The 57,671-nt window shown below is 50.3% G+C and carries 58 protein-coding genes, 1 tRNA gene, 3 riboswitches and 1 other annotated feature (2 of these 63 cut by a window edge); of the genes, 3 read left to right on the top strand and 56 right to left on the bottom strand.

Annotated features, from left to right (window positions below; all coding sequences use genetic code 11):
• The 29 genes from HPY90_RS01795 to cobO form a co-directional block, all read right to left on the bottom strand.
• A protein-coding gene (locus tag HPY90_RS01795) for a polyprenyl synthetase family protein (RefSeq protein WP_287190437.1) crosses the window boundary here: on the bottom strand, positions 1-65 show its start. The gene continues 904 nt to the left of window position 1, outside the view; 65 of the gene's 969 nt are visible here — the first part of the coding sequence; the start codon lies at positions 63-65; its stop codon lies off the left edge, out of view.
• 97 nt (positions 66-162) lie between these two features.
• Positions 163-1,416, bottom strand: a complete 1,254-nt coding sequence (gene eam / locus HPY90_RS01790; RefSeq protein ID WP_013175602.1) for a glutamate 2,3-aminomutase — start codon at positions 1,414-1,416, stop codon at positions 163-165.
• A gap of 373 nt (positions 1,417-1,789) precedes the next feature.
• Positions 1,790-1,983: riboswitch (cyclic di-AMP (ydaO/yuaA leader) on the bottom strand.
• A 315-nt stretch (positions 1,984-2,298) separates the two neighbouring features.
• A complete protein-coding gene (locus HPY90_RS01785) occupies positions 2,299-2,925 on the bottom strand; it encodes a UbiX family flavin prenyltransferase (RefSeq protein ID WP_287190434.1) in 627 nt (208 codons plus the stop codon).
• A gap of 20 nt (positions 2,926-2,945) precedes the next feature.
• Positions 2,946-3,800: a UbiA-like polyprenyltransferase gene (locus tag HPY90_RS01780; RefSeq protein ID WP_287190432.1), complete on the bottom strand. Its 855-nt coding sequence runs from the start codon at positions 3,798-3,800 to the stop codon at positions 2,946-2,948.
• On the bottom strand, positions 3,787-5,235 hold the full coding sequence (locus tag HPY90_RS01775) for a menaquinone biosynthesis decarboxylase (RefSeq protein WP_287190430.1): 1,449 nt from the start codon (positions 5,233-5,235) through the stop codon (positions 3,787-3,789). Before HPY90_RS01775 ends, HPY90_RS01780 begins: the two co-directional genes overlap by 14 nt.
• 49 nt (positions 5,236-5,284) lie before the next feature.
• Complete coding sequence (locus HPY90_RS01770; protein ID WP_287190428.1) at positions 5,285-6,076, bottom strand: polyprenyl synthetase family protein; 792 nt, start codon at positions 6,074-6,076, stop codon at positions 5,285-5,287.
• A gap of 532 nt (positions 6,077-6,608) precedes the next feature.
• Positions 6,609-7,577 (bottom strand): acetyl-CoA carboxylase carboxyltransferase subunit alpha, encoded by a 969-nt coding sequence (locus tag HPY90_RS01765; RefSeq protein ID WP_287190426.1) that lies wholly within the window; start codon positions 7,575-7,577, stop codon positions 6,609-6,611.
• Complete coding sequence (accD, locus tag HPY90_RS01760) at positions 7,577-8,443, bottom strand: acetyl-CoA carboxylase, carboxyltransferase subunit beta (protein ID WP_013175608.1); 867 nt, start codon at positions 8,441-8,443, stop codon at positions 7,577-7,579. The genes HPY90_RS01765 and accD overlap by 1 nt, the downstream gene beginning before the upstream one ends.
• A gap of 7 nt (positions 8,444-8,450) precedes the next feature.
• Complete coding sequence (gene fabZ, locus HPY90_RS01755) at positions 8,451-8,885, bottom strand: 3-hydroxyacyl-ACP dehydratase FabZ (protein WP_287190422.1); 435 nt, start codon at positions 8,883-8,885, stop codon at positions 8,451-8,453.
• Between the two features lie 9 nt (positions 8,886-8,894).
• Positions 8,895-10,139 (bottom strand): beta-ketoacyl-ACP synthase II, encoded by a 1,245-nt coding sequence (gene fabF, locus HPY90_RS01750; protein WP_287190420.1) that lies wholly within the window; start codon positions 10,137-10,139, stop codon positions 8,895-8,897.
• 12 nt (positions 10,140-10,151) lie between these two features.
• Complete coding sequence (acpP, locus tag HPY90_RS01745) at positions 10,152-10,391, bottom strand: acyl carrier protein (protein WP_287190418.1); 240 nt, start codon at positions 10,389-10,391, stop codon at positions 10,152-10,154.
• Positions 10,392-10,416: 25 nt separating this feature from the next.
• Positions 10,417-11,157: a 3-oxoacyl-[acyl-carrier-protein] reductase gene (gene fabG / locus HPY90_RS01740; RefSeq protein WP_287190416.1), complete on the bottom strand. Its 741-nt coding sequence runs from the start codon at positions 11,155-11,157 to the stop codon at positions 10,417-10,419.
• Positions 11,141-12,088, bottom strand: coding sequence for an ACP S-malonyltransferase (gene fabD / locus HPY90_RS01735; RefSeq protein ID WP_287190414.1), 948 nt, complete (start codon positions 12,086-12,088; stop codon positions 11,141-11,143). The genes fabG and fabD overlap by 17 nt, the downstream gene beginning before the upstream one ends.
• The gene (gene fabK, locus HPY90_RS01730) at positions 12,076-13,026 is read right to left on the bottom strand and encodes an enoyl-[acyl-carrier-protein] reductase FabK (protein ID WP_287190412.1); all 951 of its coding nucleotides are present in this window, start codon (positions 13,024-13,026) and stop codon (positions 12,076-12,078) included. Before fabK ends, fabD begins: the two co-directional genes overlap by 13 nt.
• Before the next feature lies 1 nt (position 13,027).
• Entirely contained in the window at positions 13,028-14,014 is a 987-nt protein-coding gene (locus tag HPY90_RS01725; RefSeq protein WP_287190408.1) for a beta-ketoacyl-ACP synthase III, read from the bottom strand.
• Between the two features lie 267 nt (positions 14,015-14,281).
• On the bottom strand, positions 14,282-14,659 hold the full coding sequence (gene speD, locus HPY90_RS01720) for an adenosylmethionine decarboxylase (protein ID WP_013175616.1): 378 nt from the start codon (positions 14,657-14,659) through the stop codon (positions 14,282-14,284).
• Positions 14,660-14,826: 167 nt separating this feature from the next.
• The gene (locus HPY90_RS01715; protein ID WP_287190404.1) at positions 14,827-17,031 is read right to left on the bottom strand and encodes an alkaline phosphatase family protein; all 2,205 of its coding nucleotides are present in this window, start codon (positions 17,029-17,031) and stop codon (positions 14,827-14,829) included.
• A gap of 29 nt (positions 17,032-17,060) precedes the next feature.
• Positions 17,061-17,678: an alpha-ribazole phosphatase gene (gene cobC, locus HPY90_RS01710; protein ID WP_287190401.1), complete on the bottom strand. Its 618-nt coding sequence runs from the start codon at positions 17,676-17,678 to the stop codon at positions 17,061-17,063.
• A 38-nt stretch (positions 17,679-17,716) separates the two neighbouring features.
• A complete protein-coding gene (locus HPY90_RS01705; protein WP_287190399.1) occupies positions 17,717-18,859 on the bottom strand; it encodes a DUF8173 domain-containing protein in 1,143 nt (380 codons plus the stop codon).
• Positions 18,856-19,296 carry a hypothetical protein gene (locus tag HPY90_RS01700; protein ID WP_013175620.1) on the bottom strand — a complete coding sequence of 147 codons (441 nt, stop codon included), beginning with the start codon at positions 19,294-19,296 and terminating at the stop codon, positions 18,856-18,858. The genes HPY90_RS01705 and HPY90_RS01700 overlap by 4 nt, the downstream gene beginning before the upstream one ends.
• A 261-nt stretch (positions 19,297-19,557) precedes the next feature.
• Positions 19,558-19,926, bottom strand: a complete 369-nt coding sequence (locus HPY90_RS01695) for a hypothetical protein (protein WP_287190395.1) — start codon at positions 19,924-19,926, stop codon at positions 19,558-19,560.
• Between the two features lie 80 nt (positions 19,927-20,006).
• Positions 20,007-20,083 (bottom strand) — tRNA-Pro (locus HPY90_RS01690).
• Between the two features lie 130 nt (positions 20,084-20,213).
• Entirely contained in the window at positions 20,214-21,242 is a 1,029-nt protein-coding gene (gene mtnA, locus HPY90_RS01685; RefSeq protein WP_287190393.1) for an S-methyl-5-thioribose-1-phosphate isomerase, read from the bottom strand.
• Positions 21,243-21,278: 36 nt separating this feature from the next.
• Positions 21,279-22,583 carry an ABC transporter ATP-binding protein gene (locus tag HPY90_RS01680; protein ID WP_287190390.1) on the bottom strand — a complete coding sequence of 435 codons (1,305 nt, stop codon included), beginning with the start codon at positions 22,581-22,583 and terminating at the stop codon, positions 21,279-21,281.
• Between the two features lie 168 nt (positions 22,584-22,751).
• Positions 22,752-23,789, bottom strand: coding sequence for a FecCD family ABC transporter permease (locus HPY90_RS01675; RefSeq protein WP_287190387.1), 1,038 nt, complete (start codon positions 23,787-23,789; stop codon positions 22,752-22,754).
• Between the two features lie 14 nt (positions 23,790-23,803).
• The gene (locus tag HPY90_RS01670) at positions 23,804-24,751 is read right to left on the bottom strand and encodes an ABC transporter substrate-binding protein (RefSeq protein ID WP_287190385.1); all 948 of its coding nucleotides are present in this window, start codon (positions 24,749-24,751) and stop codon (positions 23,804-23,806) included.
• 67 nt (positions 24,752-24,818) lie between these two features.
• Positions 24,819-25,388: a DUF2284 domain-containing protein gene (locus HPY90_RS01665; RefSeq protein WP_287190382.1), complete on the bottom strand. Its 570-nt coding sequence runs from the start codon at positions 25,386-25,388 to the stop codon at positions 24,819-24,821.
• Between the two features lie 210 nt (positions 25,389-25,598).
• Positions 25,599-25,892, bottom strand: a riboswitch (cobalamin riboswitch).
• Positions 25,893-25,911: 19 nt separating this feature from the next.
• Positions 25,912-26,430 carry a C-GCAxxG-C-C family (seleno)protein gene (locus HPY90_RS01660; protein ID WP_287190378.1) on the bottom strand — a complete coding sequence of 173 codons (519 nt, stop codon included), beginning with the start codon at positions 26,428-26,430 and terminating at the stop codon, positions 25,912-25,914.
• A 38-nt stretch (positions 26,431-26,468) separates the two neighbouring features.
• On the bottom strand, positions 26,469-27,008 hold the full coding sequence (gene cobO, locus HPY90_RS01655; protein WP_287190375.1) for a cob(I)yrinic acid a,c-diamide adenosyltransferase: 540 nt from the start codon (positions 27,006-27,008) through the stop codon (positions 26,469-26,471).
• Between the two features lie 641 nt (positions 27,009-27,649).
• Positions 27,650-27,761: riboswitch (TPP riboswitch) on the top strand.
• Between the two features lie 55 nt (positions 27,762-27,816).
• Between cobO and thiM the strand changes: the two genes are divergently transcribed.
• Positions 27,817-28,617, top strand: a complete 801-nt coding sequence (gene thiM / locus HPY90_RS01650; protein ID WP_287190372.1) for a hydroxyethylthiazole kinase — start codon at positions 27,817-27,819, stop codon at positions 28,615-28,617.
• Between the two features lie 42 nt (positions 28,618-28,659).
• Positions 28,660-29,658 carry a thiamine-phosphate kinase gene (thiL, locus tag HPY90_RS01645; protein ID WP_287190369.1) on the top strand — a complete coding sequence of 333 codons (999 nt, stop codon included), beginning with the start codon at positions 28,660-28,662 and terminating at the stop codon, positions 29,656-29,658.
• 241 nt (positions 29,659-29,899) lie between these two features.
• Here thiL and HPY90_RS01640 read toward each other — a convergent pair whose 3' ends face one another.
• The 11 genes from HPY90_RS01640 to HPY90_RS01590 all read right to left on the bottom strand — a co-directional run bounded on the left by HPY90_RS01640 (position 29,900) and on the right by HPY90_RS01590 (position 42,133).
• Positions 29,900-31,123 carry an aspartate kinase gene (locus HPY90_RS01640; RefSeq protein WP_287190366.1) on the bottom strand — a complete coding sequence of 408 codons (1,224 nt, stop codon included), beginning with the start codon at positions 31,121-31,123 and terminating at the stop codon, positions 29,900-29,902.
• Between the two features lie 88 nt (positions 31,124-31,211).
• On the bottom strand, positions 31,212-32,504 hold the full coding sequence (locus HPY90_RS01635) for a homoserine dehydrogenase (RefSeq protein ID WP_287190363.1): 1,293 nt from the start codon (positions 32,502-32,504) through the stop codon (positions 31,212-31,214).
• 210 nt (positions 32,505-32,714) lie between these two features.
• Positions 32,715-33,068 carry a hypothetical protein gene (locus HPY90_RS01630; RefSeq protein WP_013175634.1) on the bottom strand — a complete coding sequence of 118 codons (354 nt, stop codon included), beginning with the start codon at positions 33,066-33,068 and terminating at the stop codon, positions 32,715-32,717.
• 233 nt (positions 33,069-33,301) lie between these two features.
• Positions 33,302-34,780, bottom strand: coding sequence for a stage IV sporulation protein A (gene spoIVA / locus HPY90_RS01625; protein WP_273698422.1), 1,479 nt, complete (start codon positions 34,778-34,780; stop codon positions 33,302-33,304).
• A gap of 161 nt (positions 34,781-34,941) precedes the next feature.
• Positions 34,942-35,973 (bottom strand): NAD(P)H-dependent glycerol-3-phosphate dehydrogenase, encoded by a 1,032-nt coding sequence (locus HPY90_RS01620; protein ID WP_013175636.1) that lies wholly within the window; start codon positions 35,971-35,973, stop codon positions 34,942-34,944.
• A gap of 9 nt (positions 35,974-35,982) precedes the next feature.
• The gene (plsY, locus tag HPY90_RS01615; RefSeq protein ID WP_287190357.1) at positions 35,983-36,576 is read right to left on the bottom strand and encodes a glycerol-3-phosphate 1-O-acyltransferase PlsY; all 594 of its coding nucleotides are present in this window, start codon (positions 36,574-36,576) and stop codon (positions 35,983-35,985) included.
• A gap of 29 nt (positions 36,577-36,605) precedes the next feature.
• On the bottom strand, positions 36,606-37,931 hold the full coding sequence (gene der, locus HPY90_RS01610) for a ribosome biogenesis GTPase Der (protein WP_287190354.1): 1,326 nt from the start codon (positions 37,929-37,931) through the stop codon (positions 36,606-36,608).
• Positions 37,916-39,268, bottom strand: a complete 1,353-nt coding sequence (locus tag HPY90_RS01605; protein WP_287190351.1) for a DUF512 domain-containing protein — start codon at positions 39,266-39,268, stop codon at positions 37,916-37,918. The genes der and HPY90_RS01605 overlap by 16 nt, the downstream gene beginning before the upstream one ends.
• 72 nt (positions 39,269-39,340) lie before the next feature.
• Positions 39,341-40,321, bottom strand: coding sequence for a DUF3189 family protein (locus HPY90_RS01600; protein ID WP_287190348.1), 981 nt, complete (start codon positions 40,319-40,321; stop codon positions 39,341-39,343).
• Positions 40,322-40,377: 56 nt separating this feature from the next.
• Positions 40,378-41,424: a stage II sporulation protein P gene (gene spoIIP, locus HPY90_RS01595; RefSeq protein ID WP_169303756.1), complete on the bottom strand. Its 1,047-nt coding sequence runs from the start codon at positions 41,422-41,424 to the stop codon at positions 40,378-40,380.
• Positions 41,417-42,133, bottom strand: a complete 717-nt coding sequence (locus tag HPY90_RS01590; protein ID WP_287190342.1) for a DUF1614 domain-containing protein — start codon at positions 42,131-42,133, stop codon at positions 41,417-41,419. Before HPY90_RS01590 ends, spoIIP begins: the two co-directional genes overlap by 8 nt.
• Before the next feature lie 305 nt (positions 42,134-42,438).
• On the opposite strand from HPY90_RS01590, the gene HPY90_RS01585 reads away from it, so the two are divergent.
• Positions 42,439-43,008: a hypothetical protein gene (locus HPY90_RS01585; protein ID WP_287190339.1), complete on the top strand. Its 570-nt coding sequence runs from the start codon at positions 42,439-42,441 to the stop codon at positions 43,006-43,008.
• Positions 43,009-43,016: 8 nt separating this feature from the next.
• Here the strand turns inward: HPY90_RS01585 and HPY90_RS01580 are convergent, their stop codons facing one another.
• The 16 genes from HPY90_RS01580 to HPY90_RS01510 all read right to left on the bottom strand — a co-directional run.
• Complete coding sequence (locus HPY90_RS01580; protein ID WP_287190336.1) at positions 43,017-43,943, bottom strand: ComEC/Rec2 family competence protein; 927 nt, start codon at positions 43,941-43,943, stop codon at positions 43,017-43,019.
• 5 nt (positions 43,944-43,948) lie between these two features.
• The gene (locus HPY90_RS01575) at positions 43,949-44,164 is read right to left on the bottom strand and encodes a DUF3006 domain-containing protein (RefSeq protein ID WP_287190333.1); all 216 of its coding nucleotides are present in this window, start codon (positions 44,162-44,164) and stop codon (positions 43,949-43,951) included.
• 43 nt (positions 44,165-44,207) lie between these two features.
• Positions 44,208-45,239 carry a type 2 isopentenyl-diphosphate Delta-isomerase gene (gene fni, locus HPY90_RS01570; protein WP_287190530.1) on the bottom strand — a complete coding sequence of 344 codons (1,032 nt, stop codon included), beginning with the start codon at positions 45,237-45,239 and terminating at the stop codon, positions 44,208-44,210.
• 14 nt (positions 45,240-45,253) lie between these two features.
• Positions 45,254-45,856, bottom strand: coding sequence for a molybdenum cofactor guanylyltransferase (mobA, locus tag HPY90_RS01565; RefSeq protein WP_287190329.1), 603 nt, complete (start codon positions 45,854-45,856; stop codon positions 45,254-45,256).
• A gap of 64 nt (positions 45,857-45,920) precedes the next feature.
• Positions 45,921-46,136, bottom strand: a complete 216-nt coding sequence (locus HPY90_RS16070) for an FmdB family zinc ribbon protein (protein WP_353733630.1) — start codon at positions 46,134-46,136, stop codon at positions 45,921-45,923.
• 23 nt (positions 46,137-46,159) lie between these two features.
• A complete protein-coding gene (locus HPY90_RS01560) occupies positions 46,160-48,151 on the bottom strand; it encodes a bifunctional 4-hydroxy-3-methylbut-2-enyl diphosphate reductase/30S ribosomal protein S1 (RefSeq protein ID WP_287190326.1) in 1,992 nt (663 codons plus the stop codon).
• 66 nt (positions 48,152-48,217) lie between these two features.
• Positions 48,218-48,808 carry a lysophospholipid acyltransferase family protein gene (locus HPY90_RS01555; protein ID WP_013175650.1) on the bottom strand — a complete coding sequence of 197 codons (591 nt, stop codon included), beginning with the start codon at positions 48,806-48,808 and terminating at the stop codon, positions 48,218-48,220.
• The gene (gene cmk, locus HPY90_RS01550; protein WP_287190321.1) at positions 48,789-49,466 is read right to left on the bottom strand and encodes a (d)CMP kinase; all 678 of its coding nucleotides are present in this window, start codon (positions 49,464-49,466) and stop codon (positions 48,789-48,791) included. Before cmk ends, HPY90_RS01555 begins: the two co-directional genes overlap by 20 nt.
• 211 nt (positions 49,467-49,677) lie before the next feature.
• Positions 49,678-49,800: an AgrD family cyclic lactone autoinducer peptide gene (locus tag HPY90_RS01545; protein ID WP_287190319.1), complete on the bottom strand. Its 123-nt coding sequence runs from the start codon at positions 49,798-49,800 to the stop codon at positions 49,678-49,680.
• Positions 49,800-50,432 carry an accessory gene regulator ArgB-like protein gene (locus tag HPY90_RS01540; protein WP_287190316.1) on the bottom strand — a complete coding sequence of 211 codons (633 nt, stop codon included), beginning with the start codon at positions 50,430-50,432 and terminating at the stop codon, positions 49,800-49,802. Before HPY90_RS01540 ends, HPY90_RS01545 begins: the two co-directional genes overlap by 1 nt.
• A 228-nt stretch (positions 50,433-50,660) precedes the next feature.
• Complete coding sequence (locus tag HPY90_RS01535; protein ID WP_287190315.1) at positions 50,661-52,010, bottom strand: sensor histidine kinase; 1,350 nt, start codon at positions 52,008-52,010, stop codon at positions 50,661-50,663.
• A gap of 260 nt (positions 52,011-52,270) precedes the next feature.
• Positions 52,271-54,325 carry a phenylalanine--tRNA ligase subunit beta gene (gene pheT / locus HPY90_RS01530; RefSeq protein ID WP_287190312.1) on the bottom strand — a complete coding sequence of 685 codons (2,055 nt, stop codon included), beginning with the start codon at positions 54,323-54,325 and terminating at the stop codon, positions 52,271-52,273.
• A gap of 30 nt (positions 54,326-54,355) precedes the next feature.
• Positions 54,356-55,378: a phenylalanine--tRNA ligase subunit alpha gene (gene pheS / locus HPY90_RS01525; RefSeq protein WP_287190309.1), complete on the bottom strand. Its 1,023-nt coding sequence runs from the start codon at positions 55,376-55,378 to the stop codon at positions 54,356-54,358.
• A gap of 47 nt (positions 55,379-55,425) precedes the next feature.
• Positions 55,426-55,646 (bottom strand) — a binding site (T-box leader).
• Between the two features lie 158 nt (positions 55,647-55,804).
• Entirely contained in the window at positions 55,805-56,602 is a 798-nt protein-coding gene (locus HPY90_RS01520) for a TrmH family RNA methyltransferase (RefSeq protein WP_287190529.1), read from the bottom strand.
• A 13-nt stretch (positions 56,603-56,615) separates the two neighbouring features.
• Entirely contained in the window at positions 56,616-57,269 is a 654-nt protein-coding gene (locus tag HPY90_RS01515; RefSeq protein ID WP_287190307.1) for a potassium channel family protein, read from the bottom strand.
• 11 nt (positions 57,270-57,280) lie between these two features.
• On the bottom strand, positions 57,281-57,671 hold the final stretch of the coding sequence (locus HPY90_RS01510; protein WP_013175659.1) for a TrkH family potassium uptake protein. It continues 959 nt past the right edge of the window; only the last 391 of its 1,350 coding nucleotides appear in the window; the start codon falls outside the window, past its right edge; the stop codon is at positions 57,281-57,283.

Here is a 57,671-nt window from a genome sequence, read left to right as displayed (position 1 = left end):
ACCAGCTCCTGTTCGACCTTTTCTAATTGTGGCTCTATGTCCCGAAATAAATCCAGGGAATTCATGCGTTTGCTCCTTAGACTGACTTAATATGAGATAGCCAGTCTAATTATATAGTTTTGAGACAAGTCCCTCAACCAAAACCTGTTCTGATTAGCCTACTTAGAAGCAGCAGTTTTGTACTTCAACTATCCTGCCCTCCCAGGTCCGGACTACGGCTTTATCCGGTTCCAACTTCAAAAGATACTGGGGCATAAGCGGTATTTTGCCAAATCCGCCCGGAGCATTGATTATATAGGTTGGCACCGCCAATCCCGAAGTATGTCCCCTTAGTGCTTCCATTATTTCCAGCCCTTTCTCGATGCTTACCCAGCGGTGACTGGTGCCGCGCACCGCTTTAGGGTGGAATATATAGTAAGGACGTACCCGTATACGCAAAAGCTCATGGTTCAACTTCTTCATGACAACAGGACAATCGTTGATTCCACGCAGTAGAACTGCCTGGTTGCCCAAAACAGCCCCGGCTTGAACGAGCATGTCACAAGCCTGTTTAGCCTCAGGAGTAACTTCCAGCGGGTGATTAAACTGAGTGTTGACATATATGGGAGGATGCTTGCTGATCACTTCGCAGAGCTCAGGAGTAACCCTCTGCGGTAAGGTGACCGGAATCCTGGTTCCAATGCGTTTAATCTCCACGTGGGGAATCCTGTCCAACTCCGTAAGGATCCAGTCCAATGTCCTGTCGCTCAACAGCAGTGCATCACCCCCCGTGATCAACACGTCTCGGATCTCGGGGTTGCCCGAGATATAGTGCAGAGCAGCTCGAACATCCTCCCTGCTAGCATGCTGATCGATTTCACCTATATTCCTCCTTCTCTGGCAGTGACGGCAGAACATGGCACACTGGTTAGTTACGTTGATTATTAGCCGGTCCGGGTAACGCCGGGTAATACGCGGGGCAGGCGAAGTTCCCGCTTCGTCCATTGGATCCAATTCGCCCTTTGGCAACAACTCCCTGGGGTCAGGTACCGCCTGCAGGTAAACAGGGTTGTTTAGGTAGTCATCTCCGACCAAGCTAAGGTAATAAGGAGATACTGCCCACCGGTACGTCCTCCCAACCTTGGTAATACCCCTGCTTTCAAAAGTTGAGATATCCAGTATCTTCGTCAAAACACTTACGTCATTGATGCGGTTACGCATGTGCCACTTCCAGTTATTCCAATCCTTCTCGGTTCCACCCAAAACCTGGAGTATTCTTCGTTTCCGCACTTGGACCCAAGCTTGAACCTCAGGCGACATCCCGCAAGGAATCTGGTCGCGTACCTTCAAATACTCCAGGGCATCCTGTTTTAACTCCGCTGCACGAGCCATGGCCCGTGACATTTCCGCTTCCATAACCGTTTTTTTCGGCATCATTCATCCCTCCCTACCAAGGTCATCTCAACTCCGATGTCTTCCCATTTATGTAATCTATTACCACTCAGGATCGTACGAGTTCCTGTTACAAAAGTACTTCACTATTTTTATATTCCGGTGTCGATAAAACACCGTTTCATTAGCGAGAATATTGGGGGAAATCTACTTAGACGTTATGTTATGTAAATCATCAAATGATCGCTCGAGGAAAACCAGATGTGAAAGACAGAGGCCAGAATACAGGGATTAAAGTACCTCGGCAAAAGGAGCGCGTAAACTGCTTATTAAACATAATTCAGCAAGCAACGCTCCTCCCTCTTTAAGAGCAAAAAGGCCAAAGGAAACCTTTGGTCTTCATGGGATAAACGACCTTGTCTCCCCCAAATGACGCTTACGAGGTTAGCTGACGGATTCGGGCTCAGGGATAGCCCTACCCTGCTTTGGCCGAACGCTTAGCCGTTTCAAAGAATGCCTGCCGTTCGAGCCGGTGCCCGCAAGGATTCACCCCAAACATGAAATGGTTCCCCCGCTCTTCTTCTGACGAAGAAGACTCAGCGATCAGACAAGCTTTGTAGTCATATCCGATTGAACGTTATCAGCAAAGAACCGATTCGATTAAGCCTTACCTACCTCCTGCTGCCTCCCAAGGTCTTTAGTGTCGATTTGGCATCGACATAGAAACAATGGCTTACACTCCAGACAAACATCCACGCTAGTTTTAATCTACCATAAGCCCGCCTCACGTGTCAAAACCAACAAATTCTTGGTTCCGGTCCTCAACGCTAGGCGAGGCCGACAAAACTCCAGGCAAAAAACGTTTTCGCATTCGCCCCAGAGCACTAGTTCTTCATTCTTAATTCTTAATTCTTCATTCTTCATTCTTCATTCGTAATTCTTAATTCCTGAAGAACTGCCACCTTCATACCTCCGAAACAAATCGTGATCTATTTCCAAAAGGTCAAGTACTTTCCCGACCACGAAATCTACTAGGTCCTGGATACTCTGCGGCTTGTGGTAGAAACCCGGCATAGCCGGAACTATTGATGCGCCTAGCCGGGCCAATTCCAGCATGTTTTTCAGGTGTATAGCACTGAGAGGAGTCTCGCGAGGAACCATAATCAACGGGCGTCGCTCTTTAAGCACCACATCTGCTGCTCTTTGGACCAGGTTCGCAGAAAGACCGTTAGCTATCCCCGCCAGAGTAGACATAGAACACGGGGCGATTATCATGCCTCGCACCCGGAAAGAACCACTGGCCGGGGGAGCCCATATTTCGTGGTTCTCGTAGACAAAAAGTCCATTCTCAAAACATCCCCGAATTCCCTGCCGGCAAGCAGCCACCACTTCTTGTTCAATATCCCAGCCGAGTTCCTCGGCCAGAACCACCCTTGCTGGGTTACTCACGATAAGATGGACCTCGAACTCCCGTGCCAGGAGTTCTTCGGCTAGACGCACCCCATATATCACTCCGCTAGCCCCAGTTATCCCGAGAATGAACCTGTTATCCACATTTCACCTCTATATCTTGCTTATTTCAGTAGATCAATGGTGGTCATGAGAAAGACCACCAGGCCGACATAGTGGTTAATCTTGAATGAAGCCAAGGTCACTAAAGAAAGGTCCTGGGGGCGTACCAGACTATGTTCGTACAGCAGTATCCCGATGACAAAAAGGATTCCGGCATAATACCAGGTCCCCAAGCGCAAAACTAACCCGGTCAAGACAAAGAATACAACCGTCAAAGTGTGAAACGCTTTAGCAAACCTCAAGGCCCCTTCTACCCCGAAACGAGCTGGTATTGAGTAAAGCCCTTCCTTACGGTCAAACTCAATATCCTGACAAGCATACATGGTGTCAAAGCCGGCAATCCAGCATCCTACCCCTAGCCACAATAAAAAGGGCTGCCAGTCTAGACTACCTGTAACCGCAATCCATCCCCCGACTGGCCCCATTCCTACTGACAATCCGAGGATCAGATGGCACCACCACGTGAAACGCTTGGTATAAGAATAAACCCAAAGCACGGCAACCGCCAGGGGAGCTAGCTTAACGCAAAGAGGGTTTAGCTGATAGGCGGCAAAGAACAGCAACCCCAGGCATGCAAACACCGCAGCCCACACTAATGGCACCGGTAACTCGCCTTTGGCCATAGTCCAGTTTGCGGTTCGAGGATTCCGCCGGTCGATCTCACGATCGATGAGGCGGTTTAAACACAAAGCAGCGGTTCTCGCACCGAACATGGCTACCGTGATCCAGATCAAATGGTAAGCTGTAGGTATGCCCCGGACCGCCAGAAAAGCCCCCAGATAAGCAAAAGGCAGCCCGAAAAGCGTATGTTCGAAATCGATCATACGCAAGAACAGCCGTGTTTTACTCAAAACCATAATCCTTCCACCTGCGGTCGACTAGATTCTTGACTTCTGGTGACATTCGAATGTCGTCCGGCCATTCCCGGGGATGTCCCTCAGTTACCCACTTTTTAGTAGCATCTATGCCTACCTTAGTTCCGTATAGAGGAGTGGGAGACGAGTGGTCCAAAACGTCTAGGGGGCCTTCCACTATCTCTATATCGCGCCGCGGGTCGGTGTTGTTGAAAACCTTCCAAGCTACTTCGGACGTATTCTGAACATTCACGTCTTCATTCACCACCACGATGAACTTCGCGAACATCATCTGTCCCATACCCCACAGGGCATGCATCACCTTCTTAGCATGCCGGGGATAGCTCTTCTTTATCGAAACCAAGACACAGTTATGGAAAACCCCTTCTAACGGCATATTGATGTCCACGATCTCAGGTAGCTGAAGCCGTAACAGAGGCAGAAATATCCGCTCCGTCGCCTTTCCCATGTAGCAATCCTCCATGGGAGGCTTCCCTACAACCGTAGTCATATAAATGGGATTTCTTCGATGGGTTATACAAGTGATATGAAAAACAGGAAATTCTTCGGGCAGCGAGTAATACCCGGTATGATCCCCGAATGGCCCCTCCACCCTGGTTTCGCCTGGCTCTACATACCCCTCCAAGACTATTTCCGCTTCTGCAGGCACCTCCAAATCTACTGTCCGACATCTTACCACTTCTACTGGCCGTCTGCGCAAAAAACCGGCAAAAACCAGCTCGTAAACGTCTTTCGGTAGCGGAGCGGTAGCCGAATAGACGGTAGCTGGATCGGCTCCGATTGCGACCGCCACCTCCATTCTTTTGCCCAAAGCGCAGTACTTGCGATAATTTTGAGCTCCATCATGATGAGCGTGCCAGTGCATACCAGTAGTTTTGCTGTCATAAACCTGCATTCGGTACATACCCATGTTGGGTTTTCCGGTTTCAGGGTCTTTAGTAAAGACTAAAGGCAGAGTAATGTACCTGCCCGCATCGCCCGGCCAACACTTTAATACAGGAAGAATATCCAAAGACGGATCTGAAACGACCACCTCTTGGCAAGGACCGGATTTTACCTTCTTGGGCATATAGGTAGACAGTTCGGCCAGCTTCGGCAACATCTTCAGCTTCCCTAGCATGGAGTCGGGAACGTTTTCAATCATACCAAGCAGTTCCTCAATTCTTCCGGAGATATCGGAGAAACGCTCCACTCCCAGGGCCATGGCCATTCTCTCGTAACTGCCAACCGAGTTTATCAATACCGGCATGTCCGACCCCTTCACCTTTTCGAAAAACAAAGCAGGCCCGCAGGCCTTACTAACACGGTCAGTAACTTCCGTTATTTCCAACTCAGGGTCAACTTCTGCCTCTATACGCTTAAGCCATCCACGATATTCGAGAGCACTTACAAAATCGCGTAAGTTTCTGTAAGACACCTATCATTCCTCCTCAACGGCCACAGACATCGTGAAATACCTAGCCGTCCTAAAACACCTGGGCGGGTACACCGCCGCCGGAGTCCGACTTCGAAATAGCCCTCAGTTGCCACGTGTAGTTCCAGACCTCATTGACAAGCCTATCGATTAAGCGAAGCTCATCCTTGAAATCGTCACTGGTAAGCAATAACAAATCTCCGGCTTCTTCCAAATAAGAAAGGGATGAAACGTGACGCAATTTTTCGTACTCTACGCCCAGTGCAAGTCCCAGTTTATTTCCGACCTCTCGATAGATTAGTTGTTCCGCAGCTGGCAAGTTAGCCACCATAGAAGCCGTCAGGAAAGCGTTTTTGTATAGCGTTGCTTTTTCTTTCGCTATTACTTCCAGATCCTTTTTATTCCCGCCCTTCATTTTTCGGATGACCCTACCTTCGTTAATCTCCATTATCATTTCCGCAAAAGTACGAGCCAGATACTGCGAATCATTCTCACTTAAGAGTTTCAACACCCTCCCGAAAAGGTAGTCCCCGATCAGGATGTTGAACTGGAGACGTCCGTCATATCCTTGCCCCTCTTCATCGTCGCCCACCATATCATGAATATGGTTAGCGAGATAAGCAAGGCGAAATATAGTGACCATGTATACCGTGCACCGAAATCCTACCTTTAGTCCTCGATAAACCAAAGCTGTCACTTGCGGTAGCATGCGCCAGTGTAAATCGTTTTCCATGTCTCGAAAAAAACAAACCACTTCCAGAGGCCACGGACCTAAGTTCTTGTCCATCAGCACATTACTCGCTGCTAATTCATCCCTGACCTCGGCAACGACCGGCAGGTTCATTGAATGTATTGATCCCCCTTCTTCCCCCAAATGACCTCTGTAGCCGGATCCGTCTCTTACTGAAACCCGCTGAGGTACCTATTAGATTTTAAACCATCAGGGATTGTATGAAAAGAAGGTACATGGCTTGGAAGTGAAAAAGGGGCGGAAGGGGTTGCTATGAAGGTGGAGCCACAGATGGGCACTGATGGGCACAGATTAACACGGGTATTATATAATTTCGACGCTGATTAACGCTGAACCAAAAAATAACAACAAATTATCAGGTGTATTAGGAAATATAGGTAAGGATGGAACGCTCTGATAATTTGATAATATGATATCACTGCGAAAACCTCTTCGGTTGACCAGTGGTTGCCTGGTATGTAGTGCTAGAACCAAAAATGGCCACAAACTATTAGGCTAAGACTATATGGTTTACCTTTTTGGCAGTGAAATCACATATGTTTGTCCCTTTTAAAAAATCTGAGTTAATCAGCGTTCTAAATCACAATTTACTTAATGCTTATCAGCGTCATTCTGTGTCAAATAATCACATCTCGTCTTCTGAAAAAACTCCGATTTTCCGCAAGCGCCGGTACCGCATATGGACCAGTTCTTGAGGGTTTTTCTCCATCAGTTCACGCAAATGCAATCTTAGCCTAGATTTTACCACCTCGAACGTGCCTTCATTGTCCCGGTGAGCACCTTCTAAGGGTTCCGGAACAATCTCATCGATCACACCCATAGCCGCGAGATCCGGTGCGGTCATCTTCAGATACCGCGCCATCTCTTCTGCCCGGGAAGCATCATTCCACAAGATAGATGCACAACCTTCAGGAGAAATCACCGAGTAAACGCTATAAGAAAGCATCAACACCCGATCCGCGACTCCCAAGGCTAAAGCCCCGCCACTTCCTCCCTCACCAATAACAACGCTGATACAGGGGACCTTCAAGCTAGCCATCTGCATTATCGTCTGAGAAATAGCCCATCCCTGTCCTCGCTGCTCCGCTTCGATCCCGGGAAAAGCCCCTTGGGTATCGATAAAGCAGATAACCGGACGTCCGAATTTCTCAGCCTGCCTCATCAGCCGTTGAGCCTTACGATACCCTTCCGGGTGCGGGCACCCAAAATTGCGCATTAAGTTCTCGTCAGTATCCTTCCCTTTCTGGTGACCGATCACCGTTACCGCTACGCCTTCGAACCTAGCTAATCCACCGACAATCGCCGGGTCTTCTCCAAAGCAGCGGTCACCATGGAGTTCAATGAAATCCGTAAATATGGCTCCGATATAGTCCAAAGTCGTCGGCCGGTTAGGGTGTCTTGCTATCTGGTACTTCTGCCAAGGAGTAAGATTTTGGTAGCGTTCTTCCTTGAGACGAGCTACCTTACTTTCCAGACTGGATATTTCCTCGGCCAGGTCGATGTTCTTCTGTTCGGCTATGTCTTTCAGCTCTTCCAGCTTGGCCTTCAGTTCTAGATAATCCCTCTCAAAATCCAAAGGGCGAATATCTGGCACTATACCGCCCCCTTTGCATGCAATGACAAGAGCAGCGCCAGCACCTGTTTCATTTCTTTACGATGCACTATCTTGTCGATAAACCCGTGTTTGAGCATAGACTCGGCCTTTTGAAAGTCGGGCGGCAGTTTCTGCCTTATAGTCTGCTCTATGACTCTGGGCCCGGCAAAACCTATCATCGTTCCCGGCTCGGTAAGAATGATATCCGCTAAAGTGGCAAAACTTGCGGTCACTCCCCCAGTGGTGGGATGCGTCAGCACCGCTATATAGAGAAGTCCTCTTCCTGCAAATCGCCCAACCGCCGCCGCGGTTTTGGCCATCTGCATCAAAGAAAGCATCCCTTCTTGCATCCTAGCCCCACCCGAAGTAGTGAACATGATCAACGGCAATTCTTCGTCAAGGGCCTTTTCAAAAAGCCTTGCTATCTTTTCGCCAACCGCCGACCCCATACTTCCCATCATGAAGCGGCCGTCCATAACCCCTAAGAAAACCGGAATACCGTCAATGGTGGCTTTGCCGGTAACTACCGCTTCTGGCAAACCGGAAAGCTCCCGTGCCGCATCCAGTTTTTCCCGGTAACCAGGGAAAGCTATCGGATCAACCGAAGTTAATCCGCGGTCCATCTCGGTAAAACTGCCTTCGTCCGTAATCATCCATATCCGTTCTCCGGCTGACAAAGGATGGTGATAATCGCATTGCGGACACACCTTGAGGTTGGTATCCAATTCCTCCTGCCTGGTTCGGTTTCCACATCTGGGACACCGCTTGACCGCAGGTATTTCTATGGGCGGGAGGTCAGGAGTATGAACCGGAAGGGTAACGTATTTTTTTTTGTTAGACTTACGGTCAAATACATCTTTCAACATCTATCAGTTATGCCCTCCCGTCTTCCAACGCAAACATGAACTCTCCGCTCACCACGAGTTCGCCCCCGACCGTAGCCCGACCCTGGGCTTTGCCGATGAGGCCCTTCATCTTTGTCAACTCCACTTCTAGTAATAACTGATCCCCCGGAACCACCATGCGCTTAAACCTTACTTTGTCGATCCCGGCAAAATAAGCCAGCCGTCCCCGGTATTGTTCCTGGCACAAAAGAGCGCAACCCCCTACCTGGGCAAGAGCCTCCAGCACCAACACCCCCGGCATTACTGGCACACCGGGAAAATGCCCCTGGAAAAAGGGCTCGTTGACCGTTACATTCTTGATCCCAACCGCCCTTTTTCCCGGCTCTAACTCGATAATGCGGTCAACCAATAAAAACGGATAGCGGTGGGGAAGTATGGTTTGAATATCACCAGCACTCAGCATAAAACCACCTTATTGTTCAAACTTACGAACGACCAGCACAGCGTTATGCCCGCCGAACCCCAGGGAATCGGAAACCGCCACTCGTACAGTTCGATTCCGACAAGTATTGGGCACGTAATCTAAGTCGCACTCGGGATCCGGAGTCGTGTAATTAATGGTCGGGGGAATAATGTCGTTTTTGCAAGCTAAAACGGCAACCATCAACTCTACCGCCCCTGCAGCGCCCAGCATATGTCCGGTCATGCTTTTGGTAGAACTGATAGCCACGCTATAAGCATGTTCTCCAAAAGTCCTCTTAATAGCCTTAGTTTCCATGGGGTCATTCATATCAGTGCTCGTACCGTGGGCATTAATGTAGTCCACGTCTTTGGCCTCAATTCCCGCATCTCTGAGAGCCAGGGCAAAGGCCCTTGCCGCCCCTTCACCGTCCGGCGCGGGTTGAACGATATGATAAGCGTCCGCGGTGCTCCCATACCCGATAACTTCTGCGTAAATCCTGGCCCCCCGTGCCAGGGCTCGCTCCATTTCCTCCAGTATCACGATGCCGGCGCCTTCTCCCATAACGAAACCGTCTCGCTCGGCATCGAAAGGCCTGCTGGCTTTCTCAGGTTCATCATTTCTCGTCGACAGGGCCTTCATAGCACAAAAACCGGCTATGCCCAGAGGAGTTATGGCTGCTTCTGCACCTCCTGCTATCATAATGTCTGCATCGCCGCGTTGGATGATACGGAACGCGTCTCCAATACAGTTAGTGCCGGTGGCACAGGCAGTTACCGTGCAGCCATTGGGTCCTTTGGCACCAAACATTATCGACACCTGACCTGAAGCCATGTTAGGGATAAGCATCGGTATGAAAAACGGGCTGACACTACCCGCCCCTTTGTTGATCAGATTATTGTGTTGGGTTTCGTAAGTCTCCAGTCCTCCTATACCCGACCCGATCCATACGCCTGTTCGATCCGCCAGAGTCGCATCGACCACTATGCCCGAGTCCTCCAAGGCCATCTTGGTCGCCGCACAGGCAAATTGGACAAATCTGTCCATCCGCCGTGCTTCCTTGCGGCTAAAGAAATCCCCCGGGTTGAAATGCTTTACTTGAGCCGCAATTCTGGTAGGGTAAGCCGAGACATCGAATCGTTCGATAACGCTCACCCCGCTTTGGCCTCGGAGCAGGCTATCCCAAAACGAGGGAATATCGTTACCTACCGGGCTGATAACCCCCAACCCAGTGACCACTACCCGTCTTCGCTTCATTCTAGCTCACCCTTATTTTCCCTGCAGTCTTGCTTCCAGGTACTCGACTACGTCCTTAACCGTCTTCATATTTTCAGCAACCTCTTCCGGAATCTCGAGTTCGTACTTTTCCTCCAATAGCATCAACATTTCCACCACGTCAAGCGAATCTGCCCCCAAATCATCGGTGAAACTGGATTCAAGGGTAATTTCCTCCGGAGTGATGTCCAATACCTCTACAATTACGTTTTTGATGGTTTCAAAAACCGACACAGTATCTCCTCCTTGAAAGTTGTTTTTATGTCATGCCCCCGTCTACGGGGATGACTTGCCCATTGACATAGGAAGCATCGTCAGAGGCCAAAAAAGCCACAACCGCGGCTACTTCTTCCGGAGTGCCTGGCCTTCCTAACGGTATACGGGATACCAAGGACTGCCGAGCCTCAGGAGAAAACCTAGCCGTCATAGCTGTCTCTATGTATCCCGGTGCAACCGCATTTACCGTGATACCCCGGCTTCCGTATTCTTTGGCAACCGAACGCGTGAAGCCTATAACTCCCGCTTTTGAAGCCGCGTAATGAGCTTGACCTACGTTACCCGACAAGCCCACTACCGAAGCAAGGTTAATTATCCTGCCTTGCCTATTTTTCATCATAATACGGATTGCCTCTCTGGTACAGAGAAAAGTTCCGGTAAGGTTTATCCTCAGGGTCTGCTCCCACTCCTCATCGGAAATCCGAACCAACAGGTTATCCCGGGCTATGCCAGCGTTATTAACCAAAACGTTTACTGTTCCAAAGGCTGCAACGGCTTGCTGGAAAAGTCCTTTTACCTGTTTGGGATCGGATATGTCCGCCAGGACTCCTACGGCCTCTGTACCTAAACTCTTGATTTCTTCCACGACTTCATCCAATTCTTGTTGGGCCCCCACATCATTGAGCACTACCCTGAACCCTTCGCGGGCCAGACGCATAGCTATGGCTTTGCCTATTCCGCGGGCACTTCCCGTAACTACAGCCACCTTATTTTCGCTGACCATGGTCCACCTCCTCCCATTTTGCCAGGAGTCTACTCAGAGAAGACGCGTCCTCGACATTCCCTAGCATCTGTTTCTTGGCTTGTTTTCTAATGAGAGCGGAGAGAACTTTCCCGGGTCCCACTTCTACAAAATAGTCTACCCGACCTGACATATATGCGACCGATTGCTCCCATAGAACCGGGCGAAACAACTGTTGTGTCAATGATTCTCTGATCTCTTCCCAACGGATCTCGCGGGCGGTTACGTTGCTTATAACAGGAAAACTAGGCTCCTTCCAGTCCACAAGGCTTAACTCCTGTAGCAACAAGGCAGCCGCGTCCTTCATCAGCAAACAGTGAGAAGGTACACTGACTGCCAGGGGCACCACTTTCCCGCCAGCTTGCCGTAAGCGCTCCATCGCTTTTTCCACAGCTATTTTTTCGCCTGATATCACAATTTGCCCGGGACAATTATAATTAGCGACACTCACCACTCCATATGAAGAACTGGCTTGACAAGCCTCTACAACTACCCCGGAATCCATGCCCACGACCGCCGCCATCATTCCCCGCCCTTCAGCAACCGCTTCCTGCATGATCCGTCCCCGCTTTGCCACCAGTTTCAGAGCTGACTCAAGATCCAGGGCACCGGCCGCAACCAAAGCACTGTATTCGCCCAAACTCAAACCAGCCGCTACACAAGGCAGTATTCCTCGAGACTTCAGTAATTCAAAAGCGGCGATGCTAGTAGCGAGTATGGCTGGTTGAGTTACCTCTGTGCGGTCCAGCTCCTCGACTGGGCCCTCAAAACAAACCCTGCTCAGGCTATAGCCCAACACGTCGTCGGCCTGTTTGAATACTTCGCGTGCTTCCTTAAAATTCTCGGCCAGGTCTCTGCCCATCCCTACATACTGGGCCCCCTGTCCCGGGAAAACAAAGGCTAATCGGAGCACAAGTACCCCCCCATTTTTCTCAAAACACTCTCCGCTTGTTCCATAACCTCCAGCACGATCTCTTCAGCCGGCTGAATTTTGTGCACCAAACCGGCTATCTGTCCTGCCAGGACTGTGCCGTTATCAGTGTCCCCCTCAAGGGCGGCCGCCGGGTACTTGCCGGAGGCAAGTTCATCCAGTTCTTGAGGACTCAACCCTTCTTTTTCACGGGCCAGGTAGTAACGGATAAACTGGTTATATATAGCTCTAACCGGGTGACCGGTAGAAAGTCCACATGCGACCGTATCTCTATCCTTGGCTTTTAAAACCTTTTCCTTATAACGCGGGTGAGCCGGGCACTCTTCAGCGCAAATGAACCTGGTACCCATCTGCACTCCCTCAGCGCCTAAGGCCAAGACCGCCGCAAACCCTCGTCCATCGGCTATCCCCCCTGCGGCAATCACCGGAACATCCACTGCATCTACTACCATCGGTACGAGACACATAGTAGTCATCTCCCCGATGTGCCCGCCTGACTCCATCCCCTCCGCAATCACCGCGTCTGCTCCCAGTCGGACCAAACGCTTGGCTAGAGGTACTGAGGCCACTACTGGAATCACCTTTATGCCCTGGTCTTTCAGGCTAGAAATGTATTTGCCGGGGTTGCCCGCACCGGTAGTAACTACCGGCACCTTCTCTTGTATTACAGTCTTAACGTTCTCTTCTATGTACGGAGACGTCAGTATCAAATTCACGCCGAAAGGCTTATCGGTTATGCCACGTACCGTTTCAATCTCTTTCTTAAGCCAGCGGGAATCAGCACCTCCCACGCCTATGATGCCTAAACCGCCCGCCTTTGATACTGCTCCTGCCAGCTGCCCGGTTGCTATCCAGGCCATTCCTCCTTGGAATAAAGGGTACTTGATTCCTAGAAGCTCAGTCACCCTAGTTCTCAGCACGTCAATCCCTCCCCCATCGCACTAATACCGAGCCCATGGTCAGGCCGGCACCGAAAGCCACCATTAGCACCAAGTCCCCAGTCTTTATCCTGTTGTCTTCAACCGCTTCCGCCACCGCCACCGGAACCGTAGCGGAAGACATGTTGCCATACCTGTCAATGTTAACTATCATCTTCTCCCACGGCACCCTCAACCTTTTGGCTGCTGCCTGAAGAATACGGATATTGGCCTGGTGCAGGACCAGGTGATCAACGTCGCCTGTGTCCAATCCCACGTCCTTCAGCACTCTTAAAGCATAATCGGGCACAACCCTTGTAGCAAACTTAAAAACCTCGTTGCCGGCCATCTTGATGAAATGCTGTCGGTTAACAACAGTCTCTACGCTGGATGGCAGGCGCGAGCCACCGGCAGGCATATAGAGAAGATCCCGGCCCTTGCCATCTGCTCCCAGGCGAGTAGAGAGTATGCCGTAGGGACCTTCCCCTTTTCCCAACACCATTGCCCCCGCACCATCTCCAAACAACACGCAAGTATTGCGGTCGGTGTAGTCGGTGATTCGGGACAGTATCTCAACCCCCACCACCAAAACATAACGGCAACTCGGGGACACCAAATAGCGTTCCGCCACCGCCAATGCGTAAATAAATCCAGTGCAACCAGCTGATAGGTCAAAAGCGGCCGCATTAGCGGCCCCTAGCATATCCTGAATCAAGCACGCTGTCGAAGGGAACAGCATGTCCGGCGTTACGGTAGCTACAACGATTAGGTCAAGCTCTAAGGGAGAAATTCCTGCACGGGCAATTGCCATTCGGGCTGCTTCGTAGCCCAGGTCTGATGCAGCTTTGTTGCTATCGCATATACGCCTCTCCTTGATCCCGGTCCTGGTCACAATCCATTCATCGCTGGTGTCTACCATTTGCTCCAGCTCGTCATTAGATAAAATTCGGCTTGGTAACGCGTAACCCGTGCCAAGGATCTGCGCTCTCATCAAACTTTCCTCCTAAACAACGCCAGGTTTCATTCCTTATAACTTCCTCATCCCGTTCCCGATTATACAAAAAATCATCAAAAATTGGTAATTTAAGGATGAGTAGAAACTTATTAATATCTTCCTACATCGGAAAATCGTTTGTCAACAGTTTTGTGCTCATAAAAAACTTTTGGCCTTGCTCCCTCTCATCGAGTAAAGCAAGGCCGCTAGCTTGCAAAACTGTCAACTGTTAAGCTTCTTCGGTCTACTAAAATAGTATCCCTCCTAAAGATTTATAACCTGCTTTGGGACTTCCCCCAGGATACCCCTCTGGATTTCTCTGGCATTAACGGTAGTGGCTTGGAACCTTTCGGCCAAGTAGTCACAGGCATCCCACGGATTCACCCTCTGTCCACACGTAAAAATATCGACTGCTGCATAGCCTAACTCCGGCCAGGTGTGAATAGCCAAGTGAGACTCCGAGATGACTACTACCCCACTCACCCCCTGAGGGCTAAATTTGTGAAAGACATACTCCCGAATTTCGGCACCAGCCTCTAAAGCCGCGTTTATCATTATTTCTTGAACCAATGCCATGTCGTTGAGAATATCAAAGCTGCATCCAGATATTTCGGCTAAAATGTGACGCCCTAAAGACTGCACCTATCCCGCCTCCTCTCAAGTTTTACTGAGATCAAGCTGGAGCTTGACCCGTTATCTACCTCCTTAAGGTATTTTCAACAAGAGTAATTTTATCATATAGGCAGAACATGTCAACTTTCTGCAATAATATCCCTTTAGTCGACTTTATGTCTTGCAATCTCTTAATTTCACTTTCTTGCGCCCCCTTTCATGTAAGTTAAAGTTAAACAAGAAAGCGGGGAAGCGGCAAAAATTGTGGTGGTTGCCGCTGCCACAATCCCAGAATCGTTGAATACCAGAGCTACAAAAGCCCCGGTTACTACTCCTACCAGCCCCCGCAAAACGTAGGGATACTCTTCACCTATGCTTTTGATCACACCATGAGGTCTATAAAGCAATACTGCCAAAGTCGCCAGAGAAACCAAGAAAACACGACTCCATATGGTATAGCGAATCAGCTTGATATTCATTGCCAGCTTCCGCGTTATTATCCCGTAAGCCTCTGTCCACCCTCCGGAAATAATCATATTAGCGGCACGCCCAATATGTGACTGGAGCTCAGGAGGTCGCTGCATATCCAAAGCTGCCATCAACACCACCAGACACACGACTAGTAGCCCAATTCCCAACACAGTTCTCGCCCGCAGCCGCAATCCGCTCATTAGAATCACCGTAAGGGCAAAAGCCGCAAGCGCAGCAATCGTGCCTCCCGCGTTTGCTCCCAAGTTGGGAGCTGCCAGAATAAAGACCTGCAAGGCAAAGAAAGCCCCGGTCCCGACCAACCAAAACCGGTTGCGCCATTTTTGATATGCTATGGTGGCGGCGATGATGGTAGTCCCGATCAGAACCCCCATGTATTCATTGCCAATCCCGTAATACCTAGCTCCAGATGAAGGATCGTATCCCAAAACTGAGCTTTTGATAAGCTGACACCCGGTAATAACATCGATATCCAATAGCAAAACAGTCAACAGAGCTATGGTAAGAAACCGGTTCAATACTGAGGATCCGGCAGCGCGAAAGATGGTTCCAACTGCCGCTAACAACAGTACGACAGTTAATCCTACAAAACCTACGGGATTTCGTACGGGTATGAACGGAGCAACAAGCAAAACCAACGGTACACAGGCTAAAGCAAATACCAAGAATTCCACCCATCGTGCGTATTTATCCTGCTTAGTAAAAAACAAGACAAACAACATTAACAGCAAAACTACGATTTCGGCCCCTACGTAACCCTTGACTAAGGGTGCCCTCAACTGGTTGACAAATGCCGTTTCTTTGAATAAAGCGGCTACCTCCCCTAGCTTGTTCTCACCGATGAACGCATGTGTCTCTATTTCCCGTCCTTCCATGAGATACGAACTCTTTACTCCCAAAAACTTTAAAATGGTCGGAGCTATATCTAAGTTTGCGGCCAGGTAATCTCTCCGCGTCGTTGCGGAGTAGATAATCCCTTTTTCAAACCCAGGTCCGTAAACAATTAAAGGGGTCAGAGTTACTTTGCTATCCTTGTCAAGCTGAGAAGGGCTGGGACTGACCAGTATCAAGAGGTCGCGCAGCGGGTTGACCTGTCGCGAAACCTCTCCTACAAAGAAATCGATCTCGTGAAGAAGCCGCTGGCGTTCGCGGAGGAAAGCATCGGGCAAGGCCGCCTCTCCTGCCTCCAGCCTGGTTAGGTCAGACAACTCGACTACAATAAAGTCTGATTTATCCCAATAATAGCGAAACCGGTCCCAAAGAAAAGTGTAGTCCGTTTCCCAGGTTCCGGGAGCGCGTCCAGATAAGACGTGGCATTTTTCCCCGACCTCCCCGAAGTCAACCAACCCCAAAGCGTCCATAGCCACTGCTACCCCGTTCCTACGGTAAACCCCGGGTAAATCGCCGTTCCCCAGAACACAGGTCTTCAATCCGGCTTGCTTTAGTGACTCCCCCAGAGCCCCGGGAACGGTCTTGGCTGAATCTTCTTGGTTAACCGCTATTATCTCAGGTAAATTCAACAGCAGCACCTCGTGCTTCCCTGGATTGTACCCGGTCAGCCCCTGGTATAAATCCCCCGCTCTTCGCTGGTGAAAACGGTATCCTTCATCCGCATCAAATCCCAAGAGCTCATTCGGGCCCGAACGGGCCATCCTGCCAGCCCCTATAGTAACACAAGCATCGTCTGTGTCTTTAGCCCCTAAAGTGCGGGTATTCATCAAGCCGGCCGAGCCCCGGTTCCATAAACCCGTGATGTTCGGGCAAGACGCCCTCTCGATATCTTGAAACGACAGCCGATCGATAAGGATAAGGACCACCTTTGGCTCCTCTTGTTTGCCCCAGGCCGGGTTCGTTAAACATAAAGACAAAACCAGTAGACATACCAGAGCCGCTACAGCTATTATTCTCTTCAAAAAACATCGCTCCTTGAACTGAATGTGCTCTAACCGCCATGCTCTTCGTGCAGGTGGCTTAAATCGTTCACGCTCAATAAAACCGGGAGCCCGCCTTTGAATTCCAGCGAACACACGGCAGCGTTTCCCTGGTAGTAGCGCCAGAACGATGAAAAAGACTCCCCATTAAGATAACACCCTAAGGCCATAAGAACGCCGCCGTGCGTCACAACCAGTACGGTGTCGTTCTGATGGAGGGCGGTTAACCGCTCCAGGCCCGCCAAAGTCCGGGTTAATACTGACTCGAGGGATTCACCCCCAGGGACAGTGACAGTTCCCGGATCCTTAAGCCAGTGACGGTATAAGGACCCGTATCCTTCTTCTATCTCGGTCGCACTTAATCCCTCCCACTCCCCAAAGTTCATTTCTCTGAACTCCGGCATAACGCCAACCTCTAGTCCGTGAGGCTGGGCTATGATGCATGCCGTCTGGTAGGCTCGTGACAAGTCACTCGAATACACCGCCGATAAGGGAGCTTGCCTAAACCTGCTGGCAAGTCTCGTCGCCTGCCATATACCCCGTTCGCTTAACGGAACATCGGTCGCTCCTTGATACCTCCCCTTCTCGTTCCATATGGTTTCTCCGTGACGGACCAAATACACCAACATATTCTCAGTTCTCCTTAGTCTTACACCCCAAAAAAGAGTCAGACCTGCTTAGGCTTGAACAGCTTGGAAATAGCAGCCCCAGTGCCCAGCCAAACCACGGTCACGGCAAAAGCCCACCCAATTTGGGGAATCATAGTCAGGAGCTGCACAAGTGAAAGTCCCAGCAAGAACAGCCAAAACGGGTGGATGTTCTCCTGCCAGCCCGTATAACGGCCTATGGCCATTCCTGAGGCCGTTGCCACAATAATCTTGCTCAAATAAATCAAGAGCAGGTAGAAAAAAACCAGGATCAGAGCCAAAGGAACACCAATTACCGAAAACATCAGTGTAATGGCCAGAAGCGGTATAGTAAAAAAAGCGATTCCTCCCATCAACAGGCTTTTGCCGGGTTTGTCGGCTATTTCACTTCCAAGGCCTTCCCATACCCCGGGCAACAACCAGCGAAGGACAATCCATATCAGTATCAAGCTAAGAAACCCTGATATCACGTCTAGGTATTTCTCGTATCGGTACCGCTGTTTGCCCTCCGTCCTGGTCCAGTGTTGTTTTCCTTTGACCTGAGCCCCTTGCTGCAGGACTGCCTTGCTCGGCCCAGAATATACCAAATCCCCTTCAATTACGGCTTTCTTCCCCAGCCTCAAACTTGAGGTCTCAGAAAGGCGAACGTTCCCTCCTATTTTCCCGTCCAAGTAAACGGTTTCCCCGGTAGCGCTCACATGTCTTCCTACCTCTCCGTCCAGACCGAACCTGTTCACCGCAAAGACCAAATCCCTGCCAACCCTACCATTCTTCTCAATGTATAAACTGCTGGCTGCGGCCGTAAACGATCCTCCAACCGCCGATCTTAAAGTAACTTCGCCTGCCCCAACTCTCGCGTCTCCCGCCACGGGAGCGTTTATATCGACTGAATTGGCTACACCGATGAAGTCACCCCTAACCGCTCCGTTAACCACCACTTTTTGGGCTATCACGAACACGTCCCCGTCCACTTCTCCATCCAGGCGTACTGAATCGCCGCAAAACAAGTAGGGACCATGCAGGACCTTGCCACTACCGACATAAACGGTGTCACTGATCCTGGTCTGAAAGGCCCAACTCTGACCAGTACCCATCCACAAACACAAACTCACGACAAAAAAGCCAACCACAACCGACCTGCTCCAAGCGCAAACTCGTTTCATTGTTCCACCAGCCGTACTCTCTTTTTTATCAGCTTCACGATTGACCTGATTTCTTCCTCCCGAAAACTCCCTAAATGGAGAATCAAAGGTTTATCTTGCCCCTCAACATAAAAGATAAGTCTGTAAGTATTTCTCAAAGTTTTTTCGCCAGGGTTCAAGGCCTTAACCACGTACCCCACTTGCGACCATACCAACTCCTGGCTTTGCCCTTCGGTTTCCACCTTCATGCCCTCATCGTCTATGTAAAGGCTTCGATAGTAAGACACACCAGCCGGGAAAAAAATGTACCCACGTTCCTGACGCAACGAGAAGATATTCCCGGCATCCGCAGCCCTGCGTCCTGCCTGCTGCCTCTTAAGATACACAAAAGCTTGACCTGCCGCCGCCGCGAGCAGTAATCCGATGACCGTCCAAGTCTTCCAATCCAGCCCTGTCACCCTCCCTGTCACCAAGAAAACTATTCACGCTCTTGCCGTAAAGGCTCCGCCGTTCTCCGGGTTTGTTTTACTTCTGAAACAACAAGTAGCACATCACTCCCAAGAAAAAAATTAAAAGATTGCAGTGGCAATTGCAACCTAATTATATGTCCCAATTACATATTTCCCTCGCGTATCACCCATCTGAAGAACAAGCGTCGACAGCCATCCTCAACCGCGAGGGTTTTAATTATAAAAGGCAATTTAACAGGTTAATGGTTATTATTCTTTCGCCTTCCTGGTTCGGATTTGCCACTGGTGGTATTCCTCAACCCACGTTGCAGCCGAAACCCAATAACCGCAAACTTCAGGCTTGTTTTCTCCCTCTCGCCACAGAATAAGGTAGACGTACGGAAGCCTTTCATCGTTGTCCCATTTAGATAGCCGGTACAGTTCCCACAGGATACCCGCACGAGCTAAAGCAACAGAACGGTCGATCAAGGCCTCAACCAACGCTACACCGGTCTCCGCCGGTGCACCATGCCTTTCTGCCATGCGGCACGGATAGTCGGCAACCGGCCCGTGACTAATTTGGCTAGTTGCCCACTCGATGACCTCGGATTCGCTGGCCTTTCTCACCGCAGCACTCATGTTCAATTCCCCCTCGCCGAAAAAAACCTACAAAAAACATGAAGCCTTCCGGAAAATACTCCAGAAGGCTCGCTTCCCCATGGTCGGAGCGACTGGATTTGAACCAGCGGCCTCTTGCACCCCAAGCAAGCGCTCTCCCAAGCTGAGCTACGCCCCGATCTGCTTCGTAATTCATGTTTGTCTAACCATATGCTTCCGAAGCAATTATATTGTACGATTCTGATACCGCGGTGTCAAGCGATGAGGGAGGTTTTGCTTAGGTCAACCCAGCCCAACAAGGACCCTATCTAAGCCGTCCAATAGTCGTTTATGTTTTCCGGTCTAAAAATCCCTTTATCAGTAATTATGGAGGTGACCAGCTGAGGCGGAGTCAAGTCAAATGCGGGATAAACCGCCTTGACTTCCGGCCCAGTTATGCGGATCCCACGAAATTCCAATACTTCTGAGGGGTCCCGGTACTCGATCGGAATCTCTTGCCCGGAACGGGTACGTCGGTCAGGCCCTCCGTATCCTAGAACATGAAAAGGAATGCCGTAGTAATTAGCAACTATGGCCAGCTGCAAAGTACCAACTTTGTTGGCAACCACCCCATCTATGGCCACGCGGTCAGCCGCAACAAAAACGCGATTTATAAGGCCTTGCGACATAAAGTGGGCCGCCATATTATCGGTTATCAGAGTAGTATCAACCCCCAACTGGCTTACCGACCACGCGGTCAGCCTTGCTCCTTGCAGGTAAGGCCTGGTTTCCGTACACATCACCTTGACGTCTTTGCCGTTCCCCCGAGCATATCTGAGCATATAAAACAGGGCTGGCCCGGCAAAGCAGTGGGTTAGAACGGTTTCCCCGGTTTTCAGCAAAGACTCGGCCTCTCTGCCCGTTTTTTCTGAGCGCACCTTTTGTTTGTCAAGAATCGTTTCTAGGTACTGCTGAATGCGGTTTGATAAAGGTATTTCTTTCTCTTCATTTGTTTCTGCCAAGTCCCTCTTCAACCTGTCCAGTAAAGCCGCCAGATGAAAGCCAGTAGGACGCGTTGATTTCAACCGGTTTATCACCGGTTCCAATTTCTCCCATTTAACGGTTTTACCCTGTCTTTCTAAGGCCTTGGTCGCAAGGTACAAGCCATAACCGGCGGTGATGGCAATATCTCCTGCTCCCTGCACAACCATATCTTCTATTGCCCGAGCCACCTCTTCGTAATTGCGGCACACCACCGGCACCTGTTCTGTCGGTAATTTCCGCCGGTCAATAATAACCAGGCTGTCATCTTCTAGATAAACGTTGTTGCGCAAATCCATCAATAGGGGCTCTTGCATTGCACTTACCATCTCCCATTAGCTGTTATACGAAAACTAGGCACTTGCTACCTCTAACTCACATGGTTTCTGCAAAGTACTTTTTCTGCCAGCCAAAGTATGCAATACCTCTATCACCTTATCCTCATTGTCAACCCTAGTACATCCTGTGTTCAGCAGTTCTGAGTAAAGGTTCAAAGCTACACCACCAGTGTAATCGCGTTCCTCCATGCTCCTTTTCTCCAGTAGCACAATCGGTACACCAGCCCGTGCCGATTCGCATACTGTTCTTAAATTGCCAAGGTTCCCATGCCCAAAAGGAACATCTCCAACTAATACTACATCCGCGCTGGTCATCATCTCTAGATTACGTTGACTCGCCTCGTCGTCCACGTCAACAAAAGCGGGTATATCGAGAATGAACAAGCCTAGTTCTTTGGCCAACATCCAGTCACCATCGCCGTGATTGAGCACACCCACCGTAACCTCATATCCCTCCATCACTAACCGCCCCATCAACTGAGATGCCATTCCTCCCCCCGCGACCAAATGAACCTTGAATCCTTTGGATTCGGTGGGGTTAAGCTTGGGTGACAAAGTTACTTGGGGGCAACCAAGAGTCGGATGAACCGTAATTAACACGTCGTTCCCATAAACCCTTCTGATGTTCTCGGCTGTGATCACATCCTTCGGCTTGCCGGATGCATAGATACGGTGATCCGATAAAAGCAACAAGTAGTTGCAATACTGGGCAGCCAAATTGAGATCGTGAAGGGTCATGATTACGGTCAGACCTTTCCGGTTCAACCGTTTAAGTACATCCATAATCTCGATCTGGTGATTAATGTCCAAGTAGGACGTAGGTTCATCCAGTAACAAAACATCAGGATCCTGGGCTAAGGCCTGGGCAATGAGTACCCTTTGCTTCTCCCCACCACTGAGTTCGGTTACACTTCTTTGGCTTAGATGGCCGGTTCTTGTTATCTCCATGGCCCACTTTACTACCGCCTTGTCCGCTGGGGTCAAGCGCTGGAACCGGTTACAGTGGGGTGTTCTACCCATGGTCACGATGTCTTCCACCGTGAAGTCAAAATCGATCTCCGCTACCTGAGTCACAAAAGCCAGTTTTTTTGCCAGCTGAGACCGCTTCATTCGGTGGACATTTCGCCCTTCCAGGGTGACTTCCCCGCTGATGGGTTTCAGTACTCCGCTAACGGTCCTGAGAAGGGTCGTCTTGCCCGAAGCATTAGGCCCGATTATCCCGATCAATGCCCCTCGGTCTACTGCAACAGTGATTTCTTTCAACACTTTGCAGTCATTGAACCCGCAAACAAGGTCTTCAATCTTTATTAAATCCGTCATAACCGACCTATCCTCCAAACTAGCAGACGGTCTCGTCCTAAATGCCATCGCTACCCCCGTAATTCCCGAGGGACAGGACAAAGGCGGTTTCTCCAAACTCATTCTCACATGTTGTACCACCGTTAATGCTTAACAGATATTGCCGTGTCTAAGTCAATTATCATACGGTTAAGAAAAATAAGTTCTGCGATGCCGGCGAAGAAGATAGATAAAAAACGGGGCCCCGAACAAAGAAGTCACTACCCCCAGGGGGATCTCCACCGGGGCCAATAAGGTTCTTGCTGCTAAGTCCGCCAAGACCACCAGTATCGCTCCCGCCACGCCTGCTGCAGGGATAAGTTTCCAGTGATCGGGTCCAATCAATATTCTCACCACGTGGGGAACGATTAATCCGACAAAACCTATAATCCCGCTCGCAGCAACTGCAATTGCCGTAAGAACAGAAGCGGCGACCAGAAGTATCCTCTTCGAAGTCTCAACTTCAACCCCCAGGTGTTCGGCTGCTTCTTCTCCAAGGAGCATAACATTGAGATCACGAGCACAGTATATGGCCAAGCCCACACCAACCACGAGGTACGGCAGCGACCACATTACGTAATCCCACGACCTCCCCGAAAGCCCTCCCATAAGCCAGTAGACCACAGCATGCAGGCGGTCATCACTGAAGTACATCAGTAGCGAGACTAGCGAAGAGAGAAACGCGCTGACCGCTATCCCCGCCAGTAGCAGGTTCTGCACCGGAATAACATTGCCCACCCGCGCCAGGTTGTAAACCACGATTACAGTCACCAGGGCTCCCAAAAACGCGGCTAACGGTACAGAACCTAGCCCCATCCAGGTCCAACTGACAGCCAAAACCATAGACGCCGTAGCTCCTAAAGCAGCTCCAGAAGAAGCCCCTATGACATAAGGATCAGCCATGGGATTTCGAAATAACCCCTGAAAAATGGTTCCCGCTACTGCGAGGCAAACCCCCACTACCATAGCCAGCACCAGCCGAGGAAGACGAATAAACCAAATGATCTCCCGAAAAGTAGGAGGCACGTCTGAGAATCTCTCTTGCGTTCCGGGAAGCTGAGAAAACAATATCTTGATAGTCGTTTTAAGAGGAATTTGTACCGCTCCGGTTCCAAGAAAAACCAAGGAAACTAAAAACAAAGCCAGAATCAATATCGGTATCGCGAATCTTTTTCCGAAGTCAGGCAATTCACTGCCTCCTGTTATTTGAATAGCTCTGGATGAATACACCGGGCAAACTCGTCAATTGCTTGGACCAACCGGGGCCCAGGACGGTTCACGATGTCCGCATTCACCGTGTAGATATGCCCCTGGCGAACTGCGTTTATCTGCCGCCATCCACCGGGTCTGTCGTAAAGGTTAGCAGCCTGAAGATCTCCATGTCCGTATGAATGGATGATTACATCCGGGTTTTTCGCTATGACCATCTCCTCACTGTATTGGGGCCATGCCGTAGCCGCGTCATCTGCTATATTGATGCCTCCACACAAGCTGATTAAATCGTTAATGACCGTCTTGGGTCCAGCAGTAACTAGCGGATTGTACCACACTTCATAATAGACACGGGGGCGGTCTTTTGTTTGCTGCACCTTTGCCTTCACCTCGTCCATCTTGCTGCGTATAGACTGTGCTACCTGGCGAGCTTCGGTCGAACATCCCGTAGCCTTTCCCACCATTTCTATTGATTCCAAGGTTCCCTCGATGCTCTTAGGGCTGACAACAATAACCGGGATAGAAAGCTTCTGAAGCTCGTCTGCGATCTTAGCGTGCAGGTCCCCCGCTACTACTAAGTCCGGTTTGAGGCTAACTATCTTTTCGATACTGGGATCCGAAAACCCTCCTACTTTCTCTTTATCTTGCGCCTCCGGGGGGTAATTACAAAATGTCGTAACCCCAACAATGCGTTTGTCTAATCCCAAGGCAAACAATATCTCGGTGTTGCTCGGTGATAAAGAGATTATTCTCTGTGGTTCCGCTTCGATCTTAACCTGGCGACCCAGGTCGTCGGTAACTGTTACCGGAAACCCCTTATCCGGCGTTGGCTGTTTCGTCTGCGAACCCCCTTGTCCCGAACAGCCGGATAAAAATGCCAAAAAAGCCAGCCATATGAGCACAACTACTAGCTTAGTGAAAAGCTCCGTTTTTCTCATCCTCTTCCCTCCAATAGCTGTATGAGTACACTAGACTCTGAACATGTTGTTTATGCTAACGTCTGTTTCAATCGATAAGAAGAAGCCCATTCCAAACAACTTCATCTGAGACCGGAAATCGTAAAGACAACCCGGCTTTTTCTGCTGTTGCCACGACATCTATACCCATAGCCTCCATTGACGGCCGGGCTTCGAAAGGATGCCTGCAAGGCTTGCCGGAAGCAATACCAACACACTCGTCGCACAGATGGCACGCGCCACCGATAAGTCCCGCAGCAAAACGGAACCCTAACCTAAACGCTTCTTTTTCTCCCAGGTTAATCATAAAATGCAGTTTTCGGGCTCCTCCGAACACGTCGGCGTAATGTCTTTCCCTCTCGGGAACAAAAAACTGGCGATACTGTACCAGCAAAGCAATGTTATATAACCTGAGAGCCTCTTGGAACTCGTTAACCATGGGCAGGTTAGGAGGACACATCAGTCCTCGGTTATAGCTGTCACACACAGGGACCAGGCATTTAAGCCGTACTCGGGGATCAACAACTATTTCGCGGGCTGGAATGCGCGCTACGTGGCCCCCATGGTCCTGTAGAACCCGTTCAATCGAAGAAAGTTTTGTCTCCTTTTCGTCATGCATATTGACAATTCTCCTTCTCTGCACGACATCTTGCCCTTTATGAAATTCCAGATATTTCTCCTTCCCTGAAGGTCACCATCTCCCTCAGTATTTTGGTATTGGCTTGAAGTGGTTGGTGATCTCACAGGGCAAAAGCAAAGTTCCCAGTCGATTAGCCATCGACTGAGAACTTTACCATCATCTCGGTTCCTACCCCTTTTCCGCGAAGGTGGTAAAGAATTAGAACAGGCAGGTCTCCTGGCTCCCGGATCCTCGCTTTGCCTGCGCCTTCCCATCCGGCACTCAAGTCGATTCAGGAACCGGGTGGTAACTGCGGTTTCTACATATACCTACCACTTGGAACGAGTTCCGATACGACCTGAGTGCCGGAAAGTGGCTCCTACGAGGTTGCAGGCGTTGCTCCCCGGCTACAGTGGCGCGACCGCGCCGGCTTACGAACCTATGCGGCTGGTTCACCGGCTTCCCTATTATCCCCATACGGGCACCTGTCCGATAGTATTCTATTTTTGGATACCCAACATTTCTACTCCTTACCGGCTACGTTTGGCCCGAAGGGCTGAATATACCCTTCCTCCTTACCCTTGATGATGTATTCCATAGCCATCCCTGCTGCTTCGATGACCATCTTCATGCACTGGCGGAAACGTTCCTTGTCCTGCCACTCTGGGTAATTTTCATTCAGCTTAGCACAATCGAGGTATTGAAACTTGGCTCTAAACTCGTGGGGAAGACCGTTGAAGAAACGGTATAATCCCGGGTTTCCGTAGAGCCGGTCCACCCTCTCCTGGAACTCCCCTTCCAACGGGTTCTTGCGGCCGTGGACAGCTCCAACTGCCATGACTGCACCGATAAGAGCCCCGCAGTTGTTGCCTGAAAGCCCCATTCCGCCTCCGAAACCGGTAGCCATAGCCACTACCTCAGGTGGAAAATCGGTAACTCCTGTGTCCAGAATAGCCTTCAGTACTGATTCGGCGCAGTTCAGACCCTCGCGGAAATTCTGCCGCGCGTTGTCCTTAGCCTTTTGAACCAGATCCTCGCTCATTATATTCGCCTCCCCAAAAAATAACCGGATACATAAAATCAGAACTCAATCCCGGCCCTGGCTTTGATCCCTTTAGCATAAGCATGTTTAATCTCTTTTACTTCGCTTACAGTATCGGCCAGCTCGATGATCTCAGCTGGAGCTCTTCTTCCAGTTAAAACCAAGTCTAAATGAGGCGGTTTATTCTTCACCAGTTCTACTACCTCTTCCACCGGAATCAGTCCAAAATCCATGCAGATGTTGATCTCATCCAGTATCACCATGTCGTACTCCCCAGAAAACATAGCCTGCCGGGCCATTTCTAACCCTTCCCGGGCCTCTTCGATGTCGGCCGGAGTTGCCTTACCTTTGATAACGAACTTCTCCAAGCCACACTGGCGAACCGTCAGGTTAGGCAGGTATTTTTCCGCACATATATGTTCGCCGTAGGTTCTGCCCTTCATAAACTGCAGGAAAAACACTTTGAACCCGTGCCCCATGGCCCTTACGGCCTGCCCCAGGGCTGAAGTAGTTTTGCCTTTTCCATCCCCGGTTATGACCAGTACTAAACCCCTTTTTTCCTCCTTGCCTTCAGTCACCTGCGTCCCCTCCTATGAATGCACTACCGCCACGACCATAACATTCGCTCACCGTGCCGGTCCAAACTATGAGTTAACCCGAGCAGTTTCCATCTCTGTACATAACGGTGTTTCGTCGGCACTTATATATCAATAGCAGGTATCGGTCGTCAATCAAGAATCAAACTGGAAAGACTACCGGAACTGAAAAGTTCGGGGCAGCTAATGTTAGTTACAATAGCCAGCACAAACCAGCACAGTGGGAATGCAAAACGATGCGGATCGCGAGATGTGGCCTCACCCCCTCAGCCAACAAAAAGCGCATAAACATAACATGTCTTTCTCTAAGAGAATTCTATTTCTGTTCTTTAATTCTTTATAATCAAATTATAGATTAGTTTGTATTGCCTTGCAATGGTTCCACACCCGGACCTAAGTTGTATTCATGACGAGCGGGACCTTACGCCGCAACCGGTATCACGGCTAAACACTGAAAACGCCGCTTCCTATGTAGCGACTGACCACGGAGTCCACAATCTTAGTATGCCGTAACGGGATGGAAACTATAGTTACCCTCGAATCCCTCTTGACTGCCCGTCCTTCTCACGATAAATTTAAAAAAGACGGTTGCGCTTAAACATAAACTCTATACACGTCTGCAGAACAGACGCTAGGGGAGCTCCTGGTAGCGGGGCTGAGATACGGGCGGCAAGCCCGTGACCCTTTGCACCTGATCTGGATAATACCAGCGTAGGGAAGCGTGCAGGTTTTGGTTTTTAAGGTGGACCTACGTGGTCCGCTTTTATTTTTATTTAGGAGGTAGATAGTAATGTCAAACAGTATCGGTCAACACTTAAAAAAAGTTCGCCAAATCAACCCCTTGATTCACCACATCACGAACTACGTGTCGGTTAATGACTGTGCCAACATCGCCTTGCAGTTAGGGGCGCTTCCGGTAATGGCAGATGCGGTGGAAGAAGTTGAAGAAATGGTTTCCCTAGCCGGGGCCTTGGTCCTGAACATCGGCACTCTAAACAAAAGGATCGTCGACTCTATGCTCAAAGCCGCAAAGAAAGCTAACGAGCTAAGCATACCGGTTATACTTGACCCTGTGGGGTGCGGAGCTACATCTTATCGAACCCAAACTACCCTTCGGCTGCTCGAGGAAGTACGTGTAACCGTGCTCAAAGGCAACGCGGGGGAAATAGGCACCATAGCCGGTCTTGAAGCTGAGGTTCGTGGTGTGGAATCCGGAAACGTAACCGGTGACCTGGTTCAAGCCGGCCAGAAACTTGCTGCACGTCTGGGTGCAGTAGTGGTGGTGACAGGAGCTACCGACTTAATCCTTTCTCCTTCGGGTGCCGCGACTGTTAGTAACGGTCACCCGTTCCTAGGCCGCATAACCGGGACCGGGTGCATGGCCGCAACCGCCGTCGCTGCTTTCTCCGCAGTAGCGGAAGATGCCTTTACCGCGTCAGTCTCCGCTCTAGCCTGTTTTGGCGTAGCAGCTGAACTGGCGGCCTACAGTAACCCTTCGGGCCCGTTAAGTTTTAAAACCGCCTTTCTCGATGCCATAGCTGCTCTCCAACCGGATCAGGTCACCAATTTGGCCAAAATAGCGTACATCTGATAGAATTTATAGATCAAAGTACTCGGGTTTGGAGATTTTGAGATGAAGCTCAATGAGATTGGTGAAATCGGGTTGATCCAACGAATTACAAACCGCTTGAACCCGGTTAACCAGCGTACAGTGCTCGGCATAGGGGATGATGCCGCTGTCGTTGAGGTTAGCGGCAATAAGCTGTTGGTGATAACCACCGATATGCTGGTAGAAGGTTCCCATTTCATCTGGGAAAAGATATCGGCCCGTGATCTGGGTTACAAATCCCTGGCCGTGAATCTTAGTGACGTGGCCGCCATGGGAGGAAAACCTTTACACGCTGTGGTTGCGCTGGGCCTACCCAGCTCTTTGCAGGTAGAAGATATCGACGCTTTTTATGACGGGATGCAGGAACTCGCTTCACGGTATGGAGTAGACATTATCGGGGGGGACATCACGGCTTCCCCCTCGAATTTGGTAGTCAGCGTTACGGTGGTGGGCGAGGTAGATCCGGCGCACTTGGTAACCCAGGCCGGAGCGGCTGAAGGTGATCTGGTAGCTGTGACCGGCGAGCTGGGCAGTTCTGCTGCCGGGCTGGCTATTTTACTAAACGAGTTGCCGAGAGTCAGTTCACCTGCTCGTGAACTTGCTTTGACCAGACATCTCCGCCCTCAGCCCCGCGTAGAGGCAGGCCAGGAACTCGCCGCAACCGGCAGAGTCCACGCCATGAAAGACATAAGTGACGGCTTAGCGAAGGAGCTGAATACTATCGCCACCGCCAGCAAAAAGATGATACTGATCAAGGCAGAGACTATTCCTGTATCTCCTGCCGCCGCAGCTGTAGCAATCGAACTCGGTCAGGACCCTTTGCTTATGGCCCTTACCGGCGGCGAGGACTACGAACTGGTATTCACGTTCAGCCGAGGAGAATGGGAACTCATACGCACGACTTGTCAGAAACTGGATGTACCCGTCCATGTGATCGGCGAGGTGATGACTGGGGAAGGGGTTTTCCTCGAGAAATCGGGAGTCAGAGCTCGGCTGACTCCTGGCGGGTACTCCCATTTTTGAAGAGTAGCCGTCCCCTCAGAACAATCAGCGAGTCTACTAAACCCGACGGAGAGTGCAACCAAGCCCACAACGGGGGAACCGGCTAACCTGTGCCCCGATTTTAGTAAAGCCCAAGAAATCGGGGCGATTTCCTGGCTGCCATACAAAGCCGGAACAACGTTAACTGCCTGCTTGTTCGGGCACGGATAAGCCCGAGCCCCGTAGTGTTTGCCCGTCTCTCCTAGCCCTCTTATCCACACCGTTACTCCTCTATTTCGTGCAGCCTGAACTTGGCATGTAAAGCATTTACCGCCTTTTCCACCGAATCGGCGTCGATTATGCAGGAAACCTTGATCTCTGAGGTGCTGATCATCTGAATATTAATCCCCTCATCGGCTAGGGCCTCGAACATGCTGGCAGCTACTCCCGGATTGCTCTGCATCCCTGCTCCTACTATCGACACTTTGGCTACGTCTTCACCGTACGTAAACCCGTTAGCCCCGATCTCGCCAGCTACCTTTTCTACCACCGGCAAAGCCCGGGCCAGGTCATCCCGGGTAATAGTAAATGATATGTCATTGCGCTCGTCGCGAGTCGCGCTCTGAATTATCATGTCCACGTTTATCCCCTGCTGGGCCAGAGCTTTAAAAATAGTCTTTGCCATCCCTGGAACATCAGGCACATCGAATAAAGCGAGTTTAGCTACGTTCAAATCGTGAGCGACTCCGGTTACTATTCTCCCGTTCTCCATCTCCCTACCCTCCATAATCGTAGTACCATTTCCCCCGTTGAAGCTAGAGCGAACCTGGACTCTTACCCCGTGCAGTTTGGCAAACTCAACCGCCCGCGGCTGCATTACTACCGCCCCCAGGCTGGCCAACTCCAACATTTCGTCATAAGATATCCAGGACAACTTTTTCGCGTTAGGCACAACCCTCGGATCCGCCGTGTAAACCCCGTCCACGTCCGTGTATATATCGCAGATATCCGCTTTCAGCACCGCTGCCAAAGCCACCGCCGTGGTATCCGAGCCACCGCGTCCGAGAGTGGTAATATCGCCATCGCCAGTCATGCCTTGAAACCCTGCGACCACAACCACATTGCCCTCTCGTAATTCCTTCCATATGCGGTCGGGGTGGATCTTACTAATCCGAGCTTTGGTGTGAAGGGTGTCAGTATAGATACCTGCCTGCCAACCGGTCAAGGAAACAGCTTTACAGCCCATGTTATTGAGCGTCAGGGCCAACAAAGCCGCCGATTGCTGCTCGCCTGTAGCCAAAAGCATATCTATTTCGCGCTCGCTGAGTAACGGTCCTATCTGCTTCGCGAGATTTAACATCTCGTCAGTCGTATCCCCCATAGCCGAAACCACGACTACCACTCGGTTGCCGTTGTCCTTCTCTGCCTTAACCCTCCCGGCTATGTTCTTGATCCTCTCCACCGAAGCTACGGAACTACCGCCGAATTTCTGCACAACTAAAGACAATTCATGGTCACTCCTTTTCCCTTGCGGCTCGTTCTTGCAATATGATGGTCACTATCATTGTATTGATGTATCCAATCACTTGCCCCTTTCAAACTTTACTATCTTCGCCTTCCACCCGGATGACGTTGCAAATCTCTGCCACTATACTCATTTCTCCCAACACCATCAGGGCATCTCGCAGGTCAGATTCAGGAACTCTATGGGTCACTAAGACCAGCTGGGCGAACTCCTCGCCGCTTGTCTTCTGCAGCACGGTAGCTATGCTCAGCTGATGGCTGCCAAAAACCCCGGCGATGGCCGCCAATACCCCAGGGCGGTCCTTAACCAGCATCCGAATATAGAACTTGCTCTCCACTTTGTCGATAGGAATAATCTCCTTGGCTTCAAAACAAGTACAGCCCAGCATGCCGGTGGTACCATGACTGAGGTTATGGCATATCTCCATTATGTCTCCCACCACTGCGCTAGCAGTGGGCATCTGCCCTGCCCCTCTTCCAAAGAACATGACTTCTCCCACCGCGTCCCCGTTCACGAATACGGCGTTGTAAACCCCCTTTACCGCGGCCAGAGGGTGGTGCATGGGTATGAAAGCCGGGTGGACCCGGGCTTGCACCCGGCCGTCGATTTCCTGCGCGATAGCCAGGAGCTTCACCACATAGCCCAATTCATAACCGTACTTGATATCTAAAGGGCTTAAACGGGTAATTCCTTCAACGTAAACGTTTTCGAACGTAACCCGGCTGTTGAAGGCGATCGAAGCCAGGATGGCAATTTTACGAGCAGCATCATAGCCTTCTACGTCTGAAGTAGGATCAGCTTCAGCATACCCCAGTTCCTGCGCCTCTTTCAAAGCCCTCGAAAACTCTAGGCTTTCCTCGCTCATCTTAGTAAGGATGTAGTTAGTCGTCCCGTTAACAATCCCCATTACTTCTTTGATTCGATTGGCACCTAGCGAATGCTTCAAAGGATAAATTAAGGGGATGCCCCCACCAACACTGGCTTCAAAAAAGAAGTCCACCTTGTTCTCTTCAGCTGCGGCCAGCAGTTCCTGCCCGTGGACCGCTATTAAATCTTTGTTGGCAGTCACCACGTTCTTGCCTTTGCGTAACGCCTGCAAAATAAAGGTTCGAGCCGGTTCGATACCTCCTATGAGTTCTACAACAACGCTTATATCGTCATCATCCAGTATGTCTTTGATATCGGCGCAAAGGACGTCTTCGCTTAAACCTAGACTCAAAACCTTCTCCGGGTCTTTTTCGAGGATTCGCTTGATCGCGACTCCTTGTCCGGTACGGAGCGAAATAACATCCCGGTTTGAGGCTAAAAGCTTGACCACACCGGATCCAACCGTTCCACAACCCAAGAGGCCAATATTAACCACGATACTACCTCCTCTGTGACTGATAACCCTATCCTTGATCACTCTAAATGCAGGGAAAACGGTCGAACTTTCATCCGCCCGACGGTGACATTATAGCATACCGGCCCCTGGATTTGACACTTGCCACGCAAAAAACCGGGTAACTTACCCGGTTCACCACCATGCCCCCCTTCGCCTCTCGCTTGCTCGAAGAGACAGCCAGCAACAGCCCTAATCCTCAAATATGACATAGGCCAGGAACTTATCTCCTCGCGGCAGCGATACCTTGAATACCCTCACCAACTGAACCTCATAGGGGACATTCTTGGCATTGCTCATCACTTCAGAAAAATCATCCAGATCTTTTCCAAGGTCTATCAGTTTTTTGGTTTCAAAAACTACACAATTCTGGCGCAGAAACTTCTCTTCTTCCTGAATGAACAAGGCCAGAGTAAACGACCTATCCATCTTGTCCCAGTCCAGGTATAAAATATCCAGGACCCTGTATATCTCTTCTTTAATCAACTGGTTGATCTCCGACTCAAAATTAGGAACTTTGCTCTTCAAGGTTATCAACCGCTTCACCCTGACAAGCCCCCCTCTCACTGCGTTTTTATTATTTCGCCAAGCTGGCTTCTCATTCCTGCTTGGGCAATCTTCATAAGATATTGTTCCGTCTATTGCCCCAACGGGGGCAGCCTAAACTCGGACCACTGAATCCGTTCGGGAAGCTGTTCAAGTACAGCAAAAAAGGCTGGTATCGACCAGCCTCACATAGAGCTCTCGCAGTTGCCTTGGCCTCACATCTTAAACTGATATCATATGATGATACAGATTAACCCACCGCTACCCTCATTTACTATCCGCTGAAGGGTATCTTGGAGTTTGACCTGGGCGTTTTCTGGCATCCGGTGAAGCTTGTTCTGTATTCCCTCTCTCACCAGGTCATGAAGTGATTTTCCGAAAATATTGGAGTCCCATATCTTCTTGGGATCCTCCTCAAACTCCTCCAACATGTACTTTACCAGTTCTTCACACTGTTTCTCTGTACCGATGATGGGGGTAATTTCGGTTGTAATGTCCGCTCTGATGACATGCAAAGACGGAGCCCTGGCTTTTAGTCTTACTCCAAACCTACTGCCCTGCCGGATGAGCTCAGGTTCCTCCAAAAGCATCTCGTCCAGGCTAGGGGTTACCACGCCGTACCCGGTTTGTTTTACTTCGTCTAAGGCAGACGAAACCTTATCAAATTCGCGTTTGGCCACACTCAAGTCTTTCATAAGCCTCAAAATGTCGTGAGTTCCTTCGACTGCAAACCCGCTGACCTCGCTGATAACCTTATAGAACAGCTCTTCTGGTACCACAATCTCCAGGGAAGCAGCACCCGTTCCCAAGTTCATCTCTTCCACTTCTACGTAACCGACGACATCGATATCACCCAACCGTTCAACCGCTCGTTCAACGTCCCTGACTTTCTTCACATCGTTCAAAATGTTTCTGATCGAGGTGTCGAGTTTAATCCTGAGCCAAAAGTCCTCATCCAGTTCATCGATCCAGCGCGGTAACCGCACGCGAACCTCTTGCACCGGGAATTCGTACAGTACTTCCTCCAGCACCCCGTAAAGATCCTCTACCGAAGCCTGAGCACAGTCAATGGGTATGACCGCCACCTGGTGTTTATCTGCCAGAATATCGGCTAGCTCCATGGCTTCCCTGGAATAGGGCTGAGTAGAGTTGAGAAGAATTACGAAAGGTTTCCCCAATTCTTTTAGTTCGCTGACAACCCGATCTTCGGCCGCTTCATAGTTTTCCCTGGGTATATCCGTTATAGAACCGTCAGTGAAGACAACTATCCCTATAGTAGAGTGATCGGTGATTACCTTACGGGTACCTATCTCGGCCGCCTCTTCGAACGGAATCTCGTAGTCATACCAAGGAGTCCTAACCATGCGCGGCTGGTCTTCCTCGATATAGCCGAGAGCCCCTTCTACAGCGTAACCGACGCAGTCGATCAGTCTGACTTTGAGGTTTATGCCGTTCCTCATATTTATTTCTATCGCTTCATTGGGTACAAACTTGGGTTCGGTGGTGGTTATCGTTTTACCGGCTCCGCTCTGAGGCAGCTCGTCCCTGGCCCTTTCTCGATCATAGATATCTTTGATATTGGGCAAAACTAAGAGATCCATGAAACGCTTGATGAAGGTGGATTTTCCGGTTCTAACGGGGCCTACTACTCCCAGGTAAATATCACCCCCCGTTCTTTCGGCAATATCTTTCAATATATTGTTTCCTTCCACTGACCTTCCCTCCTCGGAATAGACTTAAATCAAGATGACCTCCACCGTATACCCAACCCCCAGCCGATGCCTGGTACTGTTTAACAGTACAAATATATGGATGACGTCCGGTATATATAACCTATTGCCATAAAAAAAGTGCGGCATTTTGCCACACTTGCTTACCATCCCTCTGTCATTTTCACGATTTCTTCAATCTCGTGTTTCTTCTTTCTGCGCATCAGGTCCGATACCGCCTCTAATGGGTCTTTATTGCGGAATAGAACCTGATAAGTGGCCCGGGTTATGGGCATTGTCACTTTGATTCGGCGGGCTAGTTCGTAAGCAGCTCGCGCCGTGGTCACCCCTTCCACCACCATCCCTACTTCATCTAATGCCTCCTTGAGAGTCTTACCCTGCCCAATAAGCATTCCAGCCCTGCGGTTGCGTGAATGCAAGCTGTTACAGGTAACGACCAGGTCTCCTATTCCACTCAAACCAGCAAAAGTCTGGCTACGCGCTCCCATGGCTACTCCCATGCGTGCCATTTCTGATAGGCCTCGCGTTAGAAGCGCTGCCTTCGGGTTATCGCCAAAACCTAGCCCCTCGGTGATACCCGAACCGAGAGCTATGATGTTTTTTAACGCACCGCCCAATTCAACTCCAGCTACATCTGGGTTTGTATACACCCGGAAATTCGAAGTCATAAAAACCTCTTGAACCAAGAAAGCTGTCCGCTTGTAATAAGAAGCGGAAACCACCGCGGTCGGCATACCCTGCCCGACTTCTTCAGCGTGGCTGGGGCCTGATAACACCGCGTATCTGTTGATGATTTCCTCGCCTAAGACCTGGGCCACTACCTGGCTCATACGCAAGTAGGTTTTGAGTTCCAATCCTTTAGCGGTATTCACGATTACAGTTCGAGGCCCTAGCCAAGGTTTTAATTTAAGGGTCACTTCCCTCACAGCCTGTGAGGGCACCGAAATGACAACCAGCCAGGCCCCGCTTATCGCTTCTTTCATATCAGTGGTCATCGAAACCGTTTCCGGAAGAAACACTCCTGGTAAAAACCGGCGATTCTCTCTCGTCTTTTCTATATCCAAAACGCCGTCTTCAGGGCGACCCCACAAGCAAACCGAATACCCTTTATTACCCAACAACCCGGCCAAAGCTGTCCCCCAGCTTCCTGCTCCCAGTACCGCAATTTTCTTCATTACTACCCGTTACCCTCCCAAACTGCCCCGACCTAAGCGCGGTTCCTGCCCTCTGCGCAGGCGTTCGATATTTTCACGGTGCTTGTATACGACAATCAACGTCAATACGAAGCCTGCCAGCACCAACACCCACGATTGGTAAATGACTGCCACCATTATGGGGTTAATCACAGCCGCGGCAAGAGACCCCAACGATACTATCCTAGACACGGCAACGGTGACCAAAAAGAGAATTATCAGAAACACTGCTGCCTTCGGAACCAGGTATATGAGCACCCCGCCGGAAGTAGCTACCCCTTTTCCTCCTTTGAATTTCAAGAACACCGGCCAGCAGTGCCCGATCACCGCTACTACCCCGCAAACGCAAGCTAGGGGCACGCCCCCCTGAATCATACCCAGCCAAGCCGGGAAAATCCCTTTCGCTATATCCAGAGCCGCGGCCAATAAACCGCATTTGACCCCAGCGGTACGAAGAACATTGGTAGCACCAACATTACCGCTGCCCCGAGCCCTGACATCAACCTCTGCAAAGCACTTCCCGACCAAATAAGAAAAAGGTATTGCCCCGATGAGATAGGCTACCAGCACCACCAAAACATTCATCCTAACCCATCCCCACATCCAAATTCAATTCACTTCTGATACCGGCTCTCTCGCTGCCGGAGCACTAAACGAATTGGCGTCCCTTCAAACCCAAAATTTTCCCGCAATGTATTTTCTAAATACCGCAAGTAAGAAAAGTGCAATTCCTCTGGATGATTAACAAACAAAGCAAACGAAGGTGGTCCTGTCTTTATCTGGGTGATGTAGAAGATGTTAACTCTCTTCTTCCCACCCGGAGGGGGGTTTACCGCCACCGCCTCGCGTAACACCTTGTTTAGCTCGGCGGTGGGCACCTTCCGCCAGTACTGTTCTGCGACGAAATCGACAACTTCTATAACCTGTTTCACCCTTTGACCGGTCAACGCGGATATGTATAGAATCGGTGAGTAGGCCAGGAACTTGAGTTCTTCGCGAATGAGGTCGTCAAATTCCTTCATGGTCCTTTCGGTTTTTTTAACCAGGTCCCATTTGTTGACTATAATTATATTAGATTTGCCCGCTTCGTGTACAAAGCCTGCAATCTTTTTGTCCTGTTCGGTTACTCTTTCGGTTGCATCGAGAATTATTAAAACCACATCCGATCTCTCCACCGCCCGCAAGGCCCTTAGAACACTATACCGCTCTGTTGGTTCTTTGATTCGCGACTTGCGCCTGATACCGGCGGTGTCGATCAAAACGTAGCGGCTGCCCCCATACTGAAAAGGAGTATCGATCGCGTCCCTTGTAGTTCCGGGAATCTCGCTGACTATCACCCTTTCCTCACCGATGAGCCGGTTCAATAGAGATGATTTTCCCACATTAGGACGACCCACGAGCGCAATACGGACTGCCAGTTCATCCTTTTCCTCTTCCTCGGCCGGCGGTAACAGGGCAATGACGGCGTCCAACAGCTCATCCGTGTTCATGCCGTGAATAGCAGAAACCGGGATCGGCTCGCCCAAACCCAAACGATAAAAATCCAGGTACCCCAGGTGCTTCTTGAAATCTTCCACTTTGTTGGCCGCCAGTACTACCGGCTTGTTGGCTCGCCGCAGAATCCCGGCTACCATCTCATCCTCCAGCGTTACCCCTTCCCGAGCGTCTACCACCATCACTATTACGTCCGCTTCTTCTATGGCGAGTTCGGATTGTTTCTTGACTTCGGGTGCGAGAATGTCCCCTTCTTCAAACCGGATCCCTCCTGTATCAACCACGATAAACTCTCTCCCCGCCCACTCGGCTTGTTCGTAAATGCGGTCTCGGGTTACACCAGGAGTATCTTCCACTATCGCTTTTTTCAAACCAGCCATACGGTTAAACAGCGTAGATTTACCTACATTCGGCCTCCCTACCAACGCCACTATCGCCCTGGCCATTGAACCCCACCCCCTTCGCATGCCATTCTCCGCACATAATTCACCAGCCCATCAGCAGTAGCCTCGACCACGTCGATAGCCTTACCGCTCCGTTCCATCAGTTCCCCTACTGTCATATCATCCAGAAAGTAATCGTGGTCTTCTCTTAGGACTACATCTGGAATAAGGATTATGCCTCTTTCGTCCGAAGAATCAGCCAGCGCCCTTTCAATATCCTGGCCGGTCAACAAACCCGTGACCGTCACTTCTTCCCCGAAGAAACGGTTACTAACAGGCATCACGGCAACCTCTAGCCCTTTGATCCGGTTCAACCTTCGCGCAGCTCTCTCCAATACCAGACGGGCACCATGGCCACACACCAGAGTAAGCCTAGTTCTTTCCGGCAATTCGCGCGGTAAGTCGTTATCTAATTCGGTTAGCCGGTCCAAAAACTCGCGGGCCATACCTATACCGTTCTCAATCTGCGGATACCCGTCATAATACTCGTTTGGTGGAAAGTCTTGCTCAGCCTTGATAAAGAACTCATCCGCCAGGTACACTAACCCTAACCCAAGCTCAGCTCTAAACTGGCGCTGCCAAGCCTGTCCCCGGGTTATCACGTCTTGAGCCTTAACCTTATCTACCGCCTGCAACGGGTATAAACCTTCCCTGTACCTGGTTAGCCCTACCGGTACAATCCCTATCGATAAAACCGTGGGCCAAAAGCTGGCTAAGGTAGAAACCGTTTCGGCCAGCACTTCGCCGTCGTTAATCCCTGGGCAAAGAACCACTTGTGTGTGAACTTGCAAACCCAAGTCGCGAAGCCTGTTCAAATCAGAAATGATTTGGCCGCCTTTTTCGTTGCCCAGCATAAAAGCCCTGACCCGGGAGTCGGTCGCGTGAACCGAGACATATAAGGGGCTGAGGCGCAGAGCCGCTATCGCCTCCCAGTCCTCCCGATCCAGATTAGTAAGAGTTATAAAATTCCCGTACAAAAAAGAAAGGCGATAGTCATCATCCTTGGTTCGCAGGGATTTTCTAACCCCAGAGGGCAATTGATCCATAAAACAAAAAAGACACCGGTTGCGGCAAGTCCGGAGCCTGTCAAACACAGCTCCAGAAAACACAAGCCCCAGGTCTTCATCATATTCCTTTTCTATTTCAATACTCCAGACCTCTCCATCGGCTTTTTCAATATCGAGGACCACGACTTCCTCGCTGGTGTAATACTGGTATTCCAAGATGTCCTTGACCGGCCTTCTGTTCACGGCCAGCAACTTGTCCCCTGCTTCTATGCCTAGCTCGGAGGCTATGCTTGCGGGAACAACTTTCTCGATCCTGATTCCTCTTCTCCCCAAGGCGCAACTCACCTCATACTTTTTCCACCTAATTATCTAATAAAGATGGTAGCCAAGCAAGCTATCGAAGTTCTAAGTTCCCTCATCGAAAAGTACAAACTCAGACTTCGGGTCCCAGGCTTTGGCGGTATGCAAGGCTTTTTCAATGCTTTCCACCTGCTCTCTGATGGTGTCCAACTGGGGGCTAACAATACGCTTCGATACAACCCGGTTCAGCCACTGTCCTCCGGGCCACCGGCTGAGTGCAGCCGCCGTTCTGACCCAGGTTTCGTTCTTTATCCTCACCGCTGTAATCAATATCGGACGGCAATCCGATTCAAACATATGAACCAGGCAGGCCAAAGCCCTAGCCCCTGTCTCCATTTCTCGCCCTACCCCGATGGTGTAAACCCGGTTACCGTCTTTATCGGTCCCCACAAAAACGGGGGACCCGTCACTCTCGAGCCAGGCATCCCAGCAAGTGTCGACCACCAGATCACTATTCCTGATCCCATTCAGAAGCATGCGTGCGGCTAGTATGGAGTGATGCGCGGTTGTAGTACCCAAAATCACAACATCCGTAGATTTTTTGTTTCTCGGCAACGAGACGTGAAAATGCTTGTCTCTAGCCTTCAGCTGGCAGTCCTTTACCATCTTGACTAGGTGAAAAAACGCTTTTCTGGTACCGTATATTACCAGCGGTCGGCCGATAGATAACAGTCCCATCCGGCGCGAAAGATACCCGCCTATCATCATAATCCAGTTCACGCAGGCCATCGTGTTTACTACTCTCAGTTCCTGTTCGGCCCCGATTATTTTGGCCATCCCCTCCAGTGTCCGGCTGAACCGTTCTCCCATCCCTTTTTTTCCCAACACATAGACTTCATTACCGTACTCGTCTACCCCCATCATGCGGATGAGACCGAAATCGTTCCCATCAGTCTTATCAAAATATGGGAGTCTCATCAACTCGTCCCCAGTGGGCAAACGGTGGGTTGGCAATAAACCTAGATGGATGCCGGCGGCAGTTACCGACGAGTGAGCTCCTCCATAACAGTGATATATGATCTTCATAGAACCAAACCTCTACCGCGGGCCAGTATTTGCCTCAATTTATCACGCGTCGTCCATCATGCCCGGTTACGGTTCAAGTATACGTACCCGGCGTAGATAATTCCGGCTGCCACGACAACCCAAAGCACCGTAGTCCAATCTGATTTCCTTTGTCCTTTTTCCTGGTTAAGCAACGGCTTCTCGGCGGCCTTGGCGTCAATGCCCAGCACAGGAGCCAGCGACTGGGCAAAAAGTGCTACCCCTTTCTCGGCTTCTGTCTTCCTATTGGAGTCCGCTCCCACTTCGACCAAAACAGCCCGCGGAGTCAAGTCCTGGTTGTAGTTGCCCTTCCCCAAGAAAATCCCGCCTGAGAGGCCAGGGGCTGCCTGGTCCATCTGAGCCTTCAGTCTCTTGGCGAACTCCAGGTTTGAATTGATGTTAGCGTTTTGCCGTCCTATAACCAGCTTGACCTTGGTCACGTCGTTTCCCTTCACCGTGGTCCTGTAAACGTCTGGAGGTACGGAATCACGATGGACGTCCACCAGCAGGCTTGCACCTTTCTTCAGCAACTTGACCGCGGTTCGCCGGGAACGGTAGTAAGCGTTGGCATCGTGCGGTTCGTGGCTTGTCGTGTCATGGATCACCCGGACTCCCATCGCTTCCAGTTTCTTTCGCAGGGTCTCCCCTACGTCGATAATGCCACCGCCTCCCCGGCGGCTTTCGGTTCCATCGCTGGGAACAAAAGCCTCGTCGTTGTGGGTGTGGTAAATCGCTACCAGCGGTCGCTTCTTGTTAAAAGCCGTCAACACGGATAAAACCGAACTTTTCACTGTATTGTTGTTGAATTCCGGCATCTTTTCCTTGCCGACATACTCACAGTAGGCTTTGTTGCCGACTATTCGCGTGACCTTATACCGGTCGTTCGATGGGGTAATATATTCGTCTCCTACACTTACGGTCAGAGCGGTGCAGTCCAGTACCTGCCCTTTTTCACCAATAAGGGTAAAATAACTGCCATCGGTTCTCTCTGTTTCGGCCAGGACAGTCTTTACGTTCGGCCCGGCACTGAGAACCGTTGTCAAGATTGTTATCACCAGCAGCTTGACTAACCACTTTTTACTCATGCCTCTGCTCTTCCCCCTGTTCTCCTAAGAGCGGTTTGCGTGCGGGATCAGGGTGAGGCTCTTTTAGGTTCTCCACCAAGACTTCGGAACGTCCCTGACTGCTAGGCCCCCCTTGCAACCTTTCACGAATCTCACCTATGACTTCAGCCAACAACACCGCGAGAATCCCTGACAGCACCAAAGCATCAAAGGCACCGGCCCCACCAACATGGACTACCCCGGGACCTCCTACTCGTACCAGCCAAAAATACTGGCCTATGTCTAGGGCCATCACTCCCACCACCGCAGCAAAAAAGGCTCCCCGTCGCGATCTTCCAGCCAGGTAGCCAACCACGCCAGCCACCAACGGATATACGTACAGGGGATCCACGAACATGCTCTCAGGTTCTGCTCCCATGATCTTGGAGGTGAGAAACAACACCAAGGAAGTTACTACGGCGGCAGCAATAGCTCTAACCCACTCCTTACTGGTTCCAGCCCGGGCCAATACATAAAAAGCGAGGATTACCGGTATTATGCCGCCTAAATTGACGGTGATTCTTCCGGTAACCGGTAAATCTATGAAGCTGCCAACGATAATAAGAGCTACAACCGCGAGTGCCCCCCGGTCGGTCAGTCTCATCCGGTCCAAAACCCGGTGCGCTACTCCGAAGTATATTAGAATCGAGACAATTAACAAAGTAATCATGCCTACAGGAAAATTCGTCACTCTATCCCTTCCTTTCCCGCCTTGTTCCCAAAGATAGGTTTCCCCCACCGTACAGGATTATGCAATGACTGGCTTGTGTTTCATCGCGATTACCTGTTAACTTGAAAGTCGACGTTCCTCGCGAAATAACGCGGCTATTTTCCCCTCTCGCTCGCAAGGCTAGAAAATTCCTTGGACTATGAAAACCCAGAAAAACATAATAAAATTAAGGCTAGAAGAGAGAACGGTCGCGTTAATAAGCGTCGACCTTGAGCCGACTCTTTACTGTTCAATATGAGATTGTTTTCGGGGGAGGTTGATATCTGGTGGATCTTTACAGAGCGTGGTCGGTGGTAGACGGTTTTCGGGGGCACGATCGAGTTAGACTTAACTGGTTTGTAATAGGGAGGGAAAAACCAGTCGCACCCTATGAAGAACTTATTAAGGACTATGACTCCGATGATGCCGAAATCGTTTACGATCACTTGGTTGTTAAAGAGCTTCTCACTCTCCAAGAATTAGAAGAACTGCGCCAGTACATCACAAATACACATAACACCGAAATATTTGCCGAAAAAGTAGAACTGCCTGTCAGGAGAGGAGGCCTGTCTTATTCTCTAGTTATGATGAGCGGGCAAGACGACTTCATTTTCTTACCCGAGGAAGCGGGGTACAATCTAAGCGTCAATATCTTAGCCCATTACGATTTGAAAGGTTGCCCGCCTGCAGCCAATATAGAAACCGTCGAAGCCCTGGAGGGATCGGAAAATTGGGAACTACGTTTTCTTCAGCTGTGTTTGGAGGAACTCGGCATCTTCTCTTACGATAAGGAGGCTCTTGCTGAAATAGCAAAAAAGGTTTCCGACAGCCATGGTCTGGCCGTGGTCAGAAAATAACCTGTTAATTACCGGTTATTGTTTGAAACGTTTACCGCAAGCTTCTCGCCATCGGACGAAAACACGATGGTTCCGTCAATGTCGGTACGGTAAACCTGGATACCGTTTCGGCTCAAGGCATCCAGGGTTTCACGGTGAGGGTGCCCATAGTCATTATTACGCCCCACCGAAATGACCGCATATTTCGGCGAAACCCTTTGAAGAAAAGCCTCAGTGGTGGCATCTGAACTTCCATGGTGAGCAACTTTCAATACATCGGCTCGGAGGTCGCTTCCCGATTCAATCATTTGCTGTTCAGATGTCTTGCCAGCATCACCTGTAAATAGGAAGGCCGTGCTACCGTAAACTACTCTTATGACAGCCGAATAGTCGTTGAGGTCCTCATAACTGCTCGCGCCCGGGGCTAGCACTCGGGCCTCCACTCCTCTATCCTTTACGATCAGAACCCCCTTTTCCGCAGCAGTTACTGCCAGCTCCCTCCTCTGCAGGCTTAGTAGCACTTCTTGGAAATTCCTGGTAGTGTGGGTAACCCTAGGCATATACACTTTGCCGATGTCAAACGCTTCTATCACCTCGTCCAGTCCCCCGATATGATCAGCATGAGGGTGCGTAGCTACTAGGTAGTCAATAACTCTAATCCTGTGTTCCCGCAAGTAATCGACTATAAAGGGAGCATTCTGGTCGTCGCCTGCGTCTATCAACATCACCTTGCCATTTGGAAACTGAACCAAGATGCAATCCCCCTGACCGACATCGATGAAATGCACTATTAACTGCCGGGAGGCAGGCCTTTTCTCATCCGCCGTTGGTCCCCACACGCTGCTAGTAGAAAGATGCTGGCTACTTTCGTCGCTCGTGGTTTTTTCGAACTCACATCCTGAAACAAGAGCGATGGCTAGAACCAACACCACCAGAAGCTTGCAAAGCCACTTCACTATACCTATGAGCGCTCTCCCCCTTTTTCGAACAAAGAATCGGCCATTTTTTGCATTTCGGTTAAGCGGCGAGCACTGGCTTCGTGGTCAATGGTTATACTCAATAATAGAACCTGCCCTTCCTTGGCCCCTGCCGGAAGCAAGCGACGTGGCACGTTGAAGACCGTACCGTCCAATTCCAGTACCGCCCAATCGTCTTCAATTCTATCGACGATCAGCATTCGTAATCACCGCCTTTTTCTTTCGCCCAAACGGCTCCCCGAACTATTGTCTCCTACCCCAAGAACTCACATCTATCCCTCTGATCCTTAACCATTCCGCTGTTTTCCCTACTATTACAATTGGTTGTCTTCTCAATTCGAACGGGGTTCGGGCTCCTGTCATCAGACAAATAGCCTTCAGCCGGTATAGGTAAGTATCCATCCATCTACTCAGCTTCTCTCTACCTCCTCCTTGCAAAACCTTGAGCAGAATACCAGCCACCCCCACTAAGTCTGCTCCCAAGCCCAGGGCTTTGGCTGCCCGGAGGGGAGACGAGATCCCTCCAGTAGCGATAACCTTGACTTCACGGTTCAGTGAAAGCACTTCTATTAAACTGACAGCAGTCGGAATGCCCCAAAGCGCCATCTCTTCGTCGAAAAGCCCACCGCGCTCGTTTTCTATGGCAATAAAATTTGTACCTCCATGTCCCCCTATATCGAGGTATTTTACCCCAACGGAAATAAGCTTGTCCGCTACCTCACGTGACATCCCAAAGCCAACCTCTTTTACAATCACAGGTACCGGCAAACGCTCAACCAGTTCATGAATGTTGTCTAGAACCCCCCTAAATTTCCGGTCGCCCTCCGCCATAGCCAATTCCTGCGGAACGTTGAGGTGAACCTGCAACCCGTCTGCTTCGACCATCTCCACCGCCCGCATAGCCACCGAAACCTTGGCAAGGGCACTGACGTTGGCCAGCACCAGACCCCCGGGATTAACCTGCCGCACAACTTGAAAACTCTCTAGGCAGGCATCTTCTTCCACGCCTATGATCTGTGACCCCACCGCCATACCTAGCCCATACTCCGCAGCCAGCATGGCCAGGCTCTCGTTTATATCGCGAGCCTCATTTATACCTCCACTCATGGCGTTGATGAGTAAGGGAGCTTGCAAGCGGCGACCTAGAAATTCGGTACCAAGCTCAATCTGGTTCAATTCTAGCTCGGGGACCGCATTGTGAACCAGAAATACATCTTCGAAACCGGTGGCCCCGGGACCTAGTGGAAGCTCCAAGGCTAACCGGAGGTGTTCCAGCTTACGACGAGTTCTTATGTTATCACTTCCTTTGCTATTTCCTGAGCCTTGAGCAAGTTATCCCGACTGTTGACATTGTAAAACATTATCTCTGCCTGCCCGAACAGAGCCACTTCTTCTTCTGTGACATACCTCACTTCCAGCTCTTCCTTATATATCCGGCTAATCTTTAGCTTGTTTTCGCTTAAACACCGCTCAAAAACCGGCAAACAGGACTTTGCATAAACAGCAAACAGTGGCTGAAACCGGCCGCCAATAAGAGGCGCGACCACATCGTACCCTGGTAGAAGTTTTATCATCCACTCCCCTAGCGCCAGGTTTATAAACGGCATATCACAGGCAACTGCCAGGATTGCGGGGGCCCTAGAGTGTGATAATCCAGAATGTAACCCGCTTAAAGGACCTTTGCCCGGTATGATGTCGGAAACCACCTTGACTCCCAGGTCATCATACAGCTCCGGCTGATTGCTCACGATGAAAATCTCCTCAAAACGGTCTTTGAATTTGGCAACGATGATGTCTATGATCCTCTTTCCGCCAACCCTAGAAAACGCTTTGTTCTCCGCCATCCGAGAGCTCATACCCCCGGATAATATCACACCACTAGCGTTTAACATAGATGCTCCTCTCCTGTTGAAGTTACAAAAAAAGCTGCCTCCTGGCAGCTTTTCACCTTATAGCTCACCCAGTTCCTGCTACACCACAACCGCCACAAGCATCCGACGGAGTAAAACTGTTTCCGCCAGAACGGGATCCAGGCGCAAAAAACGGAGATAATAACTGCTTCACCTTAGTATTACCACACTGCGGACACTTTACGCTGCTCTTCTCTTCATTCGAGACTCTCTTGACGAATTCATGCCCGCATTCCTCGCATTTGAAATCAAAGAACGGCACGGCCTACACCCCTCCATAGAAGATCAGGTATTCTGGTTTTCCAAATACTCCTGGGTAAAAGCAGGATCAGCTCCTTCCTGGAGCTCCTTTATAGAAAGCCCTATCCGCTTCTCAGCTGGATCTACGCTCAAGACTTTTACCTTGACTTCCTCTCCGACCTCAACCACGTCTTCGGGTTTATCTACGCGCTTCCGAGACAACTGGGATATATGAACCAACCCATCTACACCGGGTTCAAGCTCAACAAAAACTCCAAACGGCGCAGTCCGTACTACCTTTCCAGCAACGACGTCTCCTTCATGGTACCTTTCGGCTACAGTTTCCCAGGGACTTTTTAGTATTTTCTTGCGGCTCAGTGAAACCCGCTCTTTTTCCCTGTCTACGCCCAAAACGTAAACCTCGATAACGCTTCCCTCTGTCAACACCTGAGAAGGATGCTCTACCCGAGAGTGCGCCATCTCCGAAATATGAAGTAACCCTTCGTATCCATCCAAGTCAATAAAAGCCCCGTAATCGGTAAGCCTTTTCACTACGCCCTGTCGGATCTGCCCTTCTTCGATGTTATCCCAAAACTCCTTGCGCTTTCGTTCCTTTTCTTCGATAAGTACTTCCTTACGAGAAACGACAACCTGGGAACCTCTTCTTTTGTTTCGGTTAAACTCAATAACCTTTACCGGTAGGGTCTGCCCTACATATTCTTCCAGGTTCCGTGCAAAACCTTGGTCCACATGGGAAGCGGGCAAAAAAGCCACCACTCCAACGTCAACCAATAAACCGCCTTTTACACTTTTGAGTACCGTTCCTTCTATAACTTCCCCGTTTCGGAATGCTTCTTCTAGACGGTCCATAGCCTTCTTCATATCGACCCTTTTCTTAGAAAGAAGGATGGTTCCGTCATCGTCCCATCGCAAGACATATACTTCTATCGTATCCCCTTCTTTCACCACTTCTTTCGCCGAACTGACATCTCTTACCGAAAGCTCGCGCAAGGGGATTACTCCTTCTGACTTACCGCCCACGTCCACCATGACCTCATCGTCAGTTACCTGAATAACGACCCCGGTGACCACACTACCCCGGTCCATTCCCTTCCCTAGAGACTCAGCCATCTCAGCCTCCATCTCCACAAAGGACTGCTCACGAGTGGGGGCGTCTTCCCTTATTTCGTCGGTAGCTACGTTTCCCTCAAACTCAACCATCTTGTCCAAAACCTCCTTAATTATCCAATCCGGAGTGGAGGCTCCTGCCGTCACCCCAACCCGGCATCCAGCCGGGAACCAGTCCGGGCTAAGATCTCGGGCACTCTCGACCTGAATAGTCTTCACTCCGGTCCGCTGGCACATCGTAGCTAATGTCCTGGTATTCGAACTCTTTTTGTCCCCAACTACTATCATTATATCTACTTTGCCGCAAAGCTCGAGTGCCGCTTGTTGCCTCTTCTTAGTAGCCTCACAGACAGTGTTAAAAACCCTTATCTCACGTCCTTTAGGTAGCAACTCTGCTGCCACAGAATAAAAATCCTCTTCGCTCTTGGTAGTCTGGGCAACTACTCCCAATTTCTTGACCGCGGCAAAAGACCGAGCTTCTTCAGGGGACCCGATCACCGTCGCCTTTTCTCCTACCCACCCCAGTATACCTAACACCTCAGGGTGAGTCCTATCGCCAAAAACGACCAACTCGTACCCTTCTTCGCGGAGCTGCCTCGCCAAGGACTGTACTCTACCTACCAAAGGGCAGGTAGCATCGAAGACTCTTAGTCCACGCAAACGCGCTTCTTCCAAAACCCGCGGACTTACACCATGAGAGCGGATGACAATAACCGAACCCGTCTCGACTTCGTCCAATGTTTCGGCAACCGCTATCCCCTTCTCATATAAGTAAGCCACAACTGCATCATTGTGAACGAGTGGGCCAAGGCTGTAGCATTTACCACCCTGTCTGCTGGCCTCAAGAGCTACATCCAAGGCTCTTTGAACCCCCTGGCAAAAACCAGCATAGGGAGCCAAAATCGGCAAGCATGGTCACCCCACAAGCATTATTTAGTATTCGAACAAAAAATCAAAAAATCCTGCTCTCTTATTTTAATTTAAAAGCTCTTGAATCCTTTTCATGATGTCCTGGCTGACATCCTCGATAACCTGGGTACTCAGTCTCGATCCGTAGTATTCGCCGTACTCGACCGGTTTCCCAATCCGAATGATAAAAGGCCGACGCCATCCGCATGGCACCAGGCCTCGCGTTCCAATGCAAGCAACGGGTACAATCTGTGCCCGAGCCTTTAGTGCGATCATTGCAACCCCGGGCTGCGGCTTTCGGAGTTCACCCGTTTTACTGCGGGTCCCCTCCGGAAACATGCCCACAACCTGCCCTTCGCCCAGCAACTCCAATGCCCTCCTGATGGCTTTGCGATCCGGCGCTCCTCGCTTAACCGGGAAAGCATGAATAGCAGTGAAAAACTTGGCCAGCACCTGATTTTCAAACATTTCTTCCTTGGCCATGAAGTGCACGGTTCGCGTTAACGCCGCTCCGACAGCAACCGGGTCCCAGTTGCTGACGTGATTAGCCGCTATAATCACGGGACCACTGGCGGGAACGTTTTCTATTCCCTCTACCCTCCATCGGCACAGAAAAAAAAGGCACCTGCTTAACCACCTAAGAAACCTGTATAACATTGCCATCCTCCCCGATCAACGAGAGGACACGGGATACCACCTCGTCGGGGCTCATGTCGCTGGTATCAATAACGATAGAATCCGGAAGAACCGTGAGGGGCCCAACTAATCGTTCCGTGTCTAGTTTGTCCCGCTCGCGAATCTCTTCCTTTACCTCCTGGAAATTGACCTTGTAGCCCTTCTTTACTAACTCCTTGGCACGCCTGCGAGCCCGCTCTTCCAAGCTGGCTGTCAGGTAAAACTTGTAATCAGCATCAGGCAATACACAGAGCCCGATGTCTCGCCCGTCCATCACTACACTCTGTTCTCGCGCAATAGCCTGCTGCTTTTCCACCATTATCGCGCGTACCTCTTCATCCGCTGCCACCACGGGTACCCACCTCGATACCTCCGGTGACCTGATTTCATCGGTTACTTCCGTTCCGTCGCAAAACACTCTCACTTGCCCCATGTTATAGGCAAGGGTTATGTCACTACGAACAGCCAGATTCCGTAGCTCGGCCTTGTCTTTCAAGTTCACCTTATTAGCAAGGGCCTTCCATGTCAGAGCCCGATACATCGCTCCCGTGTCAACATACAGAATTCCGAGTCGCTCAGCTATTCTCCGGGCCAGGGTACTTTTTCCTGCCCCAGCCGGGCCATCGATAGCAATCTTCATAATTGCAATTTCCCGCCTCAAATCAATTGTTATTAATTTTAGCACACAAACCCGAACACATAAACACTTTTCCCGTAAGCTCGCGATTCAGAGACGATAAACCGATAAACTCCGGAGGACCATGCCGTACTCGATGACACAAAAAAGAAGGGGACTCGTCCCCTTCGGTGTTATCCATGTTTCCTTATTTTCGTCTTCTCTGATCTTTCTCTTATCGAGGCAACTCTGGCTCATAGATTATAAAAATTGAGGCGGCATCCAAGTTGGCATTCGCTACCACCACTGCGACCAAAACGGCAAACTTCACTATCACAGACTTAATCCGGTTCAACATTACTCTCCCCCCCTTTCTGGTACCCGCACTCCGGTTAGAATTCGGTCCACCCAACCGATCAAACGGTACCCCCACGGCGTGATGGTAAAGCTCTGCCAAAGCAAACCCAAGGTTATCGCTGTTAGGGTTAAAGGTGAAAACAACGACCAATACCAGTTAGCAAGGGCAATCAGCGCAACGCCTACAACTGTCAACAGGCTCTTTTGTTTCAGCTCCGACTTCTTGGCTTCAGTCGTAATGGGCTTGACCGGATTATCCCCAGGCGCCCACTTGGCAGCAGCGAACGAAGATGCTATTACGGCGAATCCTTGAAAAACATAAACGTAATTCGTTGCCGCCAGCTGGATAGCCAAGTACCCTAATCCCAGGAAAACTACTGCACTGGTAGTCATACACCGATAAAAACCAGTACAGTGAACTCCTCCTGAAAACCGCCGGTATACCATGGCTACCGTCATAACCAACGCTACGGGTTTTAGCACTCCTAGAATCAGTGCAAGAATAAGAATAGCCAGTACTTGAATTATTCCGTCAACCAGTATTTCTAGCCCGTAAGCCACCAACTGAAGATCACACGGGGTACCGGTTTGCTGCGCAAGCCGGGCTGCCAGTCTAACCATCAACGGGCGCATTCTTTGCCTCCTGTAATTCTTCTTATCAAGTGTGTGCCTTACACAACTCGTCTTTATGGTAACATGCAAAAGCCGGCTTCTTTGTCGCCTTGGGTCGAAAATATTTAGAACATTTGTCCTATTTTCTAGACATATATCGACACTCGGATGGTACGTTGTTTATCTGTGAAGATTCCTATATAGCAGTAGTCGCCGTATTTCCCGAGCAAGAGACAGGTGGAAAACGTGTCATCTCGAGTAGGGAATAGAAACCTGGCTTAATACTGACCCGTGTCCCGTATCGTCGATGGTTACAGTTCCCCCGTACTTCTGGAGTAGCTCTTGAACGATGCTCAGACCCATACCCATGTGTTCCCCCTTTTTCGTACTGAACCCCCGGTAAAAAATGAGTTCCTTGACCTTCGGATCCAGGAACCCGCAATTCTCGATGTCGAATATAAGGCTTTCTTGCTCCTTCCGTACAGACATGGAAACTTTCCTCCGCGACGGTTCTTCCATTTCCGCAGCATCGAAAGCGTTATCGATTAGGTTGCCCAGTATGCGGCTCAATTCGTGTGAGGGGATCTGCAAACCGCCCACTTCGCACTCTACTGATACCTGAAACTCGATTCCCCGGGCAGCTGCCGCACCCGCCTTGACATGGAGAAGAGCTGCCAAACTTGGGTTACCAGTCACTACCACATTGTTCAATGCCACCGTTTCCTGGAATACTTCTCGAATGTAGTCTTGAGCATCCTGAAAACATCTCAACTGCAGCATCCCGTATAGAGTCTGAACATGGTTTAAAAAGTCATGCCTCTGAGCCCGCATACTGGCAAACAACTCTCCCACATTTCTCAGGCTCTCAACTTCACATTGATACTGAGCGAGTTCTTCGGTGAGGCGAAGAAGCCTCAGAACAATCTTTAATGAAATGAATACAACCAGTACCAGCAGCAGTATTATGGCGTCTTCAAATACGCAGGCGGGTAGGAGCGGAAATACCCGTATCAGGTATTCCCGGCACCTGATAAAAGTAACAAGTATCACCTGGAGAGCCAGAATAGCTACCAACGAATAGAAGAGAAACGTCCTCCGGTGCTCCCATTCAGTAGCTTGAACCATATCCTTCCCAACAGGCTTACGGTTAATTAACCTGAGGTCAAAACGGTTCACAGCCCAAACCATTAGGCCTAAGATCAGGAGCTGCGGGAAACCCATGCCTACTCTCAGCCACGGATGCCGGAGAATATTCTCGAGGTCAAGGCCGACAACCCAACAAAAAAGCGGAACATTGATCGTTTCTACCAACGCCAGAAACATAAAACCAAAAAGGACTGCCAAGAAGCTGTTCCAAAAGGATGTCTGTAACAATAAAGTAACAGCTAATACTAAAAACGCTAGATGAAAGAGACTGTGAAATCCATAGGGCAGTGACAATCCTCGCGCTATGAACGAAAAAAAAGCTGCTAACACGGCTACCAAGCCTAGCCTCCATAAGCAACGGCGTTCATTCACCAGGCTTAACCCTAACCAGCAGACTAAGAAGCTTTCGGGAATGGAGTAAAGAACCGTTACACAGAGCGGAAGCTGGTCCATCTCATACATCCTCCGGGACTTTTTCACCTTTTTTATACTAGTAGTATTACTACGGTGCTGTGCCGATTCCTTCGTGTCTGGCCTAAAAATATCAAAACCCTTGGCAAAAATAAGCCGAAAAAATAGGGCTTCTCGCCCCTTTTAAGACTCGAACAGCCCGGACTCGGTATGGCCTTTAACCGGCGTTTGGAGGCAAGATTCACTAATTCGGCGAGCTCGCCCGAAGTCCTCCTGCGCCCCCTGGCACTTTTGGTAACGCTTTACCGGAGTTTACCTCCCGCGCGGTCCTCTACTTTTCTTAAGATGCCGTCAATAAGAAGGTTTATTTCTTCCTCCTGCAGGGTCCTTTCATACGACTGAAAAACAAGGCTGTACCCCAGACTTTTATACCCCTCCGGTACCTGTGGCCCCTGATACACATCGAACAAAACAGCCTGCCGCAAAAGCTCGCCGCCCGCTGATTTTATCATGGAGGTAACGGTTGCCGCAGGCGTCTGTTCCGGTATCAACAAAGCCAAGTCCCGTTGTACCGCCGGGAACCGGGTAATGTCGTCAGTCATCTTTCGGCTTTCAGCTAACTCGAAAATAGCCTTCAGGTCGAATTCGAAAACGCAGACCCGCCGTTTTATATCGTAGTTTGACAACACCTCGGGGTGAATTTCTCCTATAATCCCTAATTCGGCTTGGCCTTTTACGACCTTCGCCGTGCGTCCGGGATGAAAGCTGGGATGGTCGGACACGCCTTCATAACTACAACCATTGACACCCATAAGAGACAGGAACCTGTCGGCAATGCCCTTCAGGAAGAAATAATCCATATCTAGGCGCATCCCTGACCAGTGCATTTCCGTCTTGCCGGTTGTTGCCGCGCAAACCTTCAATTCTTCGATAGGAAGGCTCCCTGGCCGGGGAATAAATACCGTTCCCACCTCGAACAGGGCCAGGTCTTCGTTTTGCCGGAACAGATTACGCCGGACGGTATCCAGCATACCAGGGATCAAAGTCGTCCTCATAACCGACTGCTCCTCTGACAACGGGTTGGCAAGCTTTACCGTATTCCGCCAGTAATGCCGCTCGTCCAATCTCATGAGGTCAAACCAACCCGGATTTATAAAGCTGTAGTTGATTACCTGGCAGAGGTAGCGCGATAAAACCTCGATCGTCGCGTCCTTGAATCGCTGAAAAGGAGTCCGAATACCCTGGGTAATCGCGCCCTGGGGAAGAGTTGAAGGAATGTTGTTGTACCCATGTAACCGCGCAATCTCTTCGATTAGGTCAGCTTCGACCTGAAGATCGGGACGATAAGAAGGCACTTCTACCACCAAAACACCATTCTCCGCCGTGATAGAAAAACCTAACCTGGCCAAATAACCCTTAATCTGATCTCGGCTAAGCTCCGTTCCGAGCAGGTGGTTGACTCTTGCTGGCCTCAGCCTGATGGCTCGCTGTTCAGTCTTACCTGGATACACATCGCATACTCCACGCAAAACCTCTCCTGCTCCCAACACCTCTATCAACTGTGCCGCCCTGTCAACTGCCCAGACTACCCCTTCTGCATCCGCTCCTTTCTCAAAGCGAATAGAGGCCTCGGTCCGCAGCCCTAGCCGGCGCGAAGTCTTTCTAATACTGGGGGCCGAAAAATTAGCGGACTCCAACAGAATCGTGGTGGTTTTCTCAGTGACTTCAGTCTCCTGTCCCCCCATGATGCCGGCCAGAGCCACTGCTTTATCAGCATCGGCGATAACCAGCATGTCCCGGTCCAACGTTCGCAGAACCCCATCCAGGGTTACCAGCTGTTCGCCGGGGCAAGCCCTCCTGACGATAATGCGCCCCCCCGCCAGGAGGTCATAATCGAAAGCGTGTAATGGCTGGTTGGTCTCCAACATCACATAATTAGTAATATCCACGATGTTGTTTATAGGTCGGATACCTGCCCGCACCAATCGTCTTTGCATCCAGGGCGGGGATGGCTTGATCACCACATTTCTCACCACCCGTGCTGCATACCTAGGGCACAGGTCTTCATCCTGGATATCGACTCTCGCATGTGCCTCAACCTTTGCCGGGCTTTCTTTCAAACTAACCTGCGGCAATCGGATCTGGCACCCGAAAACCGCAGCCACCTCCCGGGCTACGTTGATAATGCCGTAACAGTCTCCTCTGTTGGGAGTTAATTCCAAGGTCAGCACTGCGTCCCCTTCGACCTCTTCCCAACTTTCAACTGCTATGCCGCTCATAGTAAGGCATTCCGCCAGTTCTTCCACCCCAGCCTGGATATTCACATATTCCCTTAACCACTCCAATGGTACTTTCACAGTCAAATGTCCCCCTTATCCCTGTACTACCTAAAACTGTTTAAGAAAACGCACGTCATTGTCAAAAAACAATCGCAAGTCTCTGATCCCAAACTTTAGCATGGCAATCCTCTCGATGCCCAACCCAAACGCAAAGCCGGTCGCTTCTTCCGGGTCGTATCCGGACATGGATAACACCTTCGGATGTACCATCCCTGCGCCCAGTATTTCTAACCAGCCGGTTCCCGAACAAACACGGCACCCCTCGCCCCCACAGCTTCCACAGGAAATGTCCATTTCCGCACTCGGCTCGGTAAAAGGAAAAAAGCTGGGACGGAATCTTACCTTGCGGTCCTCACCAAATAACTGACGGGCAAACAACATCAAGGTGCCTTTAAGATCCGCAAACGTTATCCCTCGGTCTATGACTAGTCCTTCGACCTGGTGAAACATCGGGGAATGGGTAGCATCGTCGTCACGACGGTAAACCGTCCCCGGAGCGATAATACGCACCGGAAGCGCCGGTCTCTTCCGCTCCATCGTGCGCACCTGCACCGGCGAGGTGTGAGTTCTGAGGAGCACTTGATCCGTGACATAGAAAGAATCCTGCATGTCACGAGCCGGATGGTCGGGAGGAATGTTCAAAGCCTCAAAATTATAGTAGTCTAGCTCTATTTCCGGCCCTTCCGCTATCTCAAATCCCATGGTAGTGAATACTTCCTTAATTTCTTCCAGAATTTGAGAAAGAGGGTGTTTGCTCCCGGCGTTTACCGGGATTCCAGGTAACGTCACATCAATGCATTCCCTGTATAACCGAAGCTTTTCTTCCGCCTGTTTCAATTGTTCCAGCTTGTCTTCTAACAAAGTTTCCAAGCGAAGTTTTAGCTCATTAGCAATCTTTCCCACCGTCATCCGCTCGGCCTCCGGTAAGTCCTTGATCCCCCGCAAAACCTGGGTTATTTCCCCTTTGCGCCCGAGAAACCTCACCCTGATCTCCTTTACTTCGTTTAGACTCGAGGCGCCGGCAATAGCCTCCTCTGCTTCTCGCCTTAGATCTTCCAGCCTTTCTCTCAAAACCGCTACCTCCCTTGTCAATAGCTTCTAAAACGAAAAATCCGTCCCTAAGGGACGGATGTATTTCCGCGGTACCACCCTACTTAGCAGCTCGTGCCGCTGCTCTCTCTAGCCCGATAACGGTGGGCCCCCGAGGTTGGCCTACTGCCAGTTCAGCCCCCGGCTCCCAGGCGAATTCGCCGGCCTTTCCCTGGCCGCACTTCCAGTCGCCGGTGCAGCCTCCCTGCAAGGTTCCCGGCCGGTTACTACTCCTGTTCATAGCCATTAAACTGTTACAATCGGTTGGACTTTATTGGTAAGAATACATTTTATACCACAGGTAGTAAATGACAAGCCCCGAGTTCTCAAAAAGTTTCCAAAATAAATCAGCGGGTTTGAGCATATCAGCCCAACCTTTCTTAAACCTGACGGTAGATTTGAGTCTAATTATATCATACTGGTATTTTCGCGTACAAGGTGGCGCTGGCTCCAGGCTTCATAAAGAATTATGCCGCAGGCAACGGCCGCGTTGAGCGAGTCCACGCCCTCACGGAGAGGAATCCTTACCCTCGATGCCGGCAACTCTTCAAAAACCGCGCTGATCCCGGCTGTTTCGCCACCTATAACTACCGCCACATTCCCATAATAATCGGCGTCGGTGAATACCAACGATGCCTTCGGGTCGGCTACTACTAGGCGATACCCCCGGTGGCAAAGCTCTCTAACTTCATCGTTCCCAACCTTTTCAAAAACGGGGAAATGAAACACCGCTCCCATGCTGGACCGTATTACTTTAGGATTATACATATCAACCGTGCCCTTTAAAAGAAAAACTGCATCCACCCCGGCTGCCCAGGCTGTACGCAGGATAGTACCCAAGTTGCCGGGATCCCTAAGGTTATCGACAATCAAGATTAATCCGTCCGACTCGGGAATGCTTTCCCAGTCCCAAACTGGCTTGCGACAAACAGCCACGATTCCGGACGGGTTTTCAGTGTCGGTTATTTCCTTTACCAATTCCGGTCTAATTCTATAAACCGAGGCGGCATCTCGCCAGAACTCTTCCTCCATTTCACCAGTTACATCACAAGCAACCAGTACATACTCAACCAGTTCCGGCCTTTTCATGGCCTCTCTTACCATGCGTACCCCTTCAACCAGGAACTTTCCCTCTCTGTCCCTAGCTTTGCGTTCTAATAATCGAGACGCGTACTTGATGAGCGCGTTACGCCGCGAAGTTATCATGTCCACTGCCTATTCACATCCTGGAAAACCGGTCCAACTCGCGGTTCCCGCCCACCAAAATAAGAACGTCGCTGGCACTCAATCGCTGGTCGGCGGGAGGAGAAACTATTACTTGATGTCCCCTCTTGATAGCTAAAACGCTGACTCCGTATTTCGACCGCAGGTCGATTTCCCGCAGGGTCTTATCCACCATTTTGGGCGGAACCTTGGCTTCGATGAGGCTGTATTCCTCAGAGATCTCAATAAAGTCTAAGATATTAGCCCGAGCCAGGTAGTGAGCAAGACGCATCCCCATGTCTCTTTCTGGAAATACCACCTTGTCCGCCCCCACCTTCTCTAAAACTTTGCCGTGAATGTCATTGACAGCCTTTACGACGACGTGTTCGATCCCCATCTCTTTCAAAATCAGGGTAATAAAAATGCTAGCCTGAAGGTCATCGCCTATGGCTACTATAACCACGTCAAAATTCCGAATTCCTAAGGACTCCAGCACTTTCTCCTCATGAACGTCAGCACACACTGCATAGGTGATATAGTCTTTAACGTTTTCTACCAGTTCTTCGTTTCTGTCTATTCCCATAACTTCGAAGCCCATTTCCGCAAGCGTGAGGGCCACGCTCGTACCGAACCTACCGAGACCGATAACGGCAAATTGTCTCTTACCCAAAACCTTACCCCCTAACCTATAATCACGTTGCCGCGCGGGTATCTCGCGGTTTCCTTCCTTTCTTGCTGCAGTAGGCTAAATGCCAAGGTCAAGGGCCCCAGCCTGCCGGCAAACATCAGAACAATTAGTATTACCTTGGATCCGGTGTTCAGCTGAGGGGTTATACCGGTAGAAAGCCCTACTGTACCGAAAGCAGAAACCGCTTCAAATATGAGTTTCATAATGTCTACCTGACAAACCAGGCTTAGAACAATAATCCCAATTCCAACCAACAATGCTGAAAGTACAGCTACGGTTAAAGCCCGGTAGACTATCTCGCTGTCGATACGGCGCCCGAAAGCTTCTGTATCAAACCTCCCCCGTAACCGGGAATACACCGCCATAACCAGCACCGCCATGGTC

It is taken from the genome of Syntrophothermus sp. (assembly GCF_013314835.1).
Classification (GTDB): Bacteria; Bacillota; Syntrophomonadia; order Syntrophomonadales; family Syntrophothermaceae; genus Syntrophothermus; species Syntrophothermus lipocalidus.
The sequence above is the reverse complement of the archived record's forward strand: the minus strand, read 5'-3'. Positions and strand labels throughout refer to the sequence as shown.

What these genes read in the sequence shown, in the direction of transcription:
- HPY90_RS01665 (WP_287190382.1), bottom strand. Translation starts at nt 25,388, where the DNA reads ATGCATGACGAAAAGGAGACAAAACTTTCTTCGATTGAACGGGTTCTA.
- thiM (WP_287190372.1), top strand. Translation starts at nt 27,817, where the DNA reads ATGTCAAACAGTATCGGTCAACACTTAAAAAAAGTTCGCCAAATCAAC.
- cobC (WP_287190401.1), bottom strand. Translation starts at nt 17,678, where the DNA reads ATGTTGGTGTATTTGGTCCGTCACGGAGAAACCATATGGAACGAGAAG.
- HPY90_RS01670 (WP_287190385.1), bottom strand. Translation starts at nt 24,751, where the DNA reads ATGAGAAAAACGGAGCTTTTCACTAAGCTAGTAGTTGTGCTCATATGG.
- thiL (WP_287190369.1), top strand. Translation starts at nt 28,660, where the DNA reads ATGAAGCTCAATGAGATTGGTGAAATCGGGTTGATCCAACGAATTACA.
- HPY90_RS01520 (WP_287190529.1), bottom strand. Translation starts at nt 56,602, where the DNA reads ATGATAACTTCGCGGCGTAACGCGCTCATCAAGTACGCGTCTCGATTA.
- fabF (WP_287190420.1), bottom strand. Translation starts at nt 10,139, where the DNA reads ATGAAGCGAAGACGGGTAGTGGTCACTGGGTTGGGGGTTATCAGCCCG.
- HPY90_RS01780 (WP_287190432.1), bottom strand. Translation starts at nt 3,800, where the DNA reads ATGGTTTTGAGTAAAACACGGCTGTTCTTGCGTATGATCGATTTCGAA.
- HPY90_RS01695 (WP_287190395.1), bottom strand. Translation starts at nt 19,926, where the DNA reads ATGAGTGCTGCGGTGAGAAAGGCCAGCGAATCCGAGGTCATCGAGTGG.
- HPY90_RS01575 (WP_287190333.1), bottom strand. Translation starts at nt 44,164, where the DNA reads ATGCTGATCGTCGATAGAATTGAAGACGATTGGGCGGTACTGGAATTG.
- HPY90_RS01705 (WP_287190399.1), bottom strand. Translation starts at nt 18,859, where the DNA reads ATGAAACGAGTTTGCGCTTGGAGCAGGTCGGTTGTGGTTGGCTTTTTT.
- HPY90_RS01680 (WP_287190390.1), bottom strand. Translation starts at nt 22,583, where the DNA reads ATGACGGATTTAATAAAGATTGAAGACCTTGTTTGCGGGTTCAATGAC.
- der (WP_287190354.1), bottom strand. Translation starts at nt 37,931, where the DNA reads ATGGCCAGGGCGATAGTGGCGTTGGTAGGGAGGCCGAATGTAGGTAAA.
- cmk (WP_287190321.1), bottom strand. Translation starts at nt 49,466, where the DNA reads ATGAAGATTGCTATCGATGGCCCGGCTGGGGCAGGAAAAAGTACCCTG.
- HPY90_RS01555 (WP_013175650.1), bottom strand. Translation starts at nt 48,808, where the DNA reads ATGTTATACAGGTTTCTTAGGTGGTTAAGCAGGTGCCTTTTTTTTCTG.
- eam (WP_013175602.1), bottom strand. Translation starts at nt 1,416, where the DNA reads ATGATGCCGAAAAAAACGGTTATGGAAGCGGAAATGTCACGGGCCATG.
- mtnA (WP_287190393.1), bottom strand. Translation starts at nt 21,242, where the DNA reads ATGCAAGAGCCCCTATTGATGGATTTGCGCAACAACGTTTATCTAGAA.
- HPY90_RS01600 (WP_287190348.1), bottom strand. Translation starts at nt 40,321, where the DNA reads ATGAAGATCATATATCACTGTTATGGAGGAGCTCACTCGTCGGTAACT.
- HPY90_RS01545 (WP_287190319.1), bottom strand. Translation starts at nt 49,800, where the DNA reads ATGTTGAACCGGATTAAGTCTGTGATAGTGAAGTTTGCCGTTTTGGTC.
- HPY90_RS01620 (WP_013175636.1), bottom strand. Translation starts at nt 35,973, where the DNA reads ATGAAGAAAATTGCGGTACTGGGAGCAGGAAGCTGGGGGACAGCTTTG.
- HPY90_RS01725 (WP_287190408.1), bottom strand. Translation starts at nt 14,014, where the DNA reads ATGAGAGCGCAGATCCTTGGCACGGGTTACGCGTTACCAAGCCGAATT.
- spoIIP (WP_169303756.1), bottom strand. Translation starts at nt 41,424, where the DNA reads ATGAGTAAAAAGTGGTTAGTCAAGCTGCTGGTGATAACAATCTTGACA.
- fabG (WP_287190416.1), bottom strand. Translation starts at nt 11,157, where the DNA reads ATGGTCAGCGAAAATAAGGTGGCTGTAGTTACGGGAAGTGCCCGCGGA.
- HPY90_RS01540 (WP_287190316.1), bottom strand. Translation starts at nt 50,432, where the DNA reads ATGCGCCCGTTGATGGTTAGACTGGCAGCCCGGCTTGCGCAGCAAACC.
- HPY90_RS01660 (WP_287190378.1), bottom strand. Translation starts at nt 26,430, where the DNA reads ATGAGCGAGGATCTGGTTCAAAAGGCTAAGGACAACGCGCGGCAGAAT.
- HPY90_RS01535 (WP_287190315.1), bottom strand. Translation starts at nt 52,010, where the DNA reads ATGGACCAGCTTCCGCTCTGTGTAACGGTTCTTTACTCCATTCCCGAA.
- fabZ (WP_287190422.1), bottom strand. Translation starts at nt 8,885, where the DNA reads ATGCTGAGTGCTGGTGATATTCAAACCATACTTCCCCACCGCTATCCG.
- plsY (WP_287190357.1), bottom strand. Translation starts at nt 36,576, where the DNA reads ATGAATGTTTTGGTGGTGCTGGTAGCCTATCTCATCGGGGCAATACCT.
- HPY90_RS01770 (WP_287190428.1), bottom strand. Translation starts at nt 6,076, where the DNA reads ATGAACCTGCCGGTCGTTGCCGAGGTCAGGGATGAATTAGCAGCGAGT.
- mobA (WP_287190329.1), bottom strand. Translation starts at nt 45,856, where the DNA reads ATGTTAAACGCTAGTGGTGTGATATTATCCGGGGGTATGAGCTCTCGG.
- accD (WP_013175608.1), bottom strand. Translation starts at nt 8,443, where the DNA reads ATGTTGAAAGATGTATTTGACCGTAAGTCTAACAAAAAAAAATACGTT.